The sequence below is a fragment of the Endoryza foliicola genome, assembly GCF_050589245.1.
Classification (GTDB): Bacteria; Bacteroidota; Bacteroidia; order Chitinophagales; family Chitinophagaceae; genus Endoryza; species Endoryza foliicola.
This window is the reverse complement of record NZ_JBOBEW010000008.1, coordinates 115,344-173,014: the sequence shown is the minus strand read 5'-3', so window position 1 is coordinate 173,014 and position 57,671 is coordinate 115,344. Positions and strand designations below refer to the sequence as shown.

General features: G+C 41.6%; 49 protein-coding genes (2 of these 49 cut by a window edge). 19 read left to right on the top strand and 30 right to left on the bottom strand.

The annotated features are described in order from the left end of the window. The 3 genes from ACQ2HE_RS17485 to gpmI all read right to left on the bottom strand — a co-directional run. Window positions 1–151, bottom strand: partial view of a hypothetical protein gene (locus ACQ2HE_RS17485; protein WP_430900924.1) — the 5' end (the start) only. Its footprint begins 1,271 nt before the window's first position; the window shows 151 of its 1,422 coding nt (coding positions 1–151); it begins with the start codon at window positions 149–151; its stop codon lies off the left edge, out of view. A gap of 60 nt (window positions 152–211) precedes the next feature. Then, window positions 212–793, bottom strand: a complete 582-nt coding sequence (locus ACQ2HE_RS17480) for an RNA polymerase sigma factor (protein ID WP_430900926.1) — start codon at window positions 791–793, stop codon at window positions 212–214. 1,091 nt (window positions 794–1,884) lie between these two features. Beyond that, a complete protein-coding gene (gene gpmI, locus ACQ2HE_RS17475) occupies window positions 1,885–3,408 on the bottom strand; it encodes a 2,3-bisphosphoglycerate-independent phosphoglycerate mutase (protein WP_430900928.1) in 1,524 nt (507 codons plus the stop codon). 653 nt (window positions 3,409–4,061) lie between these two features. Here gpmI and ACQ2HE_RS17470 point away from each other — a divergent pair. The 3 genes from ACQ2HE_RS17470 (at window position 4,062) to ACQ2HE_RS17460 (ending at window position 6,049) form a co-directional block, all read left to right on the top strand. Continuing rightward, a complete protein-coding gene (locus ACQ2HE_RS17470; protein WP_430900930.1) occupies window positions 4,062–4,454 on the top strand; it encodes a DUF4783 domain-containing protein in 393 nt (130 codons plus the stop codon). A gap of 76 nt (window positions 4,455–4,530) precedes the next feature. Then, a complete protein-coding gene (gene nadC / locus ACQ2HE_RS17465) occupies window positions 4,531–5,391 on the top strand; it encodes a carboxylating nicotinate-nucleotide diphosphorylase (RefSeq protein ID WP_430900932.1) in 861 nt (286 codons plus the stop codon). Between the two features lie 316 nt (window positions 5,392–5,707). After that, window positions 5,708–6,049 carry a translation initiation factor gene (locus tag ACQ2HE_RS17460; RefSeq protein WP_430900934.1) on the top strand — a complete coding sequence of 114 codons (342 nt, stop codon included), beginning with the start codon at window positions 5,708–5,710 and terminating at the stop codon, window positions 6,047–6,049. Between the two features lie 469 nt (window positions 6,050–6,518). Here the strand turns inward: ACQ2HE_RS17460 and apaG are convergent, their stop codons facing one another. Then, on the bottom strand, window positions 6,519–6,905 hold the full coding sequence (gene apaG / locus ACQ2HE_RS17455) for a Co2+/Mg2+ efflux protein ApaG (protein WP_430900936.1): 387 nt from the start codon (window positions 6,903–6,905) through the stop codon (window positions 6,519–6,521). Between the two features lie 146 nt (window positions 6,906–7,051). On the opposite strand from apaG, the gene ACQ2HE_RS17450 reads away from it, so the two are divergent. Next, the gene (locus ACQ2HE_RS17450; protein ID WP_430900938.1) at window positions 7,052–8,503 is read left to right on the top strand and encodes an NADP-dependent isocitrate dehydrogenase; all 1,452 of its coding nucleotides are present in this window, start codon (window positions 7,052–7,054) and stop codon (window positions 8,501–8,503) included. Window positions 8,504–8,945: 442 nt separating this feature from the next. On the opposite strand, the gene ACQ2HE_RS17445 is transcribed toward ACQ2HE_RS17450, so the two are convergent. The 12 genes from ACQ2HE_RS17445 to ACQ2HE_RS17390 all read right to left on the bottom strand — a co-directional run bounded on the left by ACQ2HE_RS17445 (window position 8,946) and on the right by ACQ2HE_RS17390 (window position 23,613). Beyond that, window positions 8,946–9,266 carry a hypothetical protein gene (locus tag ACQ2HE_RS17445; RefSeq protein WP_430900940.1) on the bottom strand — a complete coding sequence of 107 codons (321 nt, stop codon included), beginning with the start codon at window positions 9,264–9,266 and terminating at the stop codon, window positions 8,946–8,948. 31 nt (window positions 9,267–9,297) lie between these two features. Then, the gene (locus ACQ2HE_RS17440; protein WP_430900942.1) at window positions 9,298–10,374 is read right to left on the bottom strand and encodes a nuclease-related domain-containing protein; all 1,077 of its coding nucleotides are present in this window, start codon (window positions 10,372–10,374) and stop codon (window positions 9,298–9,300) included. A gap of 77 nt (window positions 10,375–10,451) precedes the next feature. Next, window positions 10,452–10,859, bottom strand: coding sequence for an ACT domain-containing protein (locus tag ACQ2HE_RS17435; RefSeq protein ID WP_430900944.1), 408 nt, complete (start codon window positions 10,857–10,859; stop codon window positions 10,452–10,454). Window positions 10,860–10,936: 77 nt separating this feature from the next. Then, entirely contained in the window at window positions 10,937–11,530 is a 594-nt protein-coding gene (locus ACQ2HE_RS17430) for a hypothetical protein (RefSeq protein ID WP_430900946.1), read from the bottom strand. A 131-nt stretch (window positions 11,531–11,661) separates the two neighbouring features. Then, window positions 11,662–12,324 (bottom strand): hypothetical protein, encoded by a 663-nt coding sequence (locus ACQ2HE_RS17425; RefSeq protein WP_430900948.1) that lies wholly within the window; start codon window positions 12,322–12,324, stop codon window positions 11,662–11,664. Window positions 12,325–12,515: 191 nt separating this feature from the next. Continuing rightward, window positions 12,516–12,908: a hypothetical protein gene (locus ACQ2HE_RS17420; RefSeq protein ID WP_430900950.1), complete on the bottom strand. Its 393-nt coding sequence runs from the start codon at window positions 12,906–12,908 to the stop codon at window positions 12,516–12,518. Between the two features lie 245 nt (window positions 12,909–13,153). After that, the gene (locus ACQ2HE_RS17415) at window positions 13,154–14,461 is read right to left on the bottom strand and encodes an MvaI/BcnI family restriction endonuclease (protein WP_430900952.1); all 1,308 of its coding nucleotides are present in this window, start codon (window positions 14,459–14,461) and stop codon (window positions 13,154–13,156) included. Then, on the bottom strand, window positions 14,427–15,659 hold the full coding sequence (gene dcm / locus ACQ2HE_RS17410; protein WP_430900954.1) for a DNA (cytosine-5-)-methyltransferase: 1,233 nt from the start codon (window positions 15,657–15,659) through the stop codon (window positions 14,427–14,429). The genes ACQ2HE_RS17415 and dcm overlap by 35 nt, the downstream gene beginning before the upstream one ends. An 81-nt stretch (window positions 15,660–15,740) precedes the next feature. Further along, window positions 15,741–16,424, bottom strand: a complete 684-nt coding sequence (locus ACQ2HE_RS17405; RefSeq protein ID WP_430900956.1) for a hypothetical protein — start codon at window positions 16,422–16,424, stop codon at window positions 15,741–15,743. 364 nt (window positions 16,425–16,788) lie between these two features. Next, entirely contained in the window at window positions 16,789–19,185 is a 2,397-nt protein-coding gene (locus tag ACQ2HE_RS17400) for an NACHT domain-containing protein (protein WP_430900958.1), read from the bottom strand. A gap of 665 nt (window positions 19,186–19,850) precedes the next feature. Continuing rightward, window positions 19,851–21,893, bottom strand: coding sequence for an OPT family oligopeptide transporter (locus ACQ2HE_RS17395; RefSeq protein WP_430900960.1), 2,043 nt, complete (start codon window positions 21,891–21,893; stop codon window positions 19,851–19,853). A 217-nt stretch (window positions 21,894–22,110) separates the two neighbouring features. After that, window positions 22,111–23,613: a peptide MFS transporter gene (locus ACQ2HE_RS17390; protein ID WP_430900962.1), complete on the bottom strand. Its 1,503-nt coding sequence runs from the start codon at window positions 23,611–23,613 to the stop codon at window positions 22,111–22,113. Window positions 23,614–24,051: 438 nt separating this feature from the next. On the opposite strand from ACQ2HE_RS17390, the gene purD reads away from it, so the two are divergent. The 8 genes from purD to ACQ2HE_RS17350 all read left to right on the top strand — a co-directional run bounded on the left by purD (window position 24,052) and on the right by ACQ2HE_RS17350 (window position 34,073). Next, window positions 24,052–25,341 (top strand): phosphoribosylamine--glycine ligase, encoded by a 1,290-nt coding sequence (gene purD, locus ACQ2HE_RS17385; RefSeq protein ID WP_430900964.1) that lies wholly within the window; start codon window positions 24,052–24,054, stop codon window positions 25,339–25,341. Between the two features lie 63 nt (window positions 25,342–25,404). Next, window positions 25,405–26,463 carry a tryptophan 2,3-dioxygenase gene (locus ACQ2HE_RS17380; protein ID WP_430900966.1) on the top strand — a complete coding sequence of 353 codons (1,059 nt, stop codon included), beginning with the start codon at window positions 25,405–25,407 and terminating at the stop codon, window positions 26,461–26,463. A gap of 189 nt (window positions 26,464–26,652) precedes the next feature. After that, window positions 26,653–27,678 carry a rod shape-determining protein gene (locus tag ACQ2HE_RS17375; protein WP_430900968.1) on the top strand — a complete coding sequence of 342 codons (1,026 nt, stop codon included), beginning with the start codon at window positions 26,653–26,655 and terminating at the stop codon, window positions 27,676–27,678. Window positions 27,679–27,770: 92 nt separating this feature from the next. Then, complete coding sequence (gene mreC, locus ACQ2HE_RS17370) at window positions 27,771–28,628, top strand: rod shape-determining protein MreC (RefSeq protein WP_430900970.1); 858 nt, start codon at window positions 27,771–27,773, stop codon at window positions 28,626–28,628. Continuing rightward, complete coding sequence (locus ACQ2HE_RS17365) at window positions 28,625–29,158, top strand: rod shape-determining protein MreD (protein ID WP_430900972.1); 534 nt, start codon at window positions 28,625–28,627, stop codon at window positions 29,156–29,158. Before mreC ends, ACQ2HE_RS17365 begins: the two co-directional genes overlap by 4 nt. 324 nt (window positions 29,159–29,482) lie before the next feature. Then, window positions 29,483–31,561 (top strand): penicillin-binding protein 2, encoded by a 2,079-nt coding sequence (mrdA, locus tag ACQ2HE_RS17360; protein ID WP_430900974.1) that lies wholly within the window; start codon window positions 29,483–29,485, stop codon window positions 31,559–31,561. Further along, a complete protein-coding gene (gene rodA, locus ACQ2HE_RS17355) occupies window positions 31,558–32,976 on the top strand; it encodes a rod shape-determining protein RodA (protein WP_430900976.1) in 1,419 nt (472 codons plus the stop codon). The genes mrdA and rodA overlap by 4 nt, the downstream gene beginning before the upstream one ends. A gap of 359 nt (window positions 32,977–33,335) precedes the next feature. Beyond that, window positions 33,336–34,073 (top strand): MBL fold metallo-hydrolase, encoded by a 738-nt coding sequence (locus ACQ2HE_RS17350; protein WP_430900978.1) that lies wholly within the window; start codon window positions 33,336–33,338, stop codon window positions 34,071–34,073. Window positions 34,074–34,411: 338 nt separating this feature from the next. Here the strand turns inward: ACQ2HE_RS17350 and ACQ2HE_RS17345 are convergent, their stop codons facing one another. The 7 genes from ACQ2HE_RS17345 to ACQ2HE_RS17315 all read right to left on the bottom strand — a co-directional run bounded on the left by ACQ2HE_RS17345 (window position 34,412) and on the right by ACQ2HE_RS17315 (window position 40,923). Next, entirely contained in the window at window positions 34,412–34,828 is a 417-nt protein-coding gene (locus ACQ2HE_RS17345) for a hypothetical protein (RefSeq protein WP_430900980.1), read from the bottom strand. Window positions 34,829–34,842: 14 nt separating this feature from the next. Next, on the bottom strand, window positions 34,843–35,685 hold the full coding sequence (locus ACQ2HE_RS17340) for a hypothetical protein (protein WP_430900982.1): 843 nt from the start codon (window positions 35,683–35,685) through the stop codon (window positions 34,843–34,845). Window positions 35,686–35,717: 32 nt separating this feature from the next. Then, the gene (locus tag ACQ2HE_RS17335) at window positions 35,718–36,269 is read right to left on the bottom strand and encodes an RNA polymerase sigma factor (RefSeq protein WP_430900984.1); all 552 of its coding nucleotides are present in this window, start codon (window positions 36,267–36,269) and stop codon (window positions 35,718–35,720) included. Between the two features lie 586 nt (window positions 36,270–36,855). Then, window positions 36,856–37,809: a transketolase family protein gene (locus ACQ2HE_RS17330; protein WP_430900986.1), complete on the bottom strand. Its 954-nt coding sequence runs from the start codon at window positions 37,807–37,809 to the stop codon at window positions 36,856–36,858. A 659-nt stretch (window positions 37,810–38,468) separates the two neighbouring features. Continuing rightward, the gene (locus tag ACQ2HE_RS17325) at window positions 38,469–39,974 is read right to left on the bottom strand and encodes an ArnT family glycosyltransferase (RefSeq protein ID WP_430900988.1); all 1,506 of its coding nucleotides are present in this window, start codon (window positions 39,972–39,974) and stop codon (window positions 38,469–38,471) included. Beyond that, the gene (locus ACQ2HE_RS17320; protein WP_430900990.1) at window positions 39,971–40,357 is read right to left on the bottom strand and encodes a GtrA family protein; all 387 of its coding nucleotides are present in this window, start codon (window positions 40,355–40,357) and stop codon (window positions 39,971–39,973) included. The genes ACQ2HE_RS17325 and ACQ2HE_RS17320 overlap by 4 nt, the downstream gene beginning before the upstream one ends. After that, window positions 40,354–40,923 carry a phosphatase PAP2 family protein gene (locus ACQ2HE_RS17315; protein ID WP_430902480.1) on the bottom strand — a complete coding sequence of 190 codons (570 nt, stop codon included), beginning with the start codon at window positions 40,921–40,923 and terminating at the stop codon, window positions 40,354–40,356. The genes ACQ2HE_RS17320 and ACQ2HE_RS17315 overlap by 4 nt, the downstream gene beginning before the upstream one ends. 246 nt (window positions 40,924–41,169) lie before the next feature. On the opposite strand from ACQ2HE_RS17315, the gene ACQ2HE_RS17310 reads away from it, so the two are divergent. The 3 genes from ACQ2HE_RS17310 to ACQ2HE_RS17300 are packed head-to-tail and all read left to right on the top strand — an operon-like array spanning window position 41,170 to window position 42,894. After that, a complete protein-coding gene (locus ACQ2HE_RS17310) occupies window positions 41,170–41,493 on the top strand; it encodes a hypothetical protein (RefSeq protein ID WP_430900994.1) in 324 nt (107 codons plus the stop codon). Beyond that, on the top strand, window positions 41,481–42,113 hold the full coding sequence (locus ACQ2HE_RS17305) for a phosphatase PAP2 family protein (protein WP_430900996.1): 633 nt from the start codon (window positions 41,481–41,483) through the stop codon (window positions 42,111–42,113). Before ACQ2HE_RS17310 ends, ACQ2HE_RS17305 begins: the two co-directional genes overlap by 13 nt. After that, complete coding sequence (locus ACQ2HE_RS17300; protein WP_430900998.1) at window positions 42,106–42,894, top strand: glycerophosphodiester phosphodiesterase; 789 nt, start codon at window positions 42,106–42,108, stop codon at window positions 42,892–42,894. Before ACQ2HE_RS17305 ends, ACQ2HE_RS17300 begins: the two co-directional genes overlap by 8 nt. Here ACQ2HE_RS17300 and ACQ2HE_RS17295 read toward each other — a convergent pair. From ACQ2HE_RS17295 to ACQ2HE_RS17265, 7 genes are all read right to left on the bottom strand, one after another. Continuing rightward, entirely contained in the window at window positions 42,860–43,153 is a 294-nt protein-coding gene (locus tag ACQ2HE_RS17295) for a hypothetical protein (protein WP_430901000.1), read from the bottom strand. The genes ACQ2HE_RS17300 and ACQ2HE_RS17295 overlap by 35 nt on opposite strands. A 372-nt stretch (window positions 43,154–43,525) precedes the next feature. After that, entirely contained in the window at window positions 43,526–44,050 is a 525-nt protein-coding gene (locus ACQ2HE_RS17290; protein ID WP_430901002.1) for a hypothetical protein, read from the bottom strand. A 9-nt stretch (window positions 44,051–44,059) separates the two neighbouring features. Continuing rightward, window positions 44,060–45,115 (bottom strand): UDP-glucose 4-epimerase GalE, encoded by a 1,056-nt coding sequence (galE, locus tag ACQ2HE_RS17285; protein ID WP_430901004.1) that lies wholly within the window; start codon window positions 45,113–45,115, stop codon window positions 44,060–44,062. A gap of 18 nt (window positions 45,116–45,133) precedes the next feature. Beyond that, a complete protein-coding gene (gene rfbA, locus ACQ2HE_RS17280) occupies window positions 45,134–46,000 on the bottom strand; it encodes a glucose-1-phosphate thymidylyltransferase RfbA (RefSeq protein WP_430901006.1) in 867 nt (288 codons plus the stop codon). 118 nt (window positions 46,001–46,118) lie between these two features. Next, on the bottom strand, window positions 46,119–47,522 hold the full coding sequence (locus ACQ2HE_RS17275) for an inorganic phosphate transporter (protein WP_430901008.1): 1,404 nt from the start codon (window positions 47,520–47,522) through the stop codon (window positions 46,119–46,121). Between the two features lie 25 nt (window positions 47,523–47,547). Further along, window positions 47,548–48,195 (bottom strand): DUF47 domain-containing protein, encoded by a 648-nt coding sequence (locus ACQ2HE_RS17270; protein ID WP_430901010.1) that lies wholly within the window; start codon window positions 48,193–48,195, stop codon window positions 47,548–47,550. Between the two features lie 25 nt (window positions 48,196–48,220). Then, window positions 48,221–49,450, bottom strand: coding sequence for a porin (locus ACQ2HE_RS17265; protein ID WP_430901012.1), 1,230 nt, complete (start codon window positions 49,448–49,450; stop codon window positions 48,221–48,223). Window positions 49,451–49,836: 386 nt separating this feature from the next. Between ACQ2HE_RS17265 and ACQ2HE_RS17260 the strand changes: the two genes are divergently transcribed. From ACQ2HE_RS17260 to ACQ2HE_RS17245, 4 genes are all read left to right on the top strand, one after another. Next, window positions 49,837–52,620: a TonB-dependent receptor gene (locus tag ACQ2HE_RS17260; protein WP_430901014.1), complete on the top strand. Its 2,784-nt coding sequence runs from the start codon at window positions 49,837–49,839 to the stop codon at window positions 52,618–52,620. A gap of 21 nt (window positions 52,621–52,641) precedes the next feature. Further along, window positions 52,642–54,102 carry a hypothetical protein gene (locus tag ACQ2HE_RS17255; protein WP_430901016.1) on the top strand — a complete coding sequence of 487 codons (1,461 nt, stop codon included), beginning with the start codon at window positions 52,642–52,644 and terminating at the stop codon, window positions 54,100–54,102. A gap of 579 nt (window positions 54,103–54,681) precedes the next feature. After that, a complete protein-coding gene (locus tag ACQ2HE_RS17250) occupies window positions 54,682–57,642 on the top strand; it encodes a SusC/RagA family TonB-linked outer membrane protein (RefSeq protein ID WP_430901018.1) in 2,961 nt (986 codons plus the stop codon). Window positions 57,643–57,653: 11 nt separating this feature from the next. Next, window positions 57,654–57,671, top strand: the 5' end (the start) of a protein-coding gene (locus ACQ2HE_RS17245; protein ID WP_430901020.1) for a RagB/SusD family nutrient uptake outer membrane protein. Its footprint extends 1,659 nt past the window's final position; only the first 18 of its 1,677 coding nucleotides appear in the window; the start codon lies at window positions 57,654–57,656; the stop codon falls past the right edge of the window.

The window sequence follows — 57,671 nt, the reverse complement described above, 5'->3', positions numbered from 1 at the left end:
CGAGACCCATCCAGTACCATTTGCGAGCGGGGCGCAATGCAGACTGTACGCCCTTCCAAACCTTGTCGGAAGGGTACATCTTAAACTGATCCGATTTCTGCTTTATCAGCTGTTCAAAATCAAAATCATCATTGTAAAAATTGCGCTCCATAATTCGTTAGTGTTTGTACGGGTTATTTTCATTGGGTTGGATACTTCTTCTTTTCTTTATTTACTGCCCTGAGGCAAAACGAAACCAGGAGCTTTTTTCTTGAGGTTTTTGGATGATTCTTTTCTTCACCAAAATATCCTCTAGCATCTGTTTGGCGCGGGTATATTGAGAACGACTGGTGCTTTCTTCAATGTCTAGCATTTCAGCTATCTCTTTGTGGTTATACCCTTCAATAGCGTACAGGTTCAGCACCGTTCTGTATCCCATGGGCAACAAGCGAATGCATTCTACTATTTGCTTGGCTTGCACAATGGATGGCAACAATTCTTCACGAATCTGTATCGTATTGGCGTGGATCAAGTCTACGCTCTCGTTGAAACGCTTATTTTTTTTCAGGTGGTTAATGCAGGTGTGAACCATGATTCTACGAATCCAACCCTCAAATGCTCCTTGGTTGCGGAAAGTGTGTATTTGTGAAAATACCTTTATAAACCCTTCCTGAAGCATGTCTTCTGCATCTTCCCGGTTGTGGGCAAACCGGTAACAAACGGCTAGCATCTTTGGGCTGTACTTATGGTACAGTTCCCGCTGTGCAGCAGCGTCGTTTTGTAAACAGCCTTGTAAAATGGCTTCTTCGGTCATAAAAACCGTTTGGTTGCCCGTAATTTAGACATTTTATAGTATTCACGCGCTGCGCCAATTGTTAAATTTTTAGAGATTTTAGGGGTTTCTTAGGAGGAAATTGGGCGGATTTGGGGTTGAATGGCTGGGTTGTTTTGGGGGGAGACGACAGGAATAGTCAGATTTACATATGTTAGAAGCTGAATAATCTATTGCTGTACTAATTTTCGAGCTTTTCTTCACCGCAGCGGCGCAGCGACCGCAGCGGTTTCGCAGCGGGGGCTCAAAATATAAAAATCAAAAAGCACAGATCAAGCCTCTGATCTTTAATCAACCTGACTAAAGTTTCAGCAACTAATCTGTGCTAATCTGTTCTAATTCGTGATATCCGTGGTGAAGATCATTTTTTTGAACCGCAGCGGTGCAGCGATCGCAGCGGTTTCGCAACAGGAGCTCAAAATATAAAAATCAAAAAGCACAGATCAAGCCTCTGATCTTTAATCAACCTGACTAAAGTTTCAGCAACTAATCTGTGCTAATCTGTTCTAATTCGTGATATCCGTGGTGAAGATCATTTTTTTGAACCGCAGCGGTGCAGCGATCGCAGCGGTTTCGCAGCGGGAGCTCAAAATATAAAAATCAAAAAGCACAGATCAAGCCTCTGATCTTTAATCAACCTGACTAAAGTTTCAGCAACTAATCTGTGCTAATTTGTTCTAATTCGTGATATCCGTGGTGAAAATCATTTTTTTGAACCGCAGCGGCGCAGCGATCGCAGCGGGGGCTCAAAATATAAAAATCAAAAAGCACAGATCAAGCCTCTGATCTTTAATCAACCTGACTAAAGTTTCAGCAACTAATCTGTGCTAATCTGTTCTAATTCGTGATATCCGTGGTCAAAAAAAAATCTTTGAACCGCAGCGCCTTCTTATTCTTTCTCTTCATTTACTCTCATCCTCGTTCTTATTTCCCCCTGTTCTTCCCCTTGTTCTTTCTTCACGTCTCCTCGTCTCCTCCCTCCTGTATTCGGCTGTTTCATTATTAATTATTACTTATTAATTATTAATTACTCCCGGCTGTTCAATTCTTAATTCTTAATTCTTACTTCTTAATTAAATCAACACATTCCCCGTCATCTCCTTGGGAATCTCAATTCCCATATAGGTCAAAATAGTAGGTGCGATATCGCCCAATTTACCCGCTTTCAAACTTCCTTTCCAATCTTTATCAATGATGAAGAGCGGTACGAGGTTGAGTGTGTGAGCAGTGTTTGGACTTCCATCTTCATTGATCATGAAATCGGCATTACCATGGTCGGCTGTTAAGAACACCGTATAACCATGCGCCAAAGCGGCCGTTACCACTCGGTTCACACAAGCGTCTACAGTTTCAACAGCTTTGATGGCAGCGCTGAATACGCCGGTATGACCCACCATATCGGCATTGGCGTAGTTCAAGCAAATGAAATCGGGCACTTCACTTTCAATTTCCGGAACAATGGCATCCGTTAATGGAATGGCACTCATTTCCGGTTGAAGATCATAGGTAGCAACTTTGGGAGAAGGAATCATGATGCGGTTCTCTCCGTTGAATGGCACTTCTCTGCCGCCACTGAAGAAGAAAGATACGTGCGGGTATTTCTCGGTCTCGGCTATGCGAATTTGTTTCTTACCCGCTCTTTCCAATACTTCACCTAAGGTGTTAACGAGGTTATCGTTTTCGAATACAACATGCACATTTTGGAATGTTTTGTCGTATTCGGTCATGGTAGTATAGTTCAAGCTCAACGGCTTCATGTCGAATTCAGGGAAGGCCTTTTGAGTGAGCACTTCGGTGATTTCGCGGCAGCGGTCGGTTCTAAAGTTGAAGCAGATCACAACATCGCCGTCCTTGATAAGGGCTACCGGACTTCCATCGGCCTTGGTAATTACCAAAGGTTTGATGAATTCGTCTGTAGTGCCGGCTGCATAGTTTTCTTCAATGGCTTTTACAGCATTGGTAGCAGAACCGCCTACACCTTTTACGAGGGCATCGTAAGCGAGTTTCACGCGTTCCCAGCGCTTGTCGCGGTCCATGGCATAATAGCGACCAGAAACCGAAGCGATGGTACCGGTTGATTGGTCTAAATGCGACTGCAATTCGGTTACAAAGCCCAGACCCGATTTAGGATCGGTATCTCTTCCATCGGTGATCACGTGTATAAATACATCGTTCACGGCCTTTTCTTTACAAAGGCTGGTCAAAGCTTTGAGGTGATTGATATGAGAGTGTACCCCGCCATCGCTCACTAAACCGAGGAAATGCACTGGTTTGTTATTGGTTTTGGCGAATTCGAGGGCGTTTAAGAGAACGGTATTTTGGGCCAATTCGCCGTCGCGGATGGCAACATTGATGCGTTGTAGTTCTTGGTAAACGATGCGTCCGGCACCGAGGTTAAGGTGACCTACTTCTGAGTTACCCATTTGTCCTTCGGGCAGTCCCACATCTTCTCCACAGGTAACGAGGGTACTATGAGGGTATTGGTTGTACAGCGAGCTCACGAAGGGTACGCGGGCGTTTTGGATGGCGTCGGCAGTGGCTACTTTTCCGAGACCCCAGCCGTCCATGATAACGAGAATAACTTTCTTGCTTGACATATTGATTGCTTGTTAAGTGTTCTGTACAAAGTTAATTGATTACGGGATAACCTATTATGATAATGAGGGCTGCAATCCTTTGCGTTGAAAATTTGGTTCACCGCAGAGCCCGCAAAGACCGCCAAGCAGTCGCAAAGGCTTACTGCACTTTCTTTTTCACCGCAGCGGCGCAGCGGTCCTTCGACTAGGCCTTCGGCCTGCTCAGGACAAGTTCGCAGCGATTACGCAGCGACTCCCCGTGCCCCCGAGCCTCCGTGGGTCTGTATTCCCGCCCAAATTCACCAATTCCCCAGTCAACTAATTACACTCCGGGCTGTTCAATTATTAATTATTAATTTTTAATTCTTAATTATCCCCCGATTCTATTTTCTAAGGTGGGCACAAGCTTACGCTTGCGCCAGCTATCTTGAGTCCGAAAAAAGAAAGCTTACGCTTGAACAAAGCTCCGCGAGCTTACGCTCGCTCCGCAATCGCAACAAGCTGCTTGCTTCTTCACCAAATTCCCCGTGCCCCCGAGCCTCCGTGGTTCTGTATTCCCCCCTGTTCCTCCCCCTGTTCTTTCTCTGCCTTTCCTCCCTCCTCCCTCTTATTTTCCCCCGTTTCCTACTTTGGCATGTTTTTAGCGACATAACAACTGTGAAAAACACCGTTTTATGAAACAGTTACTTGGAGGGGTGCTTCTCTTTTGTTCCATATTCCTCCTCTCTTTTGAAACCCGGATGTACTCTATAGATGATGTGGTGAGTGCAATGAAGAACGGTAATGCGGCTCAACTCTCTCGTTATTTAGACGAACGCGTTGATATCAGCTTACCCGGAAAAAGCGATAACTATAGCCGAAATCAGGCAGAAATGATCTTGAAAGACTTCTTTGCCAACAGTTCGGTCAAGGATTTTCAGGTGAAACACAAAGGAGAGAACGACGGAGCTCAATTCTGTTTTGGAGTATTGGTAACAAAAACTGGCAGCTATCGAACAAAACTTTACATGAAAAATAAAGCTGATAAGCAAGTCTTACAAGAGATCGGCTTTCAGAAAATAGATTAGTACCTCTGAAATTCCGCTCCCATTCGATCGAAAATCGGATGGGAGTTTTTTTATGTCCATACGGTATCTTTGCCCCATGTTGAGTTTTGAAGAATCATTGCAGATCTTAATTGAAGCCGCTTTAAAAGAAGACATTGGCGACGGTGATCATTCCACCCTCAGTGCCATTCCGGCCGACAAAAAAGGCAAGGCGGTATTGAAAGTAAAAGACACCGGTATCATTGCCGGACTCGATATTGCCCGCGTCATCTTCCATCACCGCGAACCCTCGGCTCAACTGGTGTTCCACAAAAAAGACGGGGAGCCCATGCAGCACGGTGAGATCGCTTTCGAAGTAGAAGCGACCGTCCACACCATTTTGCAATGCGAGCGACTGGTGTTGAATACCATGCAGCGCATGAGCGGCATTGCTACCCTCACGCATCAATACACGGAAAAGCTCAAAGGCTATAAAACCAAATTACTCGATACCCGCAAAACAACGCCTAATTTCAGATTACTTGAGAAAGAAGCGGTGCGAATAGGCGGCGGCGTGAATCATAGAATGGGTTTGTACGATATGATCATGTTGAAAGACAATCATATCGACTACTGCGGTGGATTGGTGCAGGCCGTTGAACGCGCTTACAGCTATGTTCAAAATGTAAAACCCGGTTTGAAAATAGAAGTGGAAACCAGAAATTTAGAAGACGTAAAAGCGGCCCTCAGCACCGGCAAAGTGGATCGCATCATGCTCGATAATTTCAAGATCCCACAACTACAAGAAGCCGTAGCGTTTATCAACGGCGCCGTTGAAACCGAAGCCAGTGGCGGCATCAACCTCGATACCATTCAAGACTTCGCCGCTACCGGTGTTGATTACGTAAGTGTAGGAGCGTTGATACATCAGGCGAGGAGTTTGGATTTGAGCTTAAAAGCGTGGGGAATTAAGAATTAAGAAGTAAGAATTAAGAATTGAACAGCCGGGAGTAATTAATAATTAATAAGTAATAATTAATAATGGAACAGCCGGGGAGGAAAGATGAATGAGCTAGACTATCCATCTTGTCAATCCTTTAATCCTGTAAATCCCGATCTCGGTTAGGTTGATTGAATATCGGGTTCTAATCTGTGTGAATCTGTTTTAATCTGGGGTATCTGTGGTAAAACAAGAACTAGGAAATACAGAAAAAGAAAAGAACTAAGAATATCGGAATACATACTTTGCGACTACTTCGCGATTTTAGCGGTCGTTGCGGTTAAACTAATTACGAATGAGCAAGAAAAACAAACCCGATACTAACGGTTTTGTATACAGTACAAACCCTGATTTCAAATTTGAAAGCGAATCAAACGCTCAGGAAACCCTACCCCCCGAGCGCCAGAAGCTCCGCATCATCCTCGAAACCAAACACCGCGCCGGCAAAGCCGTAACCGTTGTTTATGGCTTCGTAGGCAAAGAAGAAGACCTCGAAACACTCGGCAAAGCCTTGAAAAGTTTCTGCGGCAGCGGCGGCTCCGTAAAAGACGGCGAAATCATCATCCAAGGTGATCAGAGAGAGAAAGTGCTGGGGTATTTGGTGAAGAAGGGGTACTCGAAGACAATTAAAAATTAAGAGTTAAGAATTAAGAATTGAACAGCCGGAATACAGGAAGGAGGAGGGAGGAAAGAGGAAATACAAAACCACGGAGGCTCGGAGCCACGGGGGTAACGAAGCGAGCGTAAGCTCGCGGAGTTTAGTTCAAGCGTAAGCTTTCTTTTTTCGGACTCAAGATAGTTGGCGCAAGCGTAAGCTTGTGCTTGTTTGAAATAAGAAAAAGGATGACTAATTGATAATAAATAAAGGAACAGCCGGCAGTTAGGTTGATTGAATATCGGAGTCTAATCTGTTATAATCTGGGGTATCTGTGGTAAAAAATCGAGGAAATACAAAACCACAGAGGCTCGGAGCCACAGAAAGTCGCTGCGTTAACGCTGCGTTCGCTGCGCCGCTGCGGTTCAAAAAGACTACTTCGCGACTACTCTGCGATCTTTGCGCTCTCAGCGGTAAATCTACACTCTGCCTCTCCGAACCGCAAGTATTATTAATTGTTTTTAAACGGCGCAATCATCTCAAACACCGGAATTTTCGCCTCAAACAGCTCCTTCGTATGAAGGTTTTCCAGCGTGTAAGTGCCGTACATTTTACCCATTTCAGTGCGGAGATTGCAACCACTCACATATTGATAGCGCTCGTTGGGCTGGAGCTGCGGCTGAACGCCTACAACACCCTCGCCTTCAACTTCGCGTTTGGTGCCACTGGCTTCTACAATATACCAATGACGACGGTGGAGCTTTACAGGGAAACTATTATGGTTCTCGATATGTATACGATATGCGAACATGAATTCGTTAGTAACCGGGTTCGAATAATCCGGCTGATAGAACGTTTCTACGCTTACTTCAATTCCTTCGGAGATTTTTGAAACCATAATGGAGCATTGCTATTTGAAGATAGTCAAAAAACAGCATTTTCATCCGAAATGTTTGATTTTAAGGTTGATTTATTCAGGTGGGCGTGTACCTTTGCACCACTTCTGCGAATTGAGAAAAATCCCATAAATAAAAAATTTTATATATGAAAATTGCTGTAGCAAAAGGTGATGGCATCGGTCCGGAGATTATGGACGCCGTATTATCGATCTTTAACGCCAACAAAGTACCCCTTGAATACGAAGTAGTGGATATGGGAAAATGGGTGTTCGACAAAGGCTTCTCAAACGGTATGACCCCGGAAGCTCAGCAAACCATCGAAGACCTAGGCATTCTATTCAAAGGTCCCATGGAAACTCCCAAAGGAAAAGGAGTGAAGAGCGTGAACGTAACCGCTCGTAAAACATGGAACACTTACGCCAACAAACGCGTATTCCAAACCCTTCACGGTGTTGATACTGTTTTCAGCAAAGCAGGCATTCCCATTGATGTTACCATTGTTCGCGAGAACATTGAAGATACTTATGGTGGTATTGAACACATGCTTACGCACGACGTAGCTTTGAGCCGTCGCTTCATTACCCGTCCCGGTAGTTTACAAGTAATTCGCTATGCTTTTGAAATGGCGAAGAAAAAAGGAGCACGCAGAATTACCTGTGGTCATAAAGCCAACATCATGAAGATCACCGATGGATTGTTCCTCGAGTGCTTCTATGAAGTAGCGAAAGAATATCCTGAATTGAAAGCAGACGATGTAATTGTAGATGATTTGTGTATGAAGTTGGTAACTCGTCCCGATTTGTTTGACGTAGTAGTGTTGACCAACTTGCAAGGTGATATTGTGAGTGATTTGTGTGCCGGATTGGTAGGTGGATTGGGCTTTGCGCCTTCTGCAAACATTGGAGATCATATCTGTATTTTCGAAGCGGTACACGGTACAGCTCCGGACATTGCAGGAAAAAATATTGCGAATCCAACCGCTTTGTTGTTGAGTGGTTTGTCGATGCTCCGTCACTTAGGTTTCATGGAGAATGCAGCTACCATTGAAAATGCGTTGTTGTATACCTTGGAATCGGGTGTTCATACAGGTGATTTCGGTGATAAATCAATTGCATCGGTGAATACTACTGAATTTGCTAATGCCATCATTGGTAATTTTGGAAAATTGCCTGCACACGGTGCGAAACCAACTTTGCCCAACAAGCCTATTACGCCTACGCATTTCAAGTTGGAGGAGAATCCATTGATCATGTCGAAGGAAGCGGCCAATGAGGCGATTGTAGGTGTTGACTTCTTTGTAGAATTTGCGGGTCAGCCGAATGATGTTGCCGACAAGTGTTTGAATGTAATAGGAGATAAGTTTAAGTTAGTAACCATCAGTAATCGTGGTACGCAGGTATGGCCCAAGGGTTCTGTGTTCACGAATGTGGTGAATCAATATCGTTGTAGAGTGGAGAGTGTGAATGATGCGCCTATTGACCAATCGGCTGTAGCTGAATTGTATTTAAAGTTCCAAGCCGAGTTCAAAGTTTGTTCGCTTGAGTTGTTGAACATGTGGGATGGGAAGAAGGCGTATAGTTTGGCGCAGGGGCAGTAAACAGCCAATTAAGAATTAAGAATTAAGAATTGAGCCGGTTGCAGTGATGCGATCGGCTTTTTTGTGCTAGGATTTTTTAGGATTTAGGAGATAGGAAAAGGATTACTAGCTAGGATTATAAGGATTTAGTTGATACGTAAAGGATTACTTTTTACGCATGTTATAGATGCGATTGCGTGTTAATAGTATTCAATTTGTCAATTGCAAAAGAAAATCATGATTTAATCAAATGCATTCTATAAAATCCTAGTCAAGTAATCAAGAATGAATCATGTACATCCTATATAATCCTAGCCAAAAAATCCTAGCCAAGTAATCATGGTTTAATCACGTACATCCTAATAAATCCTAGCCAAGTAAAGGCTTACTAGCTAGGATTAGAAGGATTTAATTGATAGGTAAAGGATTACCTTTTATGCTTGTGATGAATGTGATCGCATTGTTACAAGAATTCAATTTTACTCAAATAGTCTTTAACTACATCAGCTACAGAATTCGTCGTTATTCCTTTTCTTGCGCAATAGCTGCTGTTCAACCAATCTTGCAGTAGTTTGGATCCTTTGCTCGCATTACATGATCTACAGCACAGTCCAATATTGTCGACTGTATTAAGTCGAATATCGTTTATAATATGTTCCCAACTAGGTTTAGACTTAAAGGATGTTTCAGCCTCATTAAACTCCACGCCACAATAGATGCAGTTCAGATCCCTGCTCCTTACAAATTCTTCTACTTCTTTTGGGATACCCCATCTGTTCGACATAGTTGAATTCTTGTTTTCTTCTATCTAAGAATCAGTTTAGTAAGTTCAACATGAACTTTGAAACTCGGTCTACCTCTACTTCACTAAATAGGGGTTTAAAATAACTCACATAACTCACCAATTCATTTAGCGATAATATCTTAACATGTTGAAACTCCATATTTGGTTTTGCACCGGTGAGCACAATGATGTTCTTGATGGGTATCTTTCTGTCTCCCCAGTGGTGATGACCAATATTGAGGCGCCCATTTGACGATGCTTCATTCATTATCTTATAAAGCGCAAAATTCGTGCGTTTAACCTGTTCCACGGGCGACCGAAGGTCTAGGCTGGCCAATGATTTCTCACTCCAGTTCTTGGTCTCAATCAGGAAGATCCCTGCCGGGCTAATTAGTAAGTGGTCAATTTGAATGGACTTTATATAGTCGTTTTCTTGACGGTTGTAGATGGGACGGGCGAATGTTATGGAGAAGTCGTTGATGAGGGTGTATTCATCAGAGAGGCCTTCCAATACTTTTACCACCTTGTGTTCTCCTATGGCCCCGTAGATTGAATTTTTTACTTCCTCAATTCTGCTATTCTTATATTCCAATGCCATCATTTCTTGATAGCTGCTGTCTGAAATCGCAGCATTGGTGTTTGAACTGAGGTACTGATGCTGCTGCGCTTTTTCTGAATACAAATGATTCAATTCATATAGAGAGGCCTCTATTTTTGAATCCATGCTCAGTTCCAATTCTTGGGCGCTTTTTCTTAGTTTGTTCAGTTTGATCTTTGAAAAAAACTTCTTGAAGAAATTCGATTGTGTCGAATCTGTAAGACTGTTTATTCTCTCTTGAACTTCCTCGATCTCATTTTGAAAATAGGCCCTTAGCTTGGTTCTTTCCTCGTTGATGTGTTTTTCCAGCTCAGGCAGTTCAGCAGTGAGAGCCGAATGCTCTTGTTGTATCAACTGTTCATGTGCCAAGAATACTTCCCTTTTAAGGCTCGCCAAATTTTTCTGAAACTCTATCAACTCATTTATTGAATGGAAGTTCTTGATGCCATGCTTATGTAAGTGAGATTTTACAACGGTAAGACAGCCTACTTGGTTGTGGACTTTACACATGGGTGGATTGTTTGATTGGAAGAATGTTAAATGCTAGGAGGGGTGCGACCTAAGTACGATGCTATGTTGTACCAGTATTATTGATTGAAATCTCCCTTAGTAAGCCCTTTCAAAACGTCTATCGCCTTCCCTGCGCTATCCCGATCTACAAAAATATGGTCATGATAGTACCCTGCTACAACATTACAGCTAATGCCATTTGCAGCTAGTGTATTTGAGAAAGCTGCGGTAAGGCCTACTGCTTCTAAGGAAGAATGAACCGTTAGGGTGATCCATGATGCGATGAAAGAATAGCTAAGACCAAGATGATCTGCCAACTGCCTTCTTAAAATTACGGTATAGCCTTCTTGTTCTTTGAAAAAGGAGATGATTTGAGTTAAGTCTAGCTTGTTTAAATCAGACATCGTGCAGAATACATATTCCCCCTCGTTTAGAACGGGGCTCATCGATTGCAAGAGTTTGGCTAAGTCTTTTTCTCCCGACATTTATACTCATTTGAACTGAAAGACCAAATATAGACTGAAGGACTTGTGTAGCCAAAAAATGGCTTTTGTGACAACGTCTATAGATCATCTATTGCCTGCTTTCTTATGCTTGCACTATTGATTTTGTCCAGGTACACTAATCGAATAAAGCAAGACGTTACGCTTTCATGTTCTATCGAAAGTCGGATTTCGCCTTTATCTGTTTGCCATATACAGTAATATTTACAATTATCGAACTTTACTTGATACATTCTTCCCTCATCGTCTCTAGGCTCAGTTCGAGTGTCAAATTTTTCGACTTCTGTCGATGCGGTTCCGTATTTTTCTGTGAGAAGCTCTTTTAAGTTGAAGTAGTTTCCTGAAAGTGTAGACCATGTTTCTTTCGCAGGGAAGAATACTCCAATTTTATGAACGAGGTTCTTTTGTTTTAGCGTAGACACTACGACAACACATTGTTTGTAACCGGCAAAATCGCCTTCTAGCATCGCTATGCCATCGGCTGTACCTTTATGCGTAAAGCCAGCACTCTTCATTTTTATTACATATTGATCCAAAGTTCCATCCAGAGGAACTCCTCTGAATGACAAATGCGCTGAGCTGTCTGGTTTGACTTGTGAGAAACTCATTATTGCTATCAGGCTGAAAAGCGCGGAGAGTAGTGAATGTTTCATGAATTGTCGGTTTTTAGTTTGATCGATTCAATGTATTTAAAATAGTATGCCGTATATAGCGAGTTCGTATTGGCATGTCCTGCTTGTTTTGAATTTAATTGAATGCTGGTTCTTCAGTATGACTTAACCTACTATTGTTGGCTCAAAAAATCTTTATTCATCTCTTTGTACTCGCTCAAATAGCGTATACCCTTTTTCCTCAAATCAATTGAAACTCTTTCTCTGTATACTGTGGCGATTTTTTTCTTAGACTCTTCAACTTTAAGTGTTCTGCTTTCTGAGTAGTATTCTTCTCTGCTGTAGAACACTTTAGTGCTACTATTTTCTTCATAAACAATACTGGCTGAAACTAATTGATTGTTTCTAAAGTAGAAATACTCGTAGTAGTTCTTGTCGATGTTGTCGTGATAGTAGATTTTGTAAAGAGTATCACCTTTTCGGTTTCCGTAGGTATATTTCCCAAATCCTCCGTTTTTGATTTTTATTGTAGTGTCTAAATCGTCGGTATATGTATTTGTCTTTACTCTTCTGGTTTCTCGTTTTATTTTACCTTCTTCAATACCTGACATAATGTACTCATAGTGCTCATCATACTTAATCAAGGAATCTATATATATATTGTATTTTTTGATGTTCACAACCTCTATAGAATCTCTGTTGGAAATGCTGTCGTATACATACTCAAAGGAATTTTTAGTGTCGAGTTTAGACTGCTTTGAAGAACGGCAGGAAGCTAAAGTCAGAAGTAGCAGGGAAGTATGTAAAAGAAAAGATATATTGAAACTTGATTTCATTGAATATGTGTTTCCTGCATGGATCTAGGCTTTGAATCGAAACAAGACATTTGTCTTTCTTTGAAAACTTTCTAGTATTGTCTTTGTAAATACTCCAATTCAATTTCATTGCTTTTAAGCTTTTCTCATAAGGCAATAAACTAGTTAAATCAAGTTCTTTAGTATAATTTGATTCTTAGCATTTTGAAGAATTAGTAAATAGGCATTACCATCCGCTCTCCTTCTTTTCCCCACTGTACTTGCCATGTTCTGCCGTCAATTTGGTCAAGTAAGATGAAGTTATAGATGTTTGTGGTTGGATAAAGGAAAAACCTGCCATTCTTTTCATCGTTTTTATTTACCCGAGGTATTTCCGAAAGTATTGACTCGAATCGATATTTGGTTTCAGTGCCCCACTGAACTTGCCACATTTGACCATTTCTGGTATTCAACTTGATGAAAGTATACATGTTTTTTGTAGAAAATAGCCTATATACAACAGAACTGTCGGTAGAAATATTTTGAATTGGTACGTCTGATGTATTTTGGGCAATAGCTGATATGTAGAATAGAAAGATAAATGAAGTCAAGAGTATTTTTCTCATAGTGTTTCATTTTTGAATTAACATTACATTTTGAGTTTGTTTTTTAAGTGCCGAAAGGATAGACTTTATAAAGGATGTTGAATAGTCTTCGTCTCAGCACTTATTTAATTGTAGTCTTTTTTTGGGAGTCTTTGTCGCGTTGCACAATCGTCTTAAGAGCTATACTCGACTTGTTCACTTTTGTGATAAATGAAAAGACAGATTGGACTTGTTTTTGGTGCAAAGGATACCTTATGACATTTAAGTTAACGAGTGATATCTATTATTTCATTCTCGTAATATAAGTCTGGTAAATACTGGGACTTGATTCTGAATTGACTTCTTTTTTTGATGTTGGGCTTTGTAGATGCGTGTTCCATTTTTATTCCGGGGTCGTAATATATATGACCTTTCGCCATTTGAGCGAGGAATAATTGGAAATCCGTTCCAACTCCTAGTATAATATTGCTCCCATATTTGTATTGTCGTTCGTTTGTTGTTTCTGAAAGTGATGGTACATAACAAGCTTGACTGTGTTTTCTATTCCAATGTAATAACATTGAGCTAAAGCTCCAAGATGCTGTTTCATTATCTTCAAGATCAAGTAATGAAATTTTCCCATTTGTGTTTCTTATTTTTCCGCTTTCTACGTCAAAACCAATTAACTCCATTTTTAGATTTGTTAATGTGTGCCGTACTCCGTTTTTATGTACGCCACCGAAGTTTATACGGTTTTCTCTTCCTGTCTTATCAGGATAACCGTATTTCCTTAAGAATGCTTCAGCTCCTTCAGTTTTATAAAAACCATCTGTAGGTTCAGGAGTCATTAGCGTTATAACTGCTGAATTTAGTTTAGAAAAATTGTCGACACCAAATTGTTTTACTTCCCAGCCTAGAAAGTCAGGTTCTGAATAACCATTAGGGGTTATTCCCAATTCTGCTTCTAATGTGTACCCACCACAATTTGGTGCTTCGCATTCCATTATATTTCCGTATTTATCAAGTCTCTTTGATTTGATCCAACCTAATTGATGAATTCGAAGAAGTTCGTTGAGTAATGCATTCTTACTATTTAAGACACTGGATAAATTGATAACCTTGAATACGCCGTGTTCTGAAACATTTGAAAGATTTTCAAATTCTTTAGCAATTTCAGAGAGAGGTGCTGCAACATAACCTATGGTTGTTCCATTCTGTGCTACAGAGAAAAACAAAAGTCGGTCTGCTAGCCTCTGTGTCATTAGTTCTGAAGGAGGGTTTTGACAGTTTTGAAGAAAGCCAGAAAATCGAACTTCAGGATATTTGGGATACAATATTAGTTGTGCTTTTGGAGCAGGGAATAGTTCGCCGTTTTCTGCAATCCAAGAAAACTTTATAGTAGCTTTAAAACGTTCTTTATTCCAGTCTCCGGCTTCTTCTGTTTTTATTTCCGAAATTGGTAAAATGTTTAAAATATCAAAGCTTCCGCCAAAATAGACCTGATTTTTAGAATTGTCGTTTGGGGAAAGCTTTTTAACATAGACTTTTGTACACCCGTGATCAATGAAATGCGACTTTAGACTTACTAGATTCATTGATTTTTATGATTTCTTTTATGATATTCTTTCCAACTGCCTGAATTAAAGGTGTGACAACGGAGTTGCCAAACTGTTTATAAGCTTGATTGTCGGATACAGGAATGACAAAGCTATCAGGAAATCCTTGAAGTCTTGCGCACTCTCTGGGTGTCAATCTTCTTGGGTTTAATCCCTTTTGTGGTATCAATATTTCGGCGCCGTCCTTATAATATCTTGCACTCATTGTTCTTGAGATTCCGTCCAAATTTGTCAGTCCAAAGCCAAATCCATTTCCCTTAGCTTTATGCTTCTTAGCATATTCTTGCAGATAGTTCCAGAGTTTGTCAGATAAGGTATACTTGGGGTCAACTTTTTTTTCCAAAATGTCTTTGATCGCATGGTTTGCTCCTTCCATTTTGGGGAACTCGAATTTTTCACGATTTCTAAAGACTTGGTTATTGAATCCAACTATAATGATTCGTTCTCTATGTTGTGGCACAAAATATTTGCCATCTAAGACCTTATAATATATTGTATAGCCTAATTCTTGCAAAGTTTCTTTTATGACTTTGAATGTTTTTCCTTTATCGTGTGAAACAAGGTTTTTTACATTTTCTAATAGGAACGCTTTCGGCATTTTGTATTGAATAATCCTTGCAACATCGAAAAACAGAGTTCCCTGTGTTGCATCTAAAAAGCCGTGAGCTCTTCCCAAAGAATTCTTTTTTGATACTCCAGCTATTGAAAAAGGCTGGCAAGGAAATCCACCTAGTAATATATCATGGTCGGGAATTTCTTTTTCAGATATTTTCGTTATGTCTCCAAATGGCACTTCCCCGAAATTGGCTTCATAAGTTCTCTTTGAAAAAGTGTCCCATTCACTTGTGAAAACACATTTCCCGCCAAGATTTTGAAACGCAAGTCTTATTCCGCCAATACCAGCAAATAGGTCAATGAACTTAAACTTTGGCTTGTTTGGAGGAGGGAAAGGGATATCCCATTTTATGGGAAGAAGGTATTGAAAATCTGGTTCTTCTGTGAGACTGAGGTTTTCGTATAGTTCTGCTAAATATGATTTAGCATGGCTCTCATAGAATTTAGAAGTTCCGTTTGCATGATTTTGTAAGAAGTGTGTCAAATGGGCCAAGTCATTTCTGTCTGTCTTGGTTATAACTAATTTAAGTTGATTTCTTATATCTGAATACTTTTTACTCATACATGCCCAAAATTCGTTGTTCTCTAATCCTTGCTCTGTCGCAAACACAAGTTCGAAGGCAAATCTATGAATTCTGACGGTTTAATCCGAATCCCTAGAGTGCTTATTTTGGTAGTAATTGTGAAATACAACCTTTATATCCTCAAGGATCGCATTGTATTCAGTAATCAGCTCAGGTATTGATATTTCATACAATTTTGCTGAATTGTTTAGCTTGTTTCGCTTTTGATGAATTGCAAATAATTTTGGCGTTGGGGAAGGATTTTGCTTCCATATAATTTCTGAATTTATAAAAGAGTGTTTTATCGCATTTCCTATATCATTTATAGTGTCAATTGTCTTGGTATGGTTATTAAATGCTTCGAATCCCTTTTTATTTTCCATGTTAAGATATGCCCCAATACAGTCGATTTCTATTTCAGAAGGCCAGCAGTTTTTAGTATAGTAGTAGTTTAAGAGATAGTTTAAGCTGATTAGCTCATCGGTAAGTATTTTTAGTTCGGTAGCTAAGGAAATGCATTTCACAATGGGGCGGAGCGTCTCTTCCCTAGAAACATATTCTCTGTTTTTTATTCTTTCAATATTAGTACTATGTAAAGAATGAATCTCTGTTATTGTTTCATTTAAAATATTCAATCGTGTTAATATAAAGCCATATTTGATTTGTAGATGCCCAAAAGGTGAGTGTGTTTCAATATTCGGGATCTCATCAGCGAACAGTTCATTTTCATTTTTGATGTACGATGCTATTAAAACTATATTCATGATAATTTCATTTTACTCATTCTGGTAGTCCCAGTTTTGTTCCATATTTTTCTTTTTTCTATGTGGTGTTTTTTGTGTTTTTTAAGGTTTTGATTTGGTAATTGTTTGGGTTGTGATTAAGGATAATAAAAGGATATATTAGTGGGTGTTTTCTTTTTTTAAAACAGACTATTTTTAATAGGGTATATATCAATTCAATATGATTTTCGGAGTAACGTTTTGATTTTATTTAGAAGCCTAAGCTCTATTTATAATTACTTTTTAAGGCTATTAATTGTGTCAATCTAACCCCTTAATTTGTTATTAAATTATGTTTTAGGCTACCTTGTAAAGAATAATAAGTTTAAAAATTAGTATTTTAAAATCAGAGTATGTTGTCCTTTGGCTTATCAAGGAGTTTGTAATCTTTATCAATTCTATAGGCTGGCAGCTTTATTACATTTTTGATCGCATCTAGATGATGTTTTACTTGCTTCCTTATTTTTTTTGATATTTCTGATGTTTGATTTTTTCTGTGAATATCTCCTGTTTCAAGAAAAAGGTCTCCTGCAACCATTAACACTGGGTTTTTTATGAAACTGTTTCTCTCAATTAAACTATTAAATGCAGTGTCATCGTCGATATTTTTATGCAAAAGTGTGGAGGCGAGCAGAAACAGTTTAAAGTCTCCATCAAAATCGTTTATGTCTGCGTTAGAGTATTCGGTTGCTATTTCTTCAAAAGCTTCATTCAAGGGTAATCTCAATGTTATTGATTTAAAATTTTCAATAAACCATGTAGTAAGCATTGTGGCAATTAGTGGCAAAGGCATTTGAGAAAAGAAATGGTTTTCTTCTTGTGTAAGTATTTGAGATTCATGAAAAGCTTTAACCATGTTTTCAAGTGATTTTTTTACAAGTTTCTTTCTTTCCTGATTATTTGTTAGGTAGAGTGCTTGCGATAGGTATCCCATTCCTCCTGCATTTACAAACCAGTCTCGTAAGTCAAGATTTGGCATCTTTTGCAGTAAATCAGTTATCATATCTGGTAGGTCTTTAGATTTCCCAGCGAAGAATATTGCAGTGTTTTGCCAAGTTATATCATTAAAATTATAGAGAAGTTTGTCATAATGTGTGTTTCTGGCATGATCGTAGATTTCGACAGACGCTAAATACTCTATGAATGCTTGTTGTTTGAAACCAACTGTATTGGTATTTGAATCTAAGTATAGCATCCCCGAATTATATACTAAGTCTTTTAGAATTGCGTCATCTTGTGTTGTATAACCTTTTGAATTTAGAAATTGATTTATTTCGTTAGTGAATTCTTCAAAAGTGATTTCATGCATCTTGGAATCAAGCATTTTTAATGCAATGTTTGAAAAAAGTCTTTTTTTAATATTGAATAATAGGAGATCTGCTCTGTTTCTAATTTCAAGTTTCCCTATCATGACTTTTACAAAGTCTTCGTATATGTCTGTTATGGTAGCTGGTATTTCATATCCGTTTTGATCGTAAAGAAGAGACAAAAGGGTTACTGTGAGCGGGGTGGTTGGAAGTTTTGCAAATAAGTTACTTTCTTTTAGGACTTGTATGAATTTTTGTCCACGGTCTGTTCCTTCGAAATATTTTAAAATAAAAGCTTCTATTTGGCGAATGTTGAAGTTATTTATTCTTATGTTTTTTGTGAAGTTGTCATCTAGTTCTAGATCTAGATTTTCATGCCTCCTTTGCATGAGGATGAATTTGTTATTGTTTTTGCAATAGCTGCTCAAACTAGTGATCAGTTTTATCTTTTCTTCTTTGGTTAATAAGTCTATTTCGTCTACAAGGATTGTTTTTCTATATATTGTTAAATCAGTTCTTTCTGATGTTTCTGGTGCGATTTGCTTTATTGAGGTTTCTACAGCATGGTCTATATTGAAGTTATGTTGTTTGATGTCTTTTCCTCTTAGTTTAATCGGGATAGATTTTTCTTCAGCGTTTTTTTGGGCGTTTAAAAGTGAAAGTGTAATGTTATTTACAAGCTTTGTTTTGCCACTTCCTGGTTCCCCAGTAATTATGATGTTTTCTTTGCACTGACTTATGTTTTGGATGTTGGTTTTTCTTTTCACTACCCTTGGACTTGTGTTTATGGAGTTTTCTTTTTGGTCTTCAATGACGAGTTCGGTTAAAACAGGCTCAATGAAAAGGTTCAATAGTTTTTTTATGTGCTTATCTTCGATATTTAAGGATAGATCTTTTAGTTCGAATTCCTCTTGTATCTTGTTTTTCAATGTTCTTGTATATTCTTTGCAGAACTCATCTCCTGGTAGCCAGAAATCTGAGTAATACTTATCAATTATTGGGATTAAATTTTCGTTGTACCAAAAATCAATGTTTGAGTAACTTCTTAATTCGGGGCTAGTACTTATTGATTGCTGCGCACCATTCGTGAAGTTCTCGTTGGTTATTACCTTCACTTTATTAATTCTTACTCGATCGCCCTTCAAGTTTGTGTAAGGATATTCAAATGCCTGTTTTATTTGATTTTTGATATTTTCTATTTCACTTGTGCCACCACCTATACGACCATGTTTTACAACAAATGCATACCAATCCTCACCATCTATTTCATGGGGCAGGTAACAAATAATGTCTTTTCCCATTTCTGGTTTTCCATATTGATGCGTGTGGATAACATTCTCGTATTTCATTTTTTTTAATAAGTCTATCAAGAATATTCTAAATTCTGCTTCGTTTTTAAATGTTTGTAATTTCGCTACTTTTTGAGGTGTTGTCATTTGCATCTTATTTTACTTTATGATGGGGTTTCGCTGTTGCTTAGTCAGATATTGTTGAATGGAATTTGTAGTTTCAGCTTGTTTTGGTTCGATTATTTTTAGCTTATAAATACTGGTAATTTAATTTTGAGCTGATGGGTATGTTAAGACTTATCTAGTAATGCATCGAAGAATATGTTAAGAATTAAAGGTTTCTCAAAATGTTTTTCGTTTGAATATTCTCTGTATCGCATTCTCATTTTTGGGTTTGTATTAAATTAATTGTTTTTCATCAGTATCCCCCCACACTTCGTGCCCCTCACTCACACGTCCCCCGTGCAACTGATTCACTTTCAACTGCCAATAAAACCTGATTTTTGAAATGGGATTTACCGGCGGAAAGGCATACCGGTCTCGAAAAGAGAAGGATGTTCAATTTTGAGGACTCGGTTTAGTAGGATGAATATACAAAAAGGTAAACATAACACCTATGGGTATTTTTACGGGTGGGAGCTTTTTACTTCTTTGCTTCGGGCACTATCCCATAAAAAAAGCACAGACTCCTCATCTGTGCTTTTTCCTAATATATAACTGCTTCAAAGCAATCTCAATAACTAAATAACTAAACAACTCAATAACTGCCTTCTGATTTGTTTCAAAGCAGACTAAAAAACTTAAAAACTAAACTACTCAACAACTGTTTTCTTACTCGCTACTTTGTACAATATGTACCCCATCGCGGCAAAGAACAAGATGCCTAATAAGAAGTAGCCGTTTTCGGAGAGGGTGCCGGTGAGACCGTGTTCCAAGCTTACACTGTTCAAAAAGTTCTCGCCCGATTTGCTACCACTTAAAAACGCAATCAATACCCCGGCTACTGCGCCGCCTGCTACCAGTCCCGTAGCAAACAAGCTGCCCTTGCTGAGTTCTTCCTCTATGGCCGATTCTTCTTTCTTCTTACCCATGTCTACCAAGCCCTTAATGGCGCCGCCAATAAAGATCGGTAGGGTAGTGGCGAGGGGCAAATACACACCCACCGCAAAACTCAAGGCCTTAATGCCACAGAGCTCCATTACAATGGCAATGAATACGCCTACAAATATGTACTGCCAATCCAAATCACCCGTGAGAATACCCTTGATCAAAGTCGATAACAAAGTGGCTTGCGGACCCGGATATTTGTCCGTCCCTATAGCATGCTTGATGCCTTCCTTCGCCATCTCACTGGTAGGGGTATCCAAGAATTTGACAGTCAAACCAATTACAATCGACGACACAATCGCTCCAATAAACAAAGCGATCTGCTGATTGCGCGGCGTGGCGCCTACGATATAACCACTTTTCAAATCCTGTGAAGTGGCGCCGGCATTCGCGGCCGCAATACAGATCATACCACCCACTACCAACACCAAGGGCTCGAAGGCCTTACCCGTCCAACCCACACTGAGGAAGATCAAACTGGTGCCCATTACCGTGGCAATGGTCATACCACTGATCGGATTGTTAGATGATCCAATCAATCCCACAATTCTAGAACTTACGGTTACGAATAGGGCACCAAACAATACCACCAATACACCGATCAATAATTTCTGCGCAAATCCCGATCCGGGGATCTGCGGTAGAATACTGATCAATAGTATCAAAGCCAAACTTCCAATGCCCACCCATTTCATACTCAAATCACGCTCCGTGCGCAATGATGTATCGCCTTCGGCACCGCTATTATTCTTAATAGATTTAATACTAGAACCCACCGATTTTACAATGGTAGGTATGGTCTTGATCAAAGTAATGATACCTCCCGCAGCTACGGCGCCTGCTCCAATCTGACGGATATAGGCATAGTAGATCGCCGTTGCATAATCGGCAAATTGATGCGTGGCCGGATTCCAATTGCCCTTGCCTCCTTCTGCTGCTAAACTGGATAGATAACCGAGTTTCACGAGCTGGGCCGCAATGGTATCGGCAGGCACCAATGTGGCGAGGAGCGGATTGAAGACCATCCAACTCAATACCCCACCGGCTACCAATACGCCCGCAATGCGCGGACCAATGATATAACCCACCCCCAAATATTCAGGTGTGATTTCACCGGCTACTTTGGCGGAAGGAAAAAACTTGTTGACTTGCTTCGTAGTATAATAAGGTATCTCGGCAATTACGTGCAATACTTTCTGTAAGATGGCGTACACAATGCTCACGCCCAACCCGAGGAAAGCTGTGCGCGCAAAGTCGCCGCCTTTTTCACCGGCCTTGAGTACATCGCCGCAAGCGGTTCCCTCAGGGTAGGGAAGGGTTTCGTGTTCGTTCACGATGAGGGCGCGTCGCAAGGGTACCATTAATAAGGTACCGAGCAAACCGCCCACAATGGCGAGGACCAAAATGGTGAGGTAGTTGAAGTATTCCGCGCTGTCGGGACTGCTGAGGAACAAGAACCCCGGCAAGGTAAATGCAACCCCGGCGGCAATGCTTTCACCGGCGCTACCGGTTGTTTGAATGATATTGTTTTCGAGGATGGTGGTTTTGAAGAAGCGTCGCCCAAGGGTGATGGCAATCACGGCAATGGGGATGGAGGCACTTACGGTGAGTCCCGCTTTGAGGGCGAGGTAGACCGTGGCGGCCCCGAAGATGACACCGAAGAGGCATCCGAGGAGGATGGATTTTACGGTGAGTTCTTTTACGTTGGCTTCCGGGGGAATGTAGGGGGTGAATTTCTTGGGGGTCATGCAGTAAGTTTTGTGAGGGTTAAGATAAGGTAAATCTTTGAATAGTTTGGTTCACCGCGGAGTCCGCGGAGAGCGCAGAGGAGTCGCAGAGAGAGGCTGAAATGAAAAAGCACAGATTAGAATTTCGAGATCTAATCTGTGCTAATTGTATTTAAAATCTGCGGTATCTGTGGTCAAATTCGGCAGCCTAAACAGCAAGTTCAAGCCTTCTCGGATACTACATTTTCATGATTGTTTGGAGACGTTTCGTAATCAGAAATAACAACAAACTCGCAATACCCGACATAATCACAAACAACAAGAAGAAGTCGTACAGGTTGGTCATTTGATAGCCTAAGAACTGTGTTACTTTTCCGTTTTCGGGATAGAGGGCGCTGAGTACTCCGGCTAATTTGTTGGCAGCCGCGTTGGCTAAGAACCATACGGCCATTAATAAGGAGGCAAATTTTGCAGGGGCGAGTTTGTTTACCAAGCTTAAGCCAATGGGCGATAAACACAATTCACCCGAGGTATGCAAACCGTACATTCCAATCAACCAGATCATACTCACGAGTTTTCCGGGAACAGCACTTTGCACGCCATAGGCGATCCATACATACCCCAAAGCCAGCAATGCCAAGCCTATCGCCATTTTGGTAGGAGAGGCGGGTTCGTTCTTTTTCAAAGCCAACCACAACCAAGCAAACAAAGGCGCTAGCCCTACTACATAAATGGAGTTCAAGGATTGAAAGAAAGAAGTGGGAATGGTGTAGGAGCCGAGCGTGCGATCGGTTTGACTATCGGCAAAGAAGGTCAACGATGCTCCCGCTTGTTCAAAGGCACTCCAGAAGAATACCACGAAGAATGATACCGTAAAAATTACGGCTACTTTTTTCTTCTCAATGCCGGTCAACGATTTGTCTGAGAAGATGTATCCTCCAATCACCAATACGGCACCTATTAGTAAATATGATAAGAAGCTGAAAATTGTAGCGTCGATGTACAAGAGTCCGATCATCAAAGCAGCGAGTGCTGTTAAGCCAATCAAAATGAAGACAGGCTTGAGGGTTGCCTTGGGTGAATCGTCGGGTACATTACCCAATTGCTTTCCTTCGGGGTCTACCAAGAATTTCTCTTGATAGAGTTTTTGTACCAATACACTCAGCAACATGGCAATGCCACCTGCGAGAAAGGCCCATTTGAAATCGGCAGGATTGCCCGTGTCTCCGAGGTAACCACATACGATGGGACCAATGGCGCCACCGGTATTGATTCCCATATAGAAGATGGTATAAGCAGGGTCAATTCTGCGGTCACCTTTGGGATAAAGTTGACCAACCATGGCCGAGATATTTGGTTTGAAGAATCCGTTACCGGTGATCATGAAACCCAAGCCGGTATAGAATAAGAAATTAGCGAGGCCGGCATCGGTGGAATAAAGGGAGGCGCAGAAAAAGAGAATGAATTCTCCGATGGCCATAATAATACCACCTGTGATGATGGATCTTTTGTTACCCCAGAAACGGTCGGCTACAAAACCACCGATCAGTGGAGTCAAGTAAATTAAACCGGTATAACTTCCATAAAGGTTCGAGGCGAAAGCTTTGTCAACCAAGAGCGCTTTGGTCATGAACAGCACCAACACGGCGCGCATGCCATAATAGTTAAAACGCTCCCACATTTCAGTAGCAAATAGTACGGCCAGTCCTTTCGGATGTCCTTTCTCAGGAAATTGACTCATAATCGTAGTTTTAAAACAAGCTATTTTATAGTGTGTAATTGATGCCTGGTTCACCGCAGAGATTGTTCACCGCTGAGATCGCCAAGAGCGCAAAGGCCTCGTAAAGTGGGCTTATCATTCCCTACGTCTGCTTTTTTTTCACCGCGGCGGCGCAGCGTCCTTCGACTGTGCCTTCGGCCCGCCCTTCGACAAGCTCAGGAACCGCTCAGGACAAGTTCGCAGCGGTAACGCAACGAATCCCCGTGTCCTCGTGCCTCTGTGGTTTTCTATTCCCCCTGTTCCTCCCCTTGTTCTTTCTCTGTTCTCCTCTCTGCGCCTCCACACTCTCCTCCGCGTCTCTGCGTTTCCCAATAATAGTGATTAAATTCAAATTATACTGCTTAAAATTCCGAAATTCGCGACCAGTATTGGTACGATTCTTTATTGAAGCAACACAACATGAAAATTTTATTGTTAGGATCGGGTGGCCGCGAACATGCACTGGCTTGGAAAATCAACCAAAGCGTGTGGACCAACCCCTTGTACATCGCTCCCGGCAACGCCGGAACCGGACTCTGTGGAATCAATGTTCCCATTCAGGTGAACGATTTCGAAGGTATTTCCGCTTTCTGTAAAAAGGAGAAAATTGAAATGGTGATCGTAGGCCCAGAGGAACCCCTCGTGAACGGTCTCTACGATTTCTTCAAAGCAGATCCCGAGCTCGCTGATATCTATTTTATTGGTCCATCGAAAGAAGGCGCCCAACTGGAAGGCTCGAAAGCCTATGCCAAGGCCTTTATGGACCGTCATAATATCCCAACCGCTAAATACCGCGAATTCAATGCCTCTAATTTTGAGGAGGGCGTGAAATACGTGGCCGAACATCCACTCCCAATCGTGTTGAAAGCCGATGGACTGGCTGCCGGTAAGGGCGTGTTGATCTGTCATTCGAATGTGGAAGCCGTTTCCGAATTCGAATTGATGATTCAACAATCCAAATTCGGCGAAGCCAGCAAAACCGTGGTGGTAGAGGAATTCCTCGATGGTATTGAATTGAGCGTGTTTGCACTTACCGATGGAAAAGACTATGTAATTCTCCCTGAAGCCAAAGACTACAAGCGCATTGGCGAAGGCGATACCGGCCTCAATACCGGCGGTATGGGTGCGGTGAGTCCTGTGCCTTTTGCTACTCCGGGCTTTATGTTTAAGGTAGAAGAAAAGATCATCAAGCCTACCATCAATGGATTGAAACAAGAAAACATCGATTATAAAGGCTTTGTGTTTTTCGGTTTGATCAAAGTGGGCAACGAGCCTTATGTGATCGAATACAATTGCCGCATGGGCGATCCGGAGACAGAAGTGGTGATCCCTCGACTCGAAAACGACCTCGTGGGACTTTTTGTAGCCACTGCCAAACAAGAATTGGGTGAAATGAAGATCAATATCGATCGTCGCCCGGCAGCTACCGTAATGGCAGTGAGCGGCGGTTACCCTGGTAATTACGAAAAAGGCTTCGAGATCCAAGGCCTGAAGCGCGCCGTTCCCGAAGGCAGTATGGTTTTCCACGCCGGTACAAGTAATCAGGGCGATGCTGTGTTAACGAATGGAGGCCGCGTGCTTTGCGTTACTTCTTACGGTGCTTCTGTACACGATGCAGCGCAGAAATCATTGGATTTCATGGACCGTATTTTCTTCGAAGGCATGTATTATCGTTCCGATATCGCCTACGAATTTGCTCCGAAGTTTTAATTCTCTTCATACAGAGCGATCGCAACGGTCGCTCTTTTTTTATTTCATTAAGCTTGCTTTCCTATGTCATCTGTTTATTATCACGACTACCTGCAACTCAATAAAATTATTGAGGCACAATCTTTAGAAAGTGTTAAACATCAAAAACCTGCACACGATGAAATGTTGTTCATCGTCATTCATCAGGCCTACGAATTGTGGTTCAAACAAATTTTGCACGAAGTAGATTCGGTGATCGAATTTTTTCAGAAGCCCAGTTTGAAAGACGATTCTCCCGATCAACAAATCATCATTCATCGCTTGAACAGAACCGTTACCATTTTGCGTTTGCTGGTGCAGCAAATGGACGTGATGGAAACCATGACGCCGATGGATTTTTTGGAATTCAGAGACATGCTGCGGCCGGCTTCCGGATTTCAGAGCTGGCAGTTCAAAGTGCTGGAAGCTAGACTGGGATTACCTTTTGAGGCGAGGGTGGGACAAGAATACTACTTGAGTCAGTTGCGTCCCGAGCATGTGAACTTGATCAAAGAAGCAGAAGCGAAAGTGTCGATGTTAAACTTGATTAACAAATGGCTGGAACGCATGCCTTTTTTCCACGACAATGAAATTTGGCAAGGTTTTTCCACAGGAAAGACGGTTTTGCCTTTGAACGAACAAGACTATAGTACCGCCGAACGCTTGTTTTGGAACGAATATTTTATACGGTATGCATCTGGGTTAGCAGGAGCTGAAGAAGCACACCGTGAATTCTTTGAAACAGAATTTTTCAAAGGAAGAGCGAATGCGGGATTGAGTGCAAAAGCCGCTCGTTCGGCATTGTTTATCATGTTGTACCGAGGTTATCCAATGTTGCAATTGCCTTTTCAATTATTGCAAACATTATTAGACATCGACGAGCAACTAAGTACGTGGAGGTATCGTCATATGAACATGGTGCATCGTACCATCGGTTCTCGCATAGGCACGGGCGGTAGTTCGGGGAAAGACTATTTAAAGTCGGCTTTAGACCAGCATTATATCTTCAAGGATATTGCTCGTTTGACCAGCTTTTTGATGGAAAGAAGCAGGCTTCCGGAGCTTCCAAAAGCGGTAGAAGAGCGCTTGGGTTTTCGTGCCTGAGAAAATAGGGCTGAAAAATTCCCCAAAGGCAAAAAACAATAAGCGGGGGGAGGGTGCGTTATCCGACGGGGAAAGTGGAAAAAAACATTGACTGGCAATGATTTGGCTTTGTTTATTCGGATATTTTCCTCCAATTTTGCAACACCGGATTTCGGTCCGGCATCATACTAAAAACTGATATCGAAAAACATGGGACTTTTTAACTTTTTTACCCAGGAAATCGCGATAGACCTGGGTACTGCCAATACCCTCATCATACATAACGAAGAAGTAGTGGTGAATGAGCCCAGTATTGTGGCCCTTGATCGTAACAATCCAAAGAATGTATTGGCGGTGGGTAAGAAGGCATTGATGATGCATGAAAAGACCCATGAGAGCATTCGCACGGTGCGTCCGCTGAAAGACGGTGTAATTGCCGACTTCAACGCCGCTGAGCTGATGATTCGCGAGTTGATCAAACTCGTTTACCCCAAAAAGCCCCTGTTCCCCCCAAGTTGGAGAATGATGATTTGCATCCCCTCGTCTATCACCGAGGTGGAAAAGCGTGCTGTTCGCGACAGTGCCGAGCAAGCCGGAGCCAAAGAAGTGTATTTGATTCATGAACCCATGGCAGCTGCCCTCGGTATCGGTATCGACGTAGAAGAGCCGGTTGGGAACATGATCATCGATATTGGCGGTGGTACCACCGGTATTACCGTAATTGCCCTCGCGGGTATTGTGTGCGACCAAAGTATCCGTATCGCCGGTGATGAATTCACTGCCGATATCATGGAAGCCCTTCGTCGTTACCACAGTTTGTTGATCGGTGAACGTACTGCCGAACAAATCAAGATCAATATTGGCGCAGCAATGAAAGACTTGGAAACACCTCCGGACGATATTCCGGTAAATGGTCGTGACCTTGTAACCGGTATCCCCAAACAAATCATGGTGAGCTACCAAGAAATTGCTGAAGCCCTCGATAAAAGCATCTTCAAAATTGAAGAAGCCATCCTCAAAGCACTGGAGCAAACGCCTCCTGAGTTGGCGGCCGATATCTACCGCAGAGGTTTGTACCTCACCGGTGGTGGTGCCTTGTTGAGAGGATTGGACAAACGTTTAAGCCAAAAGATCAAATTACCCGTTCACGTAGCCGACGATCCTTTAAAGAGCGTAGTACGTGGCACAGGTATTGCTTTGAAGAATTATGATCGCTTCCCCTTCGTGATGCGTTAATAGAAGAGCGTTGTGGGCTTGCCATTGTGAAGGTTTTTGTAGACTCATTCAATTCATTCTACCTCTGCTGCTGATCGTTTCAGAGGACAGCTATGCGTAATATCTTTCTTTTCATACGGCGGTATTTTAACTTCCTATTTTTTCTCTTGGTCCAGGGAATAGCGCTGTATTCTTTATTCACTTACAACAAGTTTCAGGAAGCCGCCTTCATGGGCGTGGCTACCGAAACCACGGGCTGGTTCTACAAGAAATACGACGGCGTGGAGTCTTATTTCAATTTGAAAGAATCCAATGCCGAACTGGCGCGTCAAAACGAATTATTACAAAACCAACTCGGTTCCAATTTTTACAAACTCGATAGCAGCGGTAAGAAGATCATCGACACCGTAGCCAAAGATTCTACCGGCACCCAAGTACGCGAATACATTTGGAGAGAAGCCAAAGTGGTAGGCAATACCGTTGGGCTTCAAAACAACTATATCACCATTCAACGCGGCGAAAAGCAAGGCGTGAAAAAGGATATGGGTGTGGTAAGTCCAAGTGGAGTTGTAGGAGTGGTGATCAGCGCCAGCGACAACTATGCCGTGGTGATGAGTTTGTTGCACCGTCAATCGAGAGTGAGTGCAAAGATCAAGAAGTCGGGTGATTTGGGAATTGTGCAATGGGATGGTGAGAATCCGATGTACGTGAACATGATCAACGTTCCCAAGAGTGTGAAATTGGTAAAGGGCGATACCATTGTAACCAGTCAATATTCTTATTTGTTCCCTGCCAATTTAATGATTGGAACAGTGGATCAAATTGTGGAAGACAATTCAAGTAATTTCTATGTGATGAAAGTGAAACCGGCAGCCGACTTCTTTAAGTTGGAGTATGTGTCGGTAGTGGAGAATTTACAAAAAGAAGAACGTAAAAAGCTGGAAGAAGCAGCGAAGAAAATACAGCAATGAGTGATTTAGTTAAAAATACGGTCCGATTCATCCTGTTCATCCTCGTACAGGTATTGGTTTTGGTGAAGGTGAAACCCTTGCATCAATTCGTGGTGCCGTATTTGTACTTCTTGTATATTTTGTGGCTGCCTTTCAATACACCCCGATTGGCACTGACCTTTATCGGATTCTTGTTCGGTTTTAGTTTAGACTATTTCGTTAAAACGCCCGGACTGCATGCCGCAGCCTGCGCCTTGATCGCCTATGTTCGCCCCTTCTTGGTAAGCATCTTGATTTCTCAAGAAGGAGCCGATCAAAACTATAAATCTCCTTCCGTTACCAGTATGGGCTGGGCCCCTTATGCAACCTATGTAGTGGTCCTCACCCTCTTACACAATACCTATTTGGTATTTCTAGAATGGATGGAAATGGGAAGCTTCTTGTTTTTCCTCGGAAAAGTATTGGGCACCACCGGCGTGAGTTTGTTATTGATTTTATTGACGGAGTTGTTGTTTTATAGGAAGCAGAGTTTTAAGACGAATACTGCATAAAGAGCGAGGATAAAAGGAAAAGAGGAAATACAGAGAAAGAACAGGGGGAGGAGCAGGGGGAGTACAGGAAGGAGGAGACGAGGAATCGAGGAACGAGGAAATTCGGAGCGAATGCCAACGCTGCTGACTTGTCCTGAGCAGGCCGAAGGCGTAGTCGAAGGATCGCTGCGACCGCTGCGCCGCTGCGGTGAAAAAGAAGGTTTATCGGAGAGGTTGGAAAATAAAAACTCTTTGCGACAACTTAGCGCTCTTGGCGCTCTCTGCGGTGAACAATAAAGCTCTATTAGTAATATATACTTTCAAATTTAGGAGAGGTTCTTTTTTATGGCCTTATTCAATCAATCCAGAAGTTTTGTGATCCGACTCATATTCGGTGTGGTCTTTCTTGTGATCATACTGCAACTAATGAATCTCCAGATCTTCTCAGGCCGCTACCGCCAACTCGCCATGAACAACGCGGTCTTCCCTAAAGTAAAATACCCCGACCGCGGAATCATCTTCGATCGCAAAGGAAAGCCCCTTCTCAACAATACCATCATGTACGACCTGGTGGTAACTCCCAACGAAGCCAAGAAAATCGATACCATGGGTCTCTGCGACCTACTCGGCATCGATACCGCCGAATACCGCAAACGCATTCTCGAAGCCAAATTCAAGAACGGTCCATTCCGTCCTTCCATATTCGAAGATCTTTTGCCTCCTGATCTTCATGCCCGCCTCGATGAAAATATTTGGAAATACCCCGGCTTCGCGCTGGTGGAACGTCCGGTGCGTGTGTACCCTTCCAATGTGGGAGCGCATTTTCTCGGATACATCGGAGAAGCCGATTCAGGCGTGATCAAACGCTCGAAAGGATTTTATCGATTAGGCGACTACGTAGGTTTGAGTGGATTGGAATCTTCCTACGAATCCGTGCTCATGGGTCAGCGCGGGGTGCAGTACATGATCAAAGATAAACTGAACCGTTTGGTAGGTTCTTATGAAAAAGGCATGTACGATACAGCCGCACGCGCCGGGAGAAACCTTAAGACCTATGTGGATCTAGAAGTACAACAACTCGCTGAAAAATTACTCGCTAATAAAGTAGGAGCCGTAGTAGCCATTGAACCGAAAACAGGTGGAATCATTGCTATGACTTCCGGTCCGAACTATAACCCCAACGACTTAACGGGTCCCAATAAGAAAAAGAATTTCGGAAGAATGATGTTGGACGTTTCCGGTCCTTTGTTGAACCGCGCTATCAAAGGAAACTACGAGCCCGGTTCTACTTTCAAACCATTGGGCGCACTCGTTGCTTTGAATGAAGGCATCATTACTCCGAGCTATGGATATCCATGCGCGGGTCGCTATTTAGCTTGCGGACATGGAAAGCCTGCTTGCGTGCACAAGAATCCCGGTCACGCCGATAACCTTCGTTTGTCGATCGCCAATTCTTGTAACTCTTATTACTCGCAAGTATTTCGCATGACCATCGACAATTCAAAATTCGGTGGAACGAAGAAAGGTTACATGCACTGGCGCGATTACTTGAACGCATTTGGATTGGGTACGAAAACAGGAGTCGACATTCCAAGTGAAGACAGAGGATTTATTCCCGACACGGCTACCTATAATAAGGTGTACCGTGGAGCCTGGAGTTCTTGTACCAACTTGACCCTTGGTATTGGTCAGGACATGATGCAAGCCACTCCGCTTCAACTGGCCAATGCCATGTGTATTGTGGCGAATAGAGGGTATTATTATTTGCCGCATTTTGTTGACAGTATTGATGGTGAAACTTCCAGCGATACCTTGTTGAATCGATTCAGAGTAAAACATTCTCCACTCACCAATATCACCAATGATGCCTATGATGCGGTGATCATGGGTATGCAAGATGTGGTAAATCACCTTGGTGCTGCCGCGAATATCCCCGGGATCACAATCGCCGCTAAAACCGGTACAGCAGAGAAATACAGAATCATTGATGGACAGAAAGTGAAGTTGAAAGACAACTCATTGTTTGTATGTTTTGCTCCTGCCGACAATCCAAAGATTGCCGTAGCAGTAATTGTAGAGAACTCCGGCTTCGGTGCTACTTGGGCCGCGCCCATTGCATCGATGTTGGTTGAAAAATATTTGAACGATACATTGAGAGCAGAACGTTTGCCGGAAGTTGAAAGAATCGCTTCTGCGAATTTGATCCCCGGTTATTTTAGACGCTTGCAATTCATTGAAGACTCTGTGCGCGCGAAGTATTGGTTCGATAAGGTGAAAGACAGCACTTATATCAAGAAGTATTTGCGCAAAGGAGCTTCACCAGAACCTCCTACGCCTCCCAAACAGAAAGTAGATACCCGCGTGGGAGATTTGTTCATTGATCCTAAGCACAGCATTCGTTTACGCAAACCCTATTTAGTATGAGCCAACGGAATCCTGAAATATCGAAAGGAGTGGATTGGGTAGTGATTTGGCTCTACCTCTTATTGGTATCCATTGGTATCTTAAGCATTTTCATGGCTACCTACCGAGAGAACGATCCGATCTTAAGAAGCTTTCTCACTTTCAAAACAGATTATAGCAAGCAGTTGTACTTCTTCGGATTTTCATTGATCCTTGGATTGTTCATTTTGCTCACCGATAGTAAATTCTTTACCGCAACCGCGAATATCAGTTATGCATTCGGTATTGTACTCTTGCTCTTGGTATTCCCTTTTCACACAGAAGTAAAAGGAACAAATTCGATTATCCGTTTGGGTGGTATTCAAATTCAACCGGCTGATATTTGTAAACTCTTCGTGAACCTTGCGCTAGCAAAATACCTTTCACGAATTGAAACCAATTTCAATCAACCGCGCGCGCAGCTCATAGCAGCGGGCATTACTTTATTACCTGCGGTGATCAGTATTGCGCAAAGTGAAACCGGCTTGGCACTGGTGTACTTCTCATTCTTTTTGGTGATGTTTAGAGAAGGCTTGCCGGCTTACTACTTGATTATTGGATTCAGTTTGGCAGTGTTGGTAGTGGCTACTTTACTGGTCGATAAAAATTTGTTGGCAATCATACTAACCGTGATTGCAGCTTTGTCGATCTATGCCTTGCGCCGACAGCTGAAGCGTTCTCGTGGATTGCTAACGAGAATCATTTTAATTTGGGCGATATGCGTAGGGGTCCAGCGTTTTGCAGTACCCGTCATTTTTACGAAGATCCTACAACCCCACCAAGTGAGTCGTATTTTCGATTTGTTGGGGGTGGAAAATCCTTATTCAGAAGCAGCGGCACCAATAGATACGAGTGAAGCTACGGCTCCCATTGATATTCCGGCGGGATCAGACACGTTACAACAAAGAAGCGGGGGAACAACTGAAGCTACAGACGCAAAACCTAAAAAGAAGAAGGAAGACAACTACAACGTAAAGCAAAGTAAGATTGCGATTGGAAGTGGCGGTTTTGCAGGAGTAGGATTCTTAAAAGGAACGCAAACCCGTTTCGAATTCGTTCCGGAGCAAAGAACAGATTTTATCTTTTGTACCATAGGAGAAGGCTTTGGTTTTGTCGGAAGTTTTCTTTTCCTTTCTATCTACTTCTTTTTATTGATGCGCATTGTAAACATCGCCGAGCGTCAACGAAGCGTGTTCAGTCGCGCTTATGCCTACGGCGTTGCTTCCGTATTATTCTTCCACATTGCCATCAACGTGTGTATGACCATTGGTCTCGCACCTGTAATTGGTATCCCCTTACCCTTCATTAGCTACGGCGGTACCTCCTTGATCACTTTTACGATTATGTTGTTTATTATGATAAGGTTGGATGCGGATAGGCAGATGGTGTTGAGGTAATTAAGAATTAACAATTAATAATTAAACAGCCGGGGTAATTAATAATTAATAAGTAATAATTAATAATGAAACAGCCGGCAGTCAGGCTAATTGAATATCGGGTTCTAATCTGTGGGAATCTATCAGAATCAGCGCTATCTGTGGTAAAGAAAAAATGGGATAAGAGGGTGCACTGCGAAACCGCTGCGAGCTTGTCCTGAGCGGGCCGAAGGCACAGTCGAAGGACGCTGCGCCGCTGCGGTGAAAAAGAAGGTTTATCGGAGAGGTTGGAAGAAAAAGACTCTTTGCGAATACTCTGCGTTCTTTGCGTTCTCTGCGGTGAACAACTTTCCCACCCAAGAATTTCCTAATTTTGCCCCATGCGCATTATTCCATTAAGTGAAGGCAGTTTCACCATTGATAAGAGTAAGCTATTTGTTCCCTTCGATACTTCAAAAGACGATCTACAAGAACGCAGCACGGGAAGTTTATTGGTAGAAGTTCAACCCTTTCTCGTCATTACTTCTGAAGATATTTTGCTGCTCGATGCAGGTTTAGGTTTCCAACAAGACGGTATCCTTCAAATACACCGCAACCTCATGGAACACGGCATCAATGCCTCTGATGTAACCAAGGTATTGATGACGCATTTGCATAAAGACCATGCCGGTGGATTACAAATTCGCTCCGAAGGCGATGTGCCCGGATTGGCATTTCCCAACGCGCAATATTTCATTCAAAAGCAAGAATTGGAATTCGCTTTTCAAAAAGGCAAGCCTTCTTATATTCCCGAGGAATTAGAAATTCTTAAAGATCATCCACAGGTTACCTTGTTAGAAGGCGATGGTGTGATCGATCGATACATCAAATACCAAGTAACGGGTGCGCACAGTCCTTTTCATCAAGTGTTTTGGATCATCGATGGCGGCATGACTGTTTTCTTCGGTGGCGATGATGCTCCGCAATTGCAACAAATGAAAAGTAAGTTTGTGGCGAAATATGATTTTGATGGAAAGAAGTGCATGGAGTTAAGACAAGAATGGTGGAAAGAAGGCAATGAAAAGGGTTGGACTTTCTTGTTTTATCATGATATTAAGTCGGCAGTGTATGGGGGTTGAGTTGTAAGTTCTAAGTTTTTGAGTTTTTAAGTAAAATACATTCACCGCGAAGGGCGCAAAGAGCGCAGAGAATTCGCTAAGTTTTTCGTTGCGAACCGTTGCGTACTTTGTTTCTTTGCGGTAGAGGGAAAAGACTGAATATTTGGAGTACTTCATTACCGCAGCGGCCCTTCGACTCAACCTTCGGTTGGCTCAGGAACCTCGCAGCGAACGCAGCGTTAACACCTCGCTTCCTCCTGTTCTTTCTCTGTCTTCCCTAGATTCTAAAACAATGAAGCCGACCTAAGAATAAGTCGGCTTGCTAACCTATGAAAAACACCTAAATAAACTCTTTATATTTATTGCTGACGAAGACGTTGTCTGTTCTCCATTCGTTGTTGACGGCGTTCCAACATTTCTTTTTGCAAGAGGTTGTTGAATTCGCGTTCTGCTTTGAAGAACTCGTTTACTTTATCAGTATTCAATGCTTTACCAAATTCTCCGTTGAATTTCTTACGGATGTTCAGAATCTTTTCTTCTTTCGCCAATTCGTCTTTATTGTCTTTCAAATCTTGACGAATTTGACGCATTTCGTCTGTATAACGGTTATACACAGGCCAAAACTTCTGCGCCTCTTCCGGGCTAAGGTTTAGTTTTCGGGTAATGAAGGCGATTTTCAGCGCTTCAATTCTACTGTTCTCTTTTTTATCGTCCTGTGCTTTTGAGATAAAGTTCAGTCCGAGAAAGCAAACCAGTATGAGTAAAAATTTTTTCATGACACTTTCATTTTTTAATTCGTGGCTGCGTTTTGCTCAACATATTGTTGTAGCTCTTCATCGGATACGTCTGCCAAAAGATCCTTCACGTTTTCAGGTTCGATGCTGAACTCAGAAGTTTCGCTGACAGTATTGGTGCTTGCGGTGCTTGTGTGTTCTAATGCTAAGAAGCTTTCGATTTCATTGTCGCTGATGGTGGCAGGAACTACAGTAGTACTGGCTACTTCAGTGTTGCCTTGTACGGGCTTGTTCCATTGATTCCATCCGAAGGTGATGACCAATCCTGCTACTACCGCTGCTGCTGCATAGCGAATCACTTTGCGAGTGAAGCTCATGCGAATCACTTTTGCTTCGGGTTGAACCTTGCTGAGCATGTTTTCGGCAAAGTTCTCAAAGTATCCTTGAGGAGCCTGGTAGGTAGGCAGGTGTTTCAAACCTTTCAAAAAGCTTTCATCTTGTTCCAGTGTTTCATTCACAATATCGAGGGCTTTCGCACCATCGGTAATATTGGAAGCCAATCCTTCAAAATAGCCTTCCGGAACAGAGAATGTGTTCTTATTTTTTAAAGAAGCCAAGAGCGGACTGATGGTTTCTTCTTCATTTTCCAGAGCGCGAACTTTCGCCAACATGGTATCGGCAAAGTTTTCAAAATATCCTTGTGGAACATCGAAAAGGAGTTCACGAGACTGGCCGGGGAACGCAGGCGCTTCACTAACCTTCAGGATATCAATTACTTGTAAAGGAAATTGCTCGAAATATCCGGAAGGAACCGTAAAAGGAACGCTCACCGGGTAGCTGTTGGCCAGTACCTTGCTGATGCCTTTTAACTCGTTTAATATGATGTTACGCGGTTCCATTTGTATATAAGATGTTATTAGATGGCAAAAGTTTAATGATTCAATATATACTCTTCAATTTTTTTCGCGGCGTGGTGGTAGCTGGCTTTCAGCGCCCCTTCCGAGGTCTCCAACACACGACTCATTTCCTCATACGGCATCTCGTCGTAATAGCGAAGCGTGAATACAATTCGTTGTTTTTCAGGTAGTTGTTGAATAGCGACTTGGAGTTTCCATTCCAATTTATTGGCGTCGAAGTGTTTGTCGGCCTTTACCTTGTTTTCGAGGCTGCTTTCAACATCGCTGAGCGATACGGAAGCCTTGCGTTTTTGTTGTTCTAAAAAGCTGAGGCATTCGTTGGTAGCGATGCGGTAGAGCCAAGTATAAAGCTGGGCGTCTTCGCGGAAGTTTTCCAGACCGTTCCACACGCGAATGAACACGTTTTGAAGCACATCATTCGCATCGTCGTGATCTACCACCATGCGGCGAACATGCCAGTACAATCGCTCTTGATACTTCTTAATCAAGGCCGTATAGGCTTTTTCTTTTGTGCCGGGGTCTCTGAACTGAACGAGCAATTCAGAATCGGTGTAGGTCATCGACATAAGTCAGGTGTTTTTCGGTCAGGAATTCGGTTATTGGAAGGGCAAAATAGCCAAAAGTTTAAAGACAATTAAGAATTAAGAAGTAATAATTAATAATTGGGGCCTTGTAATATGCTATCGCCCGGCCATGAATCGTAGGTCCCTGAGCTTGTCGAAGGGCCGGTTGCAATGAGACTTGTTCTGTTAAGAACTTGATCGTATTTCGTGCACTCCGGAGTTCGAATAGTTTACGCTACCGCAACGACACAGAGCGAGGAGATGTTGCGAAGGGTTTTTGAAACCACAGATACCGCAGATTTTAAATACAGATACCACAGATTAGAGTCCGTTATTCGTAGTGTATAACAGAATACTCAACCTCAGTCTGGTTATCCGTAGTCGAAAATGCCTAAAGCCTAAGGCCTAATGCCTAAAACACAGAACTCAAAAACTTAATCTAAAGGTAAATCTGTCATAATTTGTGCGAATCCGTGGTCAAAAAAATATTCACCTCAAACATAGGAGAACGCGGAGAAGCGCAACGGGAGTCTATTAAATGAGAAAGCCCTTCTTTGAAGGGCTCTTATTATTAATTCTTAACTCTTAATTACTTTCTCGCCATTACCTTCTCAGCTGCTGCTACAATATTCGGCGTAGCCAATCCATATTTCTCTAGCAATTGAGTAGGTGTTCCGCTTTCGCCAAAGGTATCGTTGGTACCGATGAATTCGATGGGAACAGGGATGTGACGCGCTGCTACTTGAGCAATAGAATCACCCAAACCACCCAATACGTTGTGCTCTTCTACGGTTACAGCACATTTGGTTTTTTTCAAAGAAGCGATCACCGCTGCTTCGTCCAATGGCTTAATGGTGTGAATATTGATCACTTCAACGCTGATACCTTTTGCTTCGAGTTCTTTACCTGCTTCAATGGCTTTCCATACCATGTGACCGCAAGCGAAAATGCTTACATCGGTTCCTTCGCTGAAGATTTGTGCTTTTCCAATTTCAAAAGGCATGCCGCCGGTGAAAATTGGCCATACCGGTCTACCGAAACGGAGATATACGGGTCCTTCATACTCGGCAACAGCCATGGTAGCTGCTTTGGTTTGTTCGTAATCGCAAGGAACGATCACGGTCATACCGGGTAACATTTTCATCAAGCCAATATCTTCCAGAATTTGGTGCGTAGCGCCGTCTTCACCCAAGGTCAACCCTGCGTGAGAAGCACAGATTTTCACATTTTTACCGGAATAAGCTACCGATTGACGGATCTGATCGTACACGCGACCGGTACTAAAGTTGGCAAAAGTGGTAGTAAAAGGAATTTTCCCGCCGATGGTCAATCCGGCTGCCACCCCAATCATATTGGCTTCGGCGATACCGCATTGAATAAAACGGTCAGGATTTTCTTTAATGAACTGATTGAGTTTCAATGAACCGGCCAAATCGGCGGTCAAAGCCACTACATTGGGATTGGTGCGTGCAATCGCCGCAATTCCATCTCCGAAACCACTTCTGGTATCTTTTTGTCCGGTAGGTTGTATATCCTTTAGCATGCGTATAAATTGGTGCGCAAGATAAAGAAAAAAGGGGAATATGAGAGGGAGGAGACGAGCAAGGAGGAGCGAGGGAAGATAGAGAAAGAGGAGGGGGAAGAACAGGGGGAGTTAATTAATAATTAAGAAGTAAGAATTAAGAATTGAACAGCCGAGGTAATTAATAAGTAATAATTAATAATGAAACAGCCGGAAGCAGGCTGAAATTTACGAAGCGTAGCGGAGTAAATTTTAGTCCGCTTGTCCCGTGAGGAACTATACGGGACAGGCGATAGCCGTTGCGGGAAGGGAGGAAGCGAGGAACGTGGGAAGACAGAGAAAGAGGAGGGGGAAGAACAGGGGGAGTTAATTAATAATTAAGAAGTAAGAATTAAGAATTGAACAGCCGGCGCGATAATTGGCGAATTTGAGAGTTTGCTAATGTGGGAATGAAAGACAGAGAAAGAATAGGGAGAGGAACAGAGAGCTTGCCAGCGCTGCGTTTTCGCTGCGAACGCTGCGCCGCCGCGGTGAAAAAGAAAAATCGTGAGTCGGGAACATGGAAAAGAAGATGAATGGAAAAAAACATTCTTCGCGACTCCTCTGCGCACTCTGCGCTCTTCGCGGTGAACCCTAAAGCCTAAGGCCCAAAGCCCAAAGCCCAATGCCTTTCACATAACCTACTTCTCCCTCATCTCATACAACACCATATACTTCGCCACCACTCCATTCCTCAAAATTGGAATGTACACCGGCGTACTTGTTATATCAAACGCATTCAATACAGCCGTACTTGGCGCTTGAAACATATTTGAAAAAGTTATAAAATAAATGGGTTGATCTTTTGACACAGCTCCATTCGTTGGAGCAAACCACCGAAACGTATGTAAATCTTGTAGCTCTCCATAAGTGAGCATTGCAAAGCGATTTGGCTCCGCTATGTAGTGATATACATGCGCCGCCGGAAACCATTTTGAACAAACCAGCGTGATCGACTTTTGATGCAAACTATCATTCACAAATATTTGAAGTTTTTCGGATGCTTGTTTCCAGCCGTATAAGTCTAAACTTGGGTCTCCATCTCCAAGCATCTCTAATTTCTTGTTGCCACTTGTAGTTCCAGGATAGTAACTAATAAAACTGAATAAGCCCACCATCGCAACGCATAGTAACGATAAGGCCATTTTCAACCAATTACCAGTTCTTTGTTCGGAAAAATATCCGACTTCATGCTTTCCTAAACATATGCCAACATATACTATCAAACAAGTAAAGCCGGGCGCCGACCAGTGCGGAAGTGTATCGTTGAACAAGGAAAGGGATAAGAACAATACAATGGGAAGTCCGCCTGCTATTAATAAAAATTTTTGTTGAGGCGACTGTTCAGATCTGTTAGACCTCAATTCTCGAAAAACAACAATTGTTATTAGAACATATGATATAGGATTATTGTACAAAAACCCACCCAAGAGTTCCCGAATAAAAGAATCTATTTGCAAGGAACTAAAATGATTCACCCTGTTTTGGTGAAATGTAAAGGAAATGAAATCGTTGTCGGCATTCCAAATGATGTATGGAGAAATGATGATCAACGTAGCCAAGAAGCCAAGATAGAGAAAAGGATTTTTTAGTTGTCGAATGTTGAAGAAAAGAATGTACAAGCCCAGTGTGGCCCAGAGCATTATTCCATGTATTTTGCTAAGAGATGCCAGTCCCACCATGATACCGAAAAGCAAGAAGTATTTTTCTGGATTCTTTTCCGAAACAATGCGCAGCGCTGCATACAAGGCTGCAATCCAGAAAGTTTGCATGGCGCTGTCGGGCATGATCATTGTTCCGGCAATCAGTGAAAGATAGGGTGAAGCTGCTGCCAATGCCAAAGCAATCAATGCACCTCTGCGGGAACTCCATAGCAACACAATTTCATAAATCAACCAAAGATTGAAGAGGCTGCATGCAATGGCACCCAATCGTATCGCAAACTCTGAATGCAGGGTAGATCCTAAACTGGTGAGCGAAATCAAATAGCCAACAAGAGGCGGATGATCGAAGTAGCCCGGTTGTAATTGCTTAGCGTAAATTGTATAGTACACTTCATCATTTCCAAGTTCTAATTGAGCACTGAGAAAAAGCCTCAACAGCACAGAAATTGTAATTAGAAGGTATAACCATTTCTCATTTTTCATCCCGAATAATTGATATAATGGTTTGCGAAGAAATTCCAAAAGAATACCAAGCCAATGGTAATTGCTTTCGCGAAGTAGAATCCAAACTTCGTATACTGTTGTAGAAGTTTAAGTATTCCTGTATTTAAGAGCAGTCCGATAAGAGCTATGCAGATAAAAGCTGCCAAATGTTTCGGACTATCACTATTCGCTTCCTTGAAAGTGAAAACAGTATTCAGAAAAAAATTATTGATCACAGCTGCGGTGAATCCACAAGCGTTTGCAAGATATTTGTTGACCTTCAATCTTTCTTTTAAAATCCAGGTGATGCCAAAATCGATCACGATCCCTGTGATTCCTACCATTCCAAAACTGGCCAATTTCTTTATAAGTGTTGTGGTCATTCTGCTTGTAGCGGAAATTTGATTCTTGACTTTTTAAAGATCTCTGCACCTTGCAAAGCAACTACAGTGAAGCTTGCGAGGATTCCAAGAATAGCACCGGCAAATACATCTAAAGGAAAATGATGTCCTAAAACGATCCTGCTCAAACCCGTAATGAATGCAATACTGAATAATGCGATTCCCCATTTGTTAGAAGGATGGAAGAATATGAGTATGGTTGCCAGTGAAAATGCGGTAGCAGTATGACCTGATGGGAAACTGCTGAACCCGCCTCTTGCGCTTGAAAGCTGCATGGCTAATTTCGGTAGAACTGTTTCGAAGTAAACTTTTGGTCTGGGAAATGCCACTATCGTTTTAAGCACTTGCACCAACAATCCTGAAAGCAAAAAACTTGCAAGTATCAGTAAAGCAAGTTGATAGTTTTTTCGAATGATAAAATAGAGAATTAGTAGGAATGTAAACAAGCCGTCACCCAAGAAAGTGAAACAGCTGAATACATAATTCCATTCCGTTTTTTGAAAGTTTTGATACAGCATTGCAAATCCCTCTGTTCGGTCGAATAACAAAAGGAAACTTGCTGAAATGAGCAGTAAGAATAAAATAAAATGTCGGCACGCCCAAGGCATTGACAAAATAAAGATTCCAAGCTTACCTTAGTTTTATGCCTGTATTAATTTTTTGTGAACCAGTTAAATATTTAGTAATGATTCAGTCATACAGGCAACACATCTACTGTCTAATTTCAATGCAACAAATAGAATACGAGCAGAGCTGGTATGGAATTATTTAGATGCCATTACAATCATATCGAAGTGTCAAAAAAGATAGAATGGGCTGAGTACGTACTATTGATATGCACTCCACTAATTGATTCTGTTTTGGATGCTACCCCAAAGCTAACTGAAGAGGAAGAACAATTTATTCGAGTGTTTAAGTGGATGGATTGCAATTTGTATGCTTGTGAACATTGGTTGCAACATTATGGAATGATTGCTACCAATGAACGACATCTTAAATGGTTGTTTTGTTTTTGCACAAAAAGGATAAAAGACAATTGGCCTCAAACCCCCGGTGGAAGATTACTAAGGAATCAAATCTATCAATACTTTAAAATTGAAGAAGCATGCTTGAGTTAATCGATAGCCTCGACAGAATTGCAGTTTTGCTCATTCACAATGATCTTGATTCAAAATGGCTCGATTGGGTTATGCCCATTGTCAGAAATCCATTGGCTTCTTTGCCATTGTATTTTTGGGTTCTAACACTAGTGATGCGAAATGCCAAGGAACACTATGTTTCATTCATGATCTTGTCAATTGTATTAATAGCACTCACCGATTTGGGTTCTGCTTCTTTATTCAAACCTTGGTTTGCTCGACTTCGACCACTACACGACCCTTTCCTTAAACAATATTTGCGCTACTTAGTAGAACCAGGCGGCGAGTATTCATTTCCGTCGAGTCATGCAGCTAATCACTTTGGTATTAGCTTTCTTTGGTATCGTTTGTTGAAAGATTGGACTTCAAGAAAACACTATTGGTTGTTTGCTTGGGCTTCAATTATTTGTTATGCTCAGGTTTATGTGGGAAAGCATTATCCCACCGATATTTTGGTTGGAATGCTTTATGGGGCTTTTGTGGCCTTTGTTGTCTATGGCTTTTACAAACGATTTGTATTTGTTCAAGTTCCTAAATCTAATTCCGAAAATGTTAGTACTGCTTCTTCTATTGCTATTGAAAACAATTCGAATGGTTAGAAACAAATATTTCATTGCGTTGGCTTTAGTGTCACTTTCTTTTAGGGGAGCTGATTTTCATTCCGCCAAAGGCCCCTTAATTGTGACACACCGTGGCTTGCACAGTAGTTTGCCTGAAAACAGCATCGAAAGCATGATGGCAGCATTCCATGCCGGAGCCGATTATGTTGAAATGGATTTAAGGTATTCGAAAGACAGCTCCTTTGTTTTGATGCATGATTGCAGCATCGATAGAACTACTGGTGGAAAAGGATTGGTGGCTGATCTGTACTTAGCTCAATTAACAACGATCCCATTAAAAGGCGGTCATACCTGTATTCCAAGTTTTGAAGATGTATTGCGAACTGCACCAAAGTCACTAGGATTTTATCTCGATTTCAAAGCTGGAAGCGAAGCGCATTTGGTTGACTTAATGAAGCGCTACCATATTATTGAAAGGTCTGTGGTGTATGTATATCAGTTGGATCAAATAAAAAAGCTAAAGGCATTGGACCCCACTATTAAAGTAATGAGTGGCTTACCTGATTCTTTGAAAACACTAGATGAGAAATTGAGCTTTTTGAAAAGGACTCAACTCGATTACATTGACGGAAAACTTCGTGATTTTTCTAAATACGAATTGATCAGTTTCGAAAAAGCAGGAGTAAAATTCTGGCCGGATCTCGACGGTAAGGCCAATCCGGCCGATTGGGATGAAATTTTGCAACTGGAATTAGACGGGTTTCAAACCGATGATCCACTGCCTTTTATTTCTTGGAGGCATTCTTCTTTTTCTTTTTAGCCGGTTTGGTTTTAGGGGTTTTTGCTTTCTCTTTTGCTGCTGCTTTGGCTGCTTTTTTTGCTGCTTTCTTTTGAATCTTTTCTTCCTTCTTCAGTTCAATCAATAATTGTTCAGCAAATACTTTAGACATCTTTTTGGCCGCTGACAAATATTTACCTTTTCTAAATTTCGATTCGAATTCAGCAGTAGCTTGCAATAGTTTCGGTTCAACAAGTGCTTTGATCTTTTTCTTCGTAAGTATAGCAGGTTCTTTTCCCATTTTTTTTTTTTGAATAAATATAATAAGGGAATCAAAATTCTAATGTTAAGTTTTAAGGGAAAGGAACGAGGAGGAGAGGAGCGAGGAAACGAGGAGCGAGGAAACGAGGAGCGAGGACAAGAGGAAACGAGGAACGAGGGAGGAGGCTGAAATTTACGAAGCGTAGCGAATGAAATTTCAGTCCCGCAGGCGAAGCCGTTGCGGGAAGGGAGGAAATACAGAAAAACTGCCAGCGCTGCGAAAACGCCGCGACCGCTGCGCCGCCGCGGTGAAAGAAAAAGATCGAGATTCGGGAAGATAGAAAAAGGGGATGAAAGCTCTTTGCGACAACTTGGCGCGCTTTGCGATCTTCGCGGTGAACACTAAAGCCTTTCACCTTACCTCCAAACTCCCCATCATCTCTTCACTCACCCTTCCCCAATCCTTCACTTTTCGCTCCGGACAATTGAAGGTAGTGATCAATAATTTTCCATTCACATCAGTAAATACAAAATAGTTGAAAATAGTATCGTCTTTTACAGGAGTAAGCAACTTAAATACACCCACCTTTTTGTTATTAATAGTAGTGATTTCTGAACTTTGCCATTCGGCAGAAGGGTAGGCGTCTTCCAAACTTTTCTTCAATACATTTAAATACTGTTCCAATACCTGCGGCGATGCCTTGCTTTCAGTTAAATTGAATGCAATGCTAATAGTGCCGGATTTATCGCTGAATACATGTTTTGGAGGATTTGATCCCGGATACTTTATCTTGATTTGATAATCGGGCATAGGCTTCCACTCAACCGGCATCTTTATCGAAACCGTATTCTCAATCACCGATCTACTTTCCAACACAGGAGTCTGATAAAAAGAAAACCATCCGGCGATCAGCCAGATGGAGGTAAGCAGCTTCATATAAAAGGTTTAATTCAGTCCGGCCGACTTGTTCTGATAAAAGCGAGCATCGGTTTGAATCTTTTGCTCCCATTTCCAAGCGGTCAACATCATTTCGTCTAAACTATATTTGATACTCCAATCCAATGCCTGACAAGCATGATCATTGTTCGCGTAGATAGCGATCACATCACCCGGGCGGCGTGGACCTAGTACATAATTCAATTTCACTCCACTTACTTTCTCAAAAGCTTGAATGGCTTCTAGTACCGTTACACCATTTCCACTTCCCAAGTTGAATACATCGCAACGTTTTTTTGACTTACCGCTCAGTAACAACTCCAATGCTTTCGTGTGTGCGGAAGCGATATCACATACATGAATATAATCTCGTACGCAAGAACCATCTCTTGTTGGATAATCGGTACCAAACACATTCATTACCGGAATTTTTCCGATAGCTGTTTGCGTGATGGCGGGAACCAGGTTGGCGGGTTTGCCAAGCGGTAATTCGCCAATCAAGGTTGAAGGATGCGCACCAACCGGATTGAAATAGCGCAATAGAATGCACTTGGTTGGATGGGCTTTCGAGAATTCATTGATCACTTGTTCTCCCATTTGCTTGGTGTAGCCATAAGGCGATTCAGCAGGTTTGGGAGGTGTATTTTCAGTAACCGGAATTTGGTCGGGGTTGCCGTAAACCGTACATGAACTGGAGAATACAAAGTTGGGAACATTGAATTCCTGCACGCATTTCAAGAGGTTGATCAAACTAACCATATTGTTTTCGAAATACAACAAAGGCTGTTCTACCGATTCACCCACCGCTTTGAAAGCAGCAAAATGAATGATGCCTGAAATGTCTTCGTTCTCTTGAAAAATAGCGAAGGTATCGTCGAAATTGCAGAGATCAACTTTGTAGTTCTTTACTTTCTTACCGGTGATCTTTTCCACGCCCTCTAGAATGCGCGCGGAAGAACGAGAATTGTTGTCGACAGAAATTACTTCAAATCCGTTTTCGATCAAGTCTACAATGGTGTGTGAACCAATATAGCCACATCCTCCGGTAACCAGAATTTTCTTCATGTTAGATGGTTTTGAATACTAGTTGTTTTTCAACAGATTCATAAGGTACTGGCCATATCCGCTTTTCAACAATGGCTGCGCCATTTTTTCGAGTTGAGCTGCGTTGATAAAACCCTTGCGGTAAGCGATCTCTTCAATACAAGCAATTTTAATGCCTTGGCGTTGTTCAATTACTTGAACGAATTGTGAAGCTTGCATCAAAGAATCAAAAGTTCCGGTATCGAGCCATGCCGTTCCTCGGTCGAGGATGGAAACATGGAGTTTACCTCTGCGAAGATATTCTTTATTTACATCGGTTATTTCATATTCGCCTCTTGGACTGGGTTGAAGTTCTTTGGCGATTGAAACCACGTCGTTGTCATAGAAATAAAGTCCGGGCACTGCAAAATTGCTTTTGGGTTGAGCCGGTTTTTCTTCGATGGAAATAACAGTATTATTTTTATCAAATTCCACCACGCCGTATCTCTCGGGGTCGCTTACACGATAGGCGTACACGATACCACCGTTAGGCTTGGTGTTTTTTTCAAGTTGAATGCCGAGTCCGGAGCCGTAAAACACATTGTCTCCCAATACCAGTGCCACAGAATCGTTTCCAATAAAATCTGCTCCAATTACGAAGGCTTGAGCCAATCCGTTGGGAACGGCTTGTTCTGCGTAGGAGAATTTCAATCCCAATTGTTCACCTGTTCCCAATAAGCGTTCAAATTGGGGAAGGTCGTGGGGAGTAGAAATGATCAAAATTTCACGAATGCCTGCCAGCATCAGGGTAGAGAGGGGGTAGTAGATCATGGGCTTATCGTAGATAGGCATGATCTGCTTGCTGATTGCATAAGTAATTGGATGCAATCGGGTTCCAGAACCTCCGGCAAGAATTATTCCTTTCATGGTTTCTATTTTATTGTATATCAACAGTAAAACAAGCAAATTATTGCCATTTCACCCAATCTTTTGCATAAAAAAAGAGGCAACTCCCCAGTTGCCTCTTTTCTATATTTTAGGGTGATTAAGCACCCGGAATGATCCATCGAACGATGTAGTAAACTACAGCCGCGAGCACCGCACTTACAGGGATGGTTAAAATCCAAGCCCAAAGCAGGTTGATTGTAACTCCCCAACGAACGGCGGAGAGACGTTTGGTAGCACCCACCCCAATAATAGAACCGGTGATTGTATGGGTTGTACTTACCGGAATACCCCACTGCTCGGTCATGAACAGGGTCATTGCCCCGGCTGTTTCCGCACTTACCCCTTCCAAAGGAGTTACTTTGGTAATACGAGTACCCATGGTTTTTACGATCTTCCAACCACCACTCAAAGTACCTAAACCTATGGCTGTATAACAAGCTAAAGGCACCCAGTTCGGAAGGTCTTTGAAGTCTTTGATTTGTCCGCCTGCAATCATGGCAGCACCAATGATACCCATTACTTTTTGGGCATCGTTACCACCGTGACCAATACTGAAGGCTGCAGAAGACAACAATTGAAGTCTTTTGTACATACCTGCAATTCGGTTGGCATTGGGTTCTTTGATTTTTTCAAAGTAAATATAGCTGAACGCGAAAATGAGCATGATGCCGATCAAGCAGTATCTCAATACTGAGTTGTCTGCTTTTGAAATTTCTTTAGAGAGTTTGCTTTTATCTACACCTGCATCTACAGTAGCAATTTGATTCACTACATAGTCAACACCTTTGCTATCGTATTCCGGAAGGAAGGCAGCTGCTGCTTTTACTTTTGCTTTTGCAGCGTCGAGTTCCGGTTTCAATTCAGGTTTGGCTACTACTTCTTTTTTCAGTTTGTCTACTTTGTAGAATTTATCGAGGTTCTTTTCCATTTTGTTCACTTGGAAAATACCGAACAAGTAGATGGTGATTACACCTGCTACTGCCATGATTCCCAATCGCAACCAGATTCTTCTGGCTATTGTGACTATTGAAATGAACATCGAAATCAGCATCCCGATAATGGGTGCGAGGAAAATGAACAAGAGAATTTGAACGATGTAGGTGCTTTCTACAATTTTTCCAATGGAGATAAAGCCATTGGTAGTATAGGCGTGTGCAACAGCTGCGCCGGCGAAACCACCGATCAAAGTGTGAGAAGAGGAAGAAGGAATACCATACCACCAAGTAAGCAGGTTCCAGATGATCGCTGCGATCAATCCGGATAAGATTACCGGCAAGGTGATGAATTCTTTTTGAACACTCTTCGCAATTGTATTGGCTACTGCGTGATCCTTGAATAGGAAGAATGCAACGAAGTTGAACAAAGCAGCCCAAAGTACGGCCTGGAAAGGCGTCAATACTTTTGTAGATACAATGGTGGCAATTGAGTTGGCTGCATCATGGAATCCATTGATGTAGTCAAAAATCAACGCCAATATAATGATAACTATAACGAGCGTCATGAGTTGTAATGGTTAAAGTGAAAACTTAAGCGTACTTGATAACAATTGATTCGATCACGTTAGCCGCGTCTTCACATTTATCGGTAACTACTTCCATTACTTGATAAATTTCACGCTTCTTGATCACTTCTTTTGCATCGGGTTCTGTTTCGAACAAGCGATCGATACTCATATCAAAGATATCATCGGCTTGGTTTTCGATGCTGTTCACTTTCACCAATGCATCAGTGATGTTACGCATGTTACGCATGTTGCGCAATTCTTTCACAGCAACTTTAATTAAATCACAACCTTGCTCAATCATATCGGCCATTTTTTGAATGCCTTGATCGTTCGGGTTGATTTTATAGAAGTTGATTTTTTTAGCACTTGAGAACGTGTAATCGCAAATATCATCTAAGGCAGTAGCCAAGTAGTGAATATCTTCACGATCGAAAGGAGTGATGAAGTTTCTACCTAATTCGGTAAAAATTTTGTGCGTAAGCTCGTCGTTTTGGTGTTCGAGGTCTTCTACTTTTGAAATCAGAGCAGCGCGCTTATCGAAGTCTGGTTCGTTTACTACAGCCTTAAGTGTTTTACCCATGGCAGAAACGTTGTCAGCTACTTCTTCAAACAATGAATAGAAGATCTTGTCTTTTGGCATGAAAATCTTCATGAATGAATTGAGACCCATAGTTGTTATTTTTTCAAAAAGTTGGTTAAAAGTTGACTTGTACTTGTATTCTTAAAAAATTTCCTTTTTGCAAATTGCTTTTCGCTTTTGAATCTTCGAATCTTCTCTCTGAAATCACATAGCTTGTAGTAAGTTCAAAGTATTTGTTTACTTGCCATTCAAGCCCGGTTTCAATCTCTTTCACGTCGTATCTTCTTGAGTCGAGTTCGTGCTTTTTACCACCTTCGTATCGTTGAATTCGTGTGTAAGGTATTAAAGAACCACCATTAGCTCGATTAATTTTATATGAAATTGTGGCATATCCACCTTTCAAATTGGTTACTTCAATGGAATCGCTGCTTGGATTGTACTGCGGTCCTTTTCCTATATTATATTCTGCTTGTATACCTAAAGGTTTGGGATACAATACAAAGCTAGCTGCTGCACGTGTGTCGAGAAACTCAAAGTTGGATACCGCTTTCGTACTAGTAGATCGAAGATCTGTTGGTAGAACATATTTCCCGGTGTAAGCTTGAATACCCGGTTCAATTATTTGATCTTTCAATTTAAAAGGATAACTCAACCGAGATACAATGTGTAAGGTGTTGTTAAGTTCTGCACGATTGGCTGTTTGCCCATTATAAGCTCCGAAAGCAAATACACCGTAATCACCTGATCCCTTTAAGTTGTCGGCAATCAAACTTGCAAAGAGCTTTCTTGTTGATTCGGGTGCCCAATAGAAGAAAGCTCCTAAATCACGTTCGTTGGATACGGCACTGTTTAAGGCATCTGCGCGATCGAGTGGAAGACGGTTTTGTGAAGATTGCATATTCTCAAAACCAAAGGGCACTTTACTTTGTCCCACTCTTAGTCTAAACTCATTCTTTTTATCAAAACCAATATCTACGTAGGCGTCACGAAGTTGAAAAATGTTTTGAGTGGTTCCGGTAGAACTACCAAAGTCAGGTTGTATATATATATATACGTTGTTGGCAATTTGACCACTGATGATGATGCGTCCCCGACGGATAATGAAACCACCTCCTTCACCAATAGAGCGATCACATTGCTCGCATTTTAGTTTTGGGTTTGTTTCCAATAAACGGTTGTATCGAACTTGCATGTACCCTCTGATACTGAATGATTCATACCAAGGTTTCTTAACCGGTTTGGGAACACTAACTTTCGACGAATCGAACTTTTGACCTTCGGCTATGTTCGCCAAATTTGTCAATAAAGCACTGATTACCAGCACCTTTACAAAAGTGTTGCTCATATTATCTTAAATTGCGATGCAAAAGTGCAGTTTTTCCTCTCGGTAAACCAGAAACCTGTATTACCAAATTGTTAACTCTGTTAAGAAATTGCCCCGCCAAGAATGGCAGGGCGTTGCAATTTTAAGATAATATATAAGCCTTTATAGAGGCCATAGATTATTGTTCCTATATAATTAATAAGAACGTGCAAATATTAACGATCTATTTAAAGTATATGTAAACAGAATATTATCCTAATATTATCAAATGCGTTTTGGGACATTCTTTTTTAGGTTCTTGGCATCAGTTTACAATTCGGTAACATTAGGGCAACCATTCGGTAACATTGGGGTAACGATGTGATAACAGTGCAGAACTAGTTTTGCGCCAACAAAATGATTTAGTTGTGAGCAAAATTTCTGCACTGTTTCTTTTTATACTAATGTCGCTGACAGCCCTTGCACAAACGGGTAAAATCAGTGGACGTATTCTTGATGAGAAAAATCAGCCGGTTGCCGGAGCAACTGTTAAAATAGTTGGACTTAGTGGTGGTGTTACTTCTTCTAATGATGGTTATTTTACCATCAACATCAATGCCGGCAAAAAATACAATTTAGAGATCACTGCGGTTGGTTATGAAAAAAAGACCATTGAAGATGTAGAAGTAGTAAAAGGTGGTGTAAACGAATTGAGCATCACACTAAGCTTTTCAAAATCAAACCTTTCTACGGTAACTGTTACGGCACAACGTAGCAATGCAAGAAGAGAAACTGCCGCTTCTATCATTTCTTTTCAAAAGAACACCAATACAGTAGCTTCTGTTATTTCTGCTGAAACCATCCGCCGTTCCCCCGATAGAAATACCGGTGAAGTGTTGAAAAGAACGCCGGGTGCAAGTATTCAAGAAGGCCGCTTTATTGTAGTACGTGGTTTGGCCGATCGTTACAATCAAGCAATGTTGAACGGTATCTTGTTAACAAGTACCGAACCCGATCGTAAAACCTTCTCTTTCGATTTGATCCCTGCTTCAATGATCGATAACATCGTGATCAATAAAGCATTCGTTCCTGAATATCCAGGTGAGTGGGCTGGTGGATTGATTCAAGTAAACACCAAAGATATCCCAAGCGCTAACTTTTTCAATGTGCAGTTGGGAACCGGTTTCAATACGCAAACCATTGGTAAAGATTTTTACCGCGACAAACCCGGCAAATACGATTGGTTGGGTATCGACGATGGAACGCGTGCCTTACCTTCAAGCTATACTACAAAAAGCGAATTCGATTTACTTACATCAGCTGAAAAAACAGCGATCGGCAAGCAAATGCGCAATGCTTGGGCTCCGGAAAAAATTAGTGCTCCTTTCAACGCCGCTTTTCAAATGAACGGTGGATTTACTTCTAAATGGTTCGGAAAAACAGTGGGTGGAAGTATCGGGATTTCTTACAATAAAAGCAATCGTTTTTTAAAACTAGACAATAGAAGCAACAGTTTGGCTTCGGGGATCTTTAGTACTAACTATGATTTTCAAGACGATCGTTTTTCTCAGAACATCACCGTGGGTGCTCTCGCTAGCTTCGCAGTTCAACTGAACTCGTTTAATAAGATTTCTGCAAAAGCAATCATCAATACCAATACAACCAATTCTGTCACTAATCGCTCGGGTATTGATTATACCAGAGATGAACTATTGAGAGGAACTGAATTGAGTTTCAAACAAAATACTTTCTTCACTACACAATTAGCCGGTGATCACAGTTTGAGCAAAAGTTTGAAATTGAAATGGTACGGCGCTTTCAATATTTTAGACGGTTACATTCCTGATCAAAGAAGAATTCTTTATTCTAAATCTACTATAGGAACTGATCCTTACAAATTGGTGATTTCAAATTCACTTTCTCAACAAAGTGGTAGCCGTATTTACCAAGATTTGAGTGATTATATCTATACAGCCGGTGGCGATTTGAGCGAAAGCTTCGAACTATTCGGACAAAAGCAAACCGTAAAAGCCGGCTACATGTTGCAAATCAAAGATCGTTTGTACGATGCAAAATTGTTCGCTAACTATTTGCCTTCAGACAATGCAAACCTGAGATTGCAACCTGCCACTACCGTGTTTGATTCTACTAATTTTGGAAACGGAACGGGTACTTTGTTTGGATTCGATGCTATTAAAGGAAGAAACTTCCGCTATCTCGCTAATACCATCTTAAACGCTGGATTCTTACAATTCGACAACCAATTCGGATCAAAATTGAGAGTGGTTTGGGGTGGACGTTTCGAACACTACGATCAATTGGTAGGAAGCGTGAAAACTTGGGATCCTCGTCATACACATACAGTAGTTCAGGATTTCTTGCCCGGATTGAACGCAACTTATAAAGTAAATCCAAAAACCAATATTCGTGTATCCGGATCACAAACGGTGATTCGTCCTGAATTGCGCGAGTTGTCGTTCTTGAATATTTACGATTTCGAATTGAATGCCTCCGTTCAAGGTAATCCCAACCTGAAGCGTACCAAGGTTACTAACTTCGACTTGCGTTACGAGCTTTATCCTCGTTCGGGTGAAGTATTCAGTGCAGGTGCTTTCTACAAATACTTTGCTAACCCAATTGAGCAGATCTTCAACGAAGGAAGTGGCGGTGCTTCCACCTTCTCTTATCAAAACCCTGAAAAGGCTAACACTTTCGGTCTTGAGTTAGAATTGCGTAAAAAACTTGACAAGTTAGGATCAGCCTTCAAAAACTTTACAGTACAAGCCAATGGTGCTTATATCTATAGCCGTATCAAAGACCAAGGATTTAAAGTAGACCGTCCTTTGCAAGGTCAGTCTCCCTACCTCGTAAACGTTGGCTTATTGTACGATGTAGAGAAAGCCGGATTGAACATTACCTTATTATATAACAGAATTGGAGAGCGCATTTATCTAGTTGGCGACTTGAGCGCAGGTGCCGGTTCTCCTGATATTTATGAAGCTCCTCGTGATTTAATTGACTTCCAAGTGGCTAAGAAAGTATGGAAGAAGAAAGGAGAGTTTCGTCTGAACATTTCTGATATTTTAAATCAAACACAATATTTCTATCAAAACGCTGACTCAAACACGCGCTACGAGAAAGGAAAAGATGCGGTTCGCTTCTCTAGAAAATTCGGTACCGGTGTTAACCTCAGTTTCAATTATTCATTCTAAACTTTTTAATAATACATCAAAATGAAGAAGTCGTTATTTTACTCCCTTGCCCTTGCAGCAGTAGCCGTAACAGGATGCCGCAAAATTGAAATGGATGGTGAGAAAGAAGTGATCATTGTTACTCAACCAGGTACAGGTACTACAGGACAAACAATTACATTGTCGGGAAGAATCAACGCCGACACTGTTTTGAGAAAAGCAAATACATATATCCTTAAAGGATTGGTTTATATGGTAGGCAATCATACCATGACTGTTGAAGCAGGAACTACCATCAAAGGTTCTTTTAGTGGAAGTGATGTGGCTGCTTTAATCATTACAAGAGGTTCAAAATTAGTAGCAGTTGGAACTCCAACAGAACCCATTATTTTCACTTCTGCAGCTACCAACCCTTCTTCAGGTGACTGGGGTGGAATTGTACTCTTAGGTAAAGCACCTATCAATACAAGTTTCAATGGTATTGCAGGATTGTATCAGGTAGAAGGTGGTGTTGACAATGCAAACGGAGATGGCTTGGCTGGTTCCGGTGATGCAGTGGCTCCAACTCCAATTGCAGACGATAACTCAGGTACTTTACAATATGTTCGTATTGAGTACGCAGGATATGCCTTCCAGCCTGATAAAGAATTGAACAGTTTAACCATGGCAGCAGTAGGTAGTGGTACTACTATCGATCACATTCAGGTTACTTATGCCAAAGATGATGCTTACGAGTGGTTTGGCGGCACTGTTAATTGTAAGTATTTGATATCTTACAAAACTCAGGATGATGACTTCGATACTGATAACGGTTTCAGCGGAAACGTTCAATTCGGTTTGGTATTGAGAGATTCATTGATTGCTGATATCTCTACTTCAGAAGCATTTGAAAGCGATAACAACGCGAGCGGTACAACGGCTACTCCAAAAACTTCAGCAGTATTCAGTAACATCACAGCCATTGGTCCTCGCGCTACATTAGCGAACACCGGTAACACCTTGTTCCGTGCAGGTGCACAAATCAGAAGAAACTCTTCAATCTCTATTTTCAACTCAATCATTATGGGATGGCCTCAAGGTATTTTGATTGATGCAAGTACCGGTTCTCCTACTGATTTGAATATAAATGACAGTACGCTGAGAATCAGAAATACAACATTGGCTGGTAATACAGTGAACATGAAGTATTCAGTGAGCAGCAGTGCTGCAACAGGATCTACAGATGCAAGTATCTTAAGCTGGTTCCAATCGAGCTATTATAATAATGATATTTTAACCAACTCAAGTGATGCGAAGTTGATTCAACCATTCAACTATACTTCACCTGATCCTACACCATTTGCCGGTTCAAACGGAAACCAAAAGATTTTGAATGGTGCTAGTTTTACCGATCCTAAATTAGCTTCTTCTTTCTTCACTACCGTAACTTTCCGCGGTGCAATTGCTCCTGCCGGAACAGAATCTACTTGGTGGAAAGGTTGGACTAAGTTCGGTGCTAACTAATAAGTTTAGAATTTCCGATAGTTTGAAAATCCCGCCATTTGGCGGGATTTTCTTTTCATGGTATGGTAATACGCTCGTCACAATGCGTTAATAAGCCTGTTCTATCTTGCAGGCAGTTTATGAACAATGGTTAGATTTTAGTATACATTTCTCATGCGACTGTTAGCGGTCCCGATGTCTATCGGGACTTTTGTTTTTAACAGCCGAGATAATTAATAATTAATAAGTAATAATTAATAATGTAACAGCCGTGCTAATTAATAATTAACAATTAAGAATTAATAATTGAACAGCCGGGAGTCAGGTTGATTTAAATACAGATGCTAATCTGTGGGAATCTGTAATAATTTGAGATATCTGTGGTTAAAAAAATACATGAGACTCTTTGCGACTTCTTTGCGCTCTTGGCGTTCTCAGCGGTGAAGCCTAACTCCTAACACCTAACCCCAATCGCTACCAAATCATTACCTCTTCATTAACAAATTGCAAATAACATTACCCTATCATTAACAATGTGCACCGGTGCACGAAAAAATACCTGCACGCTTACTTTTGCGAATAATTGTAAAAATGACATTTATGACCAAAATTAAGTACGGAAGTCTCTTGCTTTTTCTTATTATGACTTCCCTGTTCTCCTTCTCGCAATCGCTCCGCACACTCAAAGGAACGATTTCTCAAACAAACAATCTTCCCTTGTCAGGAGCCACGGTGAAAGTGAAAAGCACTGGTGCTGCAACTAGCTCCGACAAAGCAGGAAACTTTGCTGTTCAAGTAAATGCCATAGATACGCTACAGATTTCCTTCGTAGGGTTTCAAACCCAAGAGATTGCCGTAGGAAATCAATCTACTATTGCTGTTTTAATGCAAGCCACTTCTTCTGAATTAGCGAATGTGGTAGTAGTAGGGTACGGTTCCCAAAGTAAAAGAGATGTTACCGGTGCCGTTAAATCAATCAAAGCTGAATCGTTCAACAGAGGCGTTATCAACTCCCCTGAGCAATTGATTCAAGGTAAAGTAGCAGGTGTAAACGTTACCTCTTCGACCGGTGAGCCGGGTGCTCAGTTGTCGATCACAGTTCGTGGTCCAGGTGGGGTGAGAACCGGTTCTACTCCTTTGTTTGTTGTAGATGGATTACCACTCGATAACTCTTCTACCGGTGGTGCCGGAAACCCTTTGAATTTTATTAACCCTAATGATATTGATGCCATCGACGTATTGAAAGATGCGTCTGCAACAGCTATCTACGGTGCTCGCGGTGCAAACGGTGTTATCCTCATCACTACTAAAAAAGGTAAAGCAGGTACTTCTACGTTGAACTATAGTTCTGCATTCACTTTCTCACAAGTTGCCAATAAAATTGATGTGTTTTCTGCGGCTCAATACAAAGCTGAGATTGGAAAGATCAATGGTACATTGGTGGATAAAGGTGCGAATACCGATTGGCAAAACCTGATCATGCGCAATGCATTCACTCAAGAGCATAACTTGAGTTTGAGCGGTGGTAGCAATAAACTCACCTACTATGCATCTTTCAATGCGCAAAAGCAACAAGGTATTATTAAAAACAATGACTTGGATCGTTATACCGGTCGTTTCAATGCTACTCAACGTTTTTGGGACAATAAATTGGTGATCGATGCGAATGTGAACGTGTCTCGCACTTACAACTTGCGTCCTCCTGTTTCAAGTGTAATAGGGGATGCATTGGCCAATAACCCTACTTATGCTCCTTATGATTCGGCAGGTAATCCCGCTCGTTACCTCGATTTGAATAATCCATTGGTGACCTTCCAATTGGAAAAAGATGTTACCACTATTAATAGAACCATAGCAAACATTTCTCCTTCACTCCGTTTATTGCCCGGTTTGGTGTACAAGTTGAATATTGGTGTAGACAACTCAACTTCTGTTCGTGATATTCAATCATTGCCTAGTACGGTACCCCAGCGTGATGGTCGTTTAGACAACTTCACCAGTTCAAACCTCAATACCCTAATTGAGAACTATTTGACCTACGATTTGAAAGTGAATGCGCACAATATCAGTGCGTTGCTCGGATTTTCATATCAAAAGATAGAATTGGCCGGTAAGAACTTCAGCATTAATAAATTCCCCAACGCTGCTGTAGAACCTATCAATAATCCGGGTTTAGGTCAAGAATTGACTTTGGCGAACAACAAGCCCGGTGGATATGCAATTCAAAATGAACTACAATCTTATTTCGGTCGTATCAACTACGCTTACATGGGTAAGTATTTGTTGACGGCGAATTTCCGTGCCGATGGTTCTTCGAAATTTGGTAAGAACAATAAGTATGGTTATTTCCCTTCTTTCAGTGCAGGTTGGAGAATTACTGAAGAGAAATTCATGAAATCCACTCCATTCTCAAACTTGAAATTGAGAGCGGGTTGGGGTTTAACGGGTAACCAGGAAATTCCTTCTAAAATTACCCAAGCCTTGTATACTTCAAGCGTTTCTGCTTCTACTTCTTATCCTTTAGACAATAGCGCCAACTATCCTGCCGGTACTACATTTACCCGCTTAGCAAATCCTGATATTCAATGGGAGGTTTCTAAGCAAGTGAATGCCGGTTTGGATTTTGGATTCCTCAATGGCGATTTGAACGGTTCGATCGATGTATTCCAAAAGAAATCGACGAACATTTTGTTGGAAGTAGTTCCTGCCGATCCTATTCAACCTGCCGGTACGGTTTGGACGAACGTGAAGAACATGGAAATTGTAAACAAGGGTTTGGAATTGGATTTGAACTATCGTCATACCACTAAACGTCAGTTTACGTATGGTGCTGGTTTCAATATTGCTTTCTTAGACAATATCGTTAAGAACTCGCCTTACTCTGTTATTCCTTCAGGATCTGCATCGGGTTCAGGTTTAACTTCTGCTACCATCAATGGGTACATCAACAATCAGCCTATTGGTACTTTCTTCTTGAAGCAATTCACTGGAATTGATGCAAGTGGAAACAGTAGTTATAAGGATGTAGACGGTGACGGTATTATCAGTGATAAAGACCGCGTAGCAGCAGGTTCTGCCTTGCCTAAAACCATCTATGCTTTCTATTTCACTGCCTCTTATAAAGGTTTCGACGCAAGCTTGAATTTCAACGGGGTTTCAGGTAATAAGATCTACGATAATACGACGAATGCCTTTTTCTACAAGCTCCGATTGTTCAAAGGTTTGAACACTACTTCTGAGGCGTTGAACTATCCTACAGAAAGCACCAGTAACGCAGCTCCTGTAAGTTCACGTTTCTTGAAAGACGGCGCCTATTTGAGATTGAACAACGCTAGCATTGGATACACGTTGAATGTAAGAAAGCTTCATATCGACAATTACATTTCAAACTTGCGTGTGTCTCTTACAGGCCAAAACCTTTGGGTAAAAACCAAGTACGATGGATTCGATCCTGAGGTTAACAACGATCGTCAGATCAATGGAGTATTGAGCTACGGTATTGATTACCTCTCTTACCCTAAAGCACGCTCTATCATTATTGGATTACAAGTAAGCTTCTAAAATAATACGTTATGTTTAATAAAAGAATT

Coding starts and splice junctions, on each gene's coding strand:
- ACQ2HE_RS17405 (WP_430900956.1), bottom strand. CDS start 16,424: ATGAATATAGTTTTAATAGCATCGTACATCAAAAATGAAAATGAACTG.
- ACQ2HE_RS17330 (WP_430900986.1), bottom strand. CDS start 37,809: ATGCTAAAGGATATACAACCTACCGGACAAAAAGATACCAGAAGTGGT.
- ACQ2HE_RS17255 (WP_430901016.1), top strand. CDS start 52,642: ATGAAGAAGTCGTTATTTTACTCCCTTGCCCTTGCAGCAGTAGCCGTA.
- ACQ2HE_RS17305 (WP_430900996.1), top strand. CDS start 41,481: ATGCTTGAGTTAATCGATAGCCTCGACAGAATTGCAGTTTTGCTCATT.
- ACQ2HE_RS17340 (WP_430900982.1), bottom strand. CDS start 35,685: ATGGAACCGCGTAACATCATATTAAACGAGTTAAAAGGCATCAGCAAG.
- ACQ2HE_RS17435 (WP_430900944.1), bottom strand. CDS start 10,859: ATGTCGGGAGAAAAAGACTTAGCCAAACTCTTGCAATCGATGAGCCCC.
- ACQ2HE_RS17300 (WP_430900998.1), top strand. CDS start 42,106: ATGGTTAGAAACAAATATTTCATTGCGTTGGCTTTAGTGTCACTTTCT.
- ACQ2HE_RS17295 (WP_430901000.1), bottom strand. CDS start 43,153: ATGGGAAAAGAACCTGCTATACTTACGAAGAAAAAGATCAAAGCACTT.
- ACQ2HE_RS17480 (WP_430900926.1), bottom strand. CDS start 793: ATGACCGAAGAAGCCATTTTACAAGGCTGTTTACAAAACGACGCTGCT.
- ACQ2HE_RS17335 (WP_430900984.1), bottom strand. CDS start 36,269: ATGTCGATGACCTACACCGATTCTGAATTGCTCGTTCAGTTCAGAGAC.
- ACQ2HE_RS17350 (WP_430900978.1), top strand. CDS start 33,336: ATGCGCATTATTCCATTAAGTGAAGGCAGTTTCACCATTGATAAGAGT.
- ACQ2HE_RS17320 (WP_430900990.1), bottom strand. CDS start 40,357: ATGACCACAACACTTATAAAGAAATTGGCCAGTTTTGGAATGGTAGGA.
- purD (WP_430900964.1), top strand. CDS start 24,052: ATGAAAATTTTATTGTTAGGATCGGGTGGCCGCGAACATGCACTGGCT.
- gpmI (WP_430900928.1), bottom strand. CDS start 3,408: ATGTCAAGCAAGAAAGTTATTCTCGTTATCATGGACGGCTGGGGTCTC.
- ACQ2HE_RS17425 (WP_430900948.1), bottom strand. CDS start 12,324: ATGAAATCAAGTTTCAATATATCTTTTCTTTTACATACTTCCCTGCTA.
- rfbA (WP_430901006.1), bottom strand. CDS start 46,000: ATGAAAGGAATAATTCTTGCCGGAGGTTCTGGAACCCGATTGCATCCA.
- nadC (WP_430900932.1), top strand. CDS start 4,531: ATGTTGAGTTTTGAAGAATCATTGCAGATCTTAATTGAAGCCGCTTTA.
- ACQ2HE_RS17345 (WP_430900980.1), bottom strand. CDS start 34,828: ATGAAAAAATTTTTACTCATACTGGTTTGCTTTCTCGGACTGAACTTT.
- ACQ2HE_RS17325 (WP_430900988.1), bottom strand. CDS start 39,974: ATGAAAAATGAGAAATGGTTATACCTTCTAATTACAATTTCTGTGCTG.
- ACQ2HE_RS17265 (WP_430901012.1), bottom strand. CDS start 49,450: ATGAGCAACACTTTTGTAAAGGTGCTGGTAATCAGTGCTTTATTGACA.
- galE (WP_430901004.1), bottom strand. CDS start 45,115: ATGAAGAAAATTCTGGTTACCGGAGGATGTGGCTATATTGGTTCACAC.
- ACQ2HE_RS17460 (WP_430900934.1), top strand. CDS start 5,708: ATGAGCAAGAAAAACAAACCCGATACTAACGGTTTTGTATACAGTACA.
- ACQ2HE_RS17445 (WP_430900940.1), bottom strand. CDS start 9,266: ATGTCGAACAGATGGGGTATCCCAAAAGAAGTAGAAGAATTTGTAAGG.
- rodA (WP_430900976.1), top strand. CDS start 31,558: ATGAGCCAACGGAATCCTGAAATATCGAAAGGAGTGGATTGGGTAGTG.
- ACQ2HE_RS17415 (WP_430900952.1), bottom strand. CDS start 14,461: ATGAATCTAGTAAGTCTAAAGTCGCATTTCATTGATCACGGGTGTACA.
- ACQ2HE_RS17450 (WP_430900938.1), top strand. CDS start 7,052: ATGAAAATTGCTGTAGCAAAAGGTGATGGCATCGGTCCGGAGATTATG.
- apaG (WP_430900936.1), bottom strand. CDS start 6,905: ATGGTTTCAAAAATCTCCGAAGGAATTGAAGTAAGCGTAGAAACGTTC.
- ACQ2HE_RS17395 (WP_430900960.1), bottom strand. CDS start 21,893: ATGACCCCCAAGAAATTCACCCCCTACATTCCCCCGGAAGCCAACGTA.
- ACQ2HE_RS17390 (WP_430900962.1), bottom strand. CDS start 23,613: ATGAGTCAATTTCCTGAGAAAGGACATCCGAAAGGACTGGCCGTACTA.
- ACQ2HE_RS17430 (WP_430900946.1), bottom strand. CDS start 11,530: ATGAAACATTCACTACTCTCCGCGCTTTTCAGCCTGATAGCAATAATG.
- ACQ2HE_RS17380 (WP_430900966.1), top strand. CDS start 25,405: ATGTCATCTGTTTATTATCACGACTACCTGCAACTCAATAAAATTATT.
- mreC (WP_430900970.1), top strand. CDS start 27,771: ATGCGTAATATCTTTCTTTTCATACGGCGGTATTTTAACTTCCTATTT.
- ACQ2HE_RS17375 (WP_430900968.1), top strand. CDS start 26,653: ATGGGACTTTTTAACTTTTTTACCCAGGAAATCGCGATAGACCTGGGT.
- ACQ2HE_RS17290 (WP_430901002.1), bottom strand. CDS start 44,050: ATGAAGCTGCTTACCTCCATCTGGCTGATCGCCGGATGGTTTTCTTTT.
- ACQ2HE_RS17275 (WP_430901008.1), bottom strand. CDS start 47,522: ATGACGCTCGTTATAGTTATCATTATATTGGCGTTGATTTTTGACTAC.
- ACQ2HE_RS17250 (WP_430901018.1), top strand. CDS start 54,682: ATGACCAAAATTAAGTACGGAAGTCTCTTGCTTTTTCTTATTATGACT.
- ACQ2HE_RS17400 (WP_430900958.1), bottom strand. CDS start 19,185: ATGACAACACCTCAAAAAGTAGCGAAATTACAAACATTTAAAAACGAA.
- ACQ2HE_RS17440 (WP_430900942.1), bottom strand. CDS start 10,374: ATGTGTAAAGTCCACAACCAAGTAGGCTGTCTTACCGTTGTAAAATCT.
- ACQ2HE_RS17270 (WP_430901010.1), bottom strand. CDS start 48,195: ATGGGTCTCAATTCATTCATGAAGATTTTCATGCCAAAAGACAAGATC.
- ACQ2HE_RS17420 (WP_430900950.1), bottom strand. CDS start 12,908: ATGAGAAAAATACTCTTGACTTCATTTATCTTTCTATTCTACATATCA.
- mrdA (WP_430900974.1), top strand. CDS start 29,483: ATGGCCTTATTCAATCAATCCAGAAGTTTTGTGATCCGACTCATATTC.
- ACQ2HE_RS17365 (WP_430900972.1), top strand. CDS start 28,625: ATGAGTGATTTAGTTAAAAATACGGTCCGATTCATCCTGTTCATCCTC.
- dcm (WP_430900954.1), bottom strand. CDS start 15,659: ATGAGTAAAAAGTATTCAGATATAAGAAATCAACTTAAATTAGTTATA.
- ACQ2HE_RS17470 (WP_430900930.1), top strand. CDS start 4,062: ATGAAACAGTTACTTGGAGGGGTGCTTCTCTTTTGTTCCATATTCCTC.